The sequence below is a fragment of the Thioclava pacifica DSM 10166 genome (assembly GCF_000714535.1).
GTDB lineage: Bacteria > Pseudomonadota > Alphaproteobacteria > Rhodobacterales > Rhodobacteraceae > Thioclava > Thioclava pacifica.
Window position 1 is genome coordinate 620840 of sequence record NZ_AUND01000001.1, and the last position, 55434, is coordinate 676273.

Annotated in this window: 55 protein-coding genes, 1 tRNA gene and 1 riboswitch (2 of these 57 only partly in view); of the genes, 41 read left to right on the forward strand and 15 right to left on the reverse strand. The window is 63.9% G+C overall.

The genetic code is table 11. The annotated features are described in order from the left end of the window. The 3 genes in view from TP2_RS02760 to TP2_RS02770 are tightly spaced (at most 13 nt apart) and all read left to right on the forward strand, a layout consistent with a single transcriptional unit that may run on beyond the window. Positions 1–1181, forward strand: the 3' portion of a protein-coding gene (locus TP2_RS02760) for an NAD(P)/FAD-dependent oxidoreductase (protein ID WP_038072987.1). The gene continues 181 nt to the left of window position 1, outside the view; the window shows 1181 of its 1362 coding nt (coding positions 182–1362); its start codon lies beyond the left edge, outside the window; the stop codon is at positions 1179–1181. Between the two features lie 11 nt (positions 1182–1192). Further along, positions 1193–1549, forward strand: a complete 357-nt coding sequence (locus TP2_RS02765; protein ID WP_038072989.1) for a DUF5368 domain-containing protein — start codon at positions 1193–1195, stop codon at positions 1547–1549. 13 nt (positions 1550–1562) lie between these two features. Then, positions 1563–2573: an SLAC1 anion channel family protein gene (locus TP2_RS02770; RefSeq protein ID WP_038072990.1), complete on the forward strand. Its 1011-nt coding sequence runs from the start codon at positions 1563–1565 to the stop codon at positions 2571–2573. Positions 2574–2680: 107 nt separating this feature from the next. Here TP2_RS02770 and TP2_RS02775 read toward each other — a convergent pair whose 3' ends face one another. Both TP2_RS02775 and TP2_RS02780 read right to left on the reverse strand, forming a co-directional pair. Beyond that, positions 2681–3646: a homocysteine S-methyltransferase family protein gene (locus TP2_RS02775; RefSeq protein WP_038072991.1), complete on the reverse strand. Its 966-nt coding sequence runs from the start codon at positions 3644–3646 to the stop codon at positions 2681–2683. A 228-nt stretch (positions 3647–3874) separates the two neighbouring features. Continuing rightward, positions 3875–4930: a cytochrome-c peroxidase gene (locus TP2_RS02780; protein WP_038072992.1), complete on the reverse strand. Its 1056-nt coding sequence runs from the start codon at positions 4928–4930 to the stop codon at positions 3875–3877. 195 nt (positions 4931–5125) lie between these two features. Between TP2_RS02780 and speB the strand changes: the two genes are divergently transcribed. The 13 genes from speB to TP2_RS02845 all read left to right on the forward strand — a co-directional run bounded on the left by speB (position 5126) and on the right by TP2_RS02845 (position 18289). Next, positions 5126–6097: an agmatinase gene (gene speB / locus TP2_RS02785; RefSeq protein WP_038073002.1), complete on the forward strand. Its 972-nt coding sequence runs from the start codon at positions 5126–5128 to the stop codon at positions 6095–6097. A 5-nt stretch (positions 6098–6102) separates the two neighbouring features. Then, positions 6103–6519 (forward strand): DUF1499 domain-containing protein, encoded by a 417-nt coding sequence (locus TP2_RS02790; RefSeq protein WP_038073003.1) that lies wholly within the window; start codon positions 6103–6105, stop codon positions 6517–6519. A gap of 282 nt (positions 6520–6801) precedes the next feature. Beyond that, positions 6802–7848: a DUF475 domain-containing protein gene (locus tag TP2_RS02795; RefSeq protein ID WP_206198300.1), complete on the forward strand. Its 1047-nt coding sequence runs from the start codon at positions 6802–6804 to the stop codon at positions 7846–7848. A gap of 29 nt (positions 7849–7877) precedes the next feature. Continuing rightward, a riboswitch (cobalamin riboswitch) is annotated at positions 7878–8071 on the forward strand. Between the two features lie 138 nt (positions 8072–8209). Next, a complete protein-coding gene (locus TP2_RS02800; RefSeq protein WP_038073005.1) occupies positions 8210–10075 on the forward strand; it encodes a TonB-dependent receptor plug domain-containing protein in 1866 nt (621 codons plus the stop codon). Next, a complete protein-coding gene (locus tag TP2_RS02805) occupies positions 10062–10913 on the forward strand; it encodes an ABC transporter substrate-binding protein (protein WP_240473692.1) in 852 nt (283 codons plus the stop codon). Before TP2_RS02800 ends, TP2_RS02805 begins: the two co-directional genes overlap by 14 nt. Beyond that, entirely contained in the window at positions 10910–11893 is a 984-nt protein-coding gene (locus TP2_RS02810; RefSeq protein WP_038073007.1) for a FecCD family ABC transporter permease, read from the forward strand. The genes TP2_RS02805 and TP2_RS02810 overlap by 4 nt, the downstream gene beginning before the upstream one ends. Then, complete coding sequence (locus tag TP2_RS02815) at positions 11893–12639, forward strand: ABC transporter ATP-binding protein (protein ID WP_038073442.1); 747 nt, start codon at positions 11893–11895, stop codon at positions 12637–12639. The genes TP2_RS02810 and TP2_RS02815 overlap by 1 nt, the downstream gene beginning before the upstream one ends. After that, positions 12639–13430, forward strand: a complete 792-nt coding sequence (locus TP2_RS02820) for a cobalamin-binding protein (protein WP_038073008.1) — start codon at positions 12639–12641, stop codon at positions 13428–13430. The genes TP2_RS02815 and TP2_RS02820 overlap by 1 nt, the downstream gene beginning before the upstream one ends. A gap of 76 nt (positions 13431–13506) precedes the next feature. Then, on the forward strand, positions 13507–15117 hold the full coding sequence (locus tag TP2_RS02825; protein WP_038073009.1) for an FMN-binding glutamate synthase family protein: 1611 nt from the start codon (positions 13507–13509) through the stop codon (positions 15115–15117). A gap of 382 nt (positions 15118–15499) precedes the next feature. Continuing rightward, the gene (locus TP2_RS02830; protein WP_038073011.1) at positions 15500–16015 is read left to right on the forward strand and encodes a YeeE/YedE thiosulfate transporter family protein; all 516 of its coding nucleotides are present in this window, start codon (positions 15500–15502) and stop codon (positions 16013–16015) included. After that, positions 16012–16665 carry a DUF6691 family protein gene (locus TP2_RS02835; protein ID WP_084713834.1) on the forward strand — a complete coding sequence of 218 codons (654 nt, stop codon included), beginning with the start codon at positions 16012–16014 and terminating at the stop codon, positions 16663–16665. The genes TP2_RS02830 and TP2_RS02835 overlap by 4 nt, the downstream gene beginning before the upstream one ends. Positions 16666–16711: 46 nt before the next feature. Continuing rightward, on the forward strand, positions 16712–17452 hold the full coding sequence (locus tag TP2_RS17840) for a protein tyrosine phosphatase family protein (RefSeq protein ID WP_051692131.1): 741 nt from the start codon (positions 16712–16714) through the stop codon (positions 17450–17452). A gap of 72 nt (positions 17453–17524) precedes the next feature. Further along, positions 17525–18289, forward strand: a complete 765-nt coding sequence (locus TP2_RS02845) for a DUF6969 family protein (protein WP_051692132.1) — start codon at positions 17525–17527, stop codon at positions 18287–18289. Positions 18290–18294: 5 nt separating this feature from the next. On the opposite strand, the gene TP2_RS02850 is transcribed toward TP2_RS02845, so the two are convergent. Continuing rightward, positions 18295–18873 (reverse strand): ImuA family protein, encoded by a 579-nt coding sequence (locus TP2_RS02850; protein WP_038073013.1) that lies wholly within the window; start codon positions 18871–18873, stop codon positions 18295–18297. A gap of 202 nt (positions 18874–19075) precedes the next feature. On the opposite strand from TP2_RS02850, the gene TP2_RS02855 reads away from it, so the two are divergent. After that, the gene (locus TP2_RS02855; RefSeq protein ID WP_038073014.1) at positions 19076–19840 is read left to right on the forward strand and encodes a hypothetical protein; all 765 of its coding nucleotides are present in this window, start codon (positions 19076–19078) and stop codon (positions 19838–19840) included. 164 nt (positions 19841–20004) lie between these two features. Continuing rightward, positions 20005–20211, forward strand: a complete 207-nt coding sequence (locus TP2_RS02860) for a cold-shock protein (RefSeq protein ID WP_038073016.1) — start codon at positions 20005–20007, stop codon at positions 20209–20211. 58 nt (positions 20212–20269) lie between these two features. Here TP2_RS02860 and TP2_RS02865 read toward each other — a convergent pair whose 3' ends face one another. The 3 genes from TP2_RS02865 to acnA form a co-directional block, all read right to left on the reverse strand. After that, positions 20270–20884, reverse strand: a complete 615-nt coding sequence (locus TP2_RS02865) for a thioredoxin family protein (RefSeq protein ID WP_206198301.1) — start codon at positions 20882–20884, stop codon at positions 20270–20272. A gap of 192 nt (positions 20885–21076) precedes the next feature. Further along, positions 21077–22102: a GFA family protein gene (locus tag TP2_RS18175; RefSeq protein ID WP_084713836.1), complete on the reverse strand. Its 1026-nt coding sequence runs from the start codon at positions 22100–22102 to the stop codon at positions 21077–21079. Between the two features lie 145 nt (positions 22103–22247). Beyond that, entirely contained in the window at positions 22248–24998 is a 2751-nt protein-coding gene (gene acnA, locus TP2_RS02875) for an aconitate hydratase AcnA (protein ID WP_038073020.1), read from the reverse strand. 269 nt (positions 24999–25267) lie between these two features. Here acnA and TP2_RS02880 point away from each other — a divergent pair, with 269 nt between their 5' ends. The 7 genes from TP2_RS02880 (at position 25268) to TP2_RS02910 (ending at position 30026) form a co-directional block, all read left to right on the forward strand. Beyond that, positions 25268–26152: a DUF1223 domain-containing protein gene (locus TP2_RS02880; protein ID WP_240473693.1), complete on the forward strand. Its 885-nt coding sequence runs from the start codon at positions 25268–25270 to the stop codon at positions 26150–26152. Positions 26153–26311: 159 nt separating this feature from the next. Further along, entirely contained in the window at positions 26312–26815 is a 504-nt protein-coding gene (locus tag TP2_RS02885) for a hypothetical protein (protein WP_038073023.1), read from the forward strand. Between the two features lie 186 nt (positions 26816–27001). Then, entirely contained in the window at positions 27002–27355 is a 354-nt protein-coding gene (gene rpsF / locus TP2_RS02890; protein ID WP_038073025.1) for a 30S ribosomal protein S6, read from the forward strand. Between the two features lie 22 nt (positions 27356–27377). Next, positions 27378–27602 carry a 30S ribosomal protein S18 gene (gene rpsR, locus TP2_RS02895; protein WP_038073027.1) on the forward strand — a complete coding sequence of 75 codons (225 nt, stop codon included), beginning with the start codon at positions 27378–27380 and terminating at the stop codon, positions 27600–27602. 12 nt (positions 27603–27614) lie between these two features. Next, positions 27615–28229: a 50S ribosomal protein L9 gene (gene rplI, locus TP2_RS02900; RefSeq protein ID WP_038073029.1), complete on the forward strand. Its 615-nt coding sequence runs from the start codon at positions 27615–27617 to the stop codon at positions 28227–28229. Between the two features lie 149 nt (positions 28230–28378). Continuing rightward, positions 28379–29695 (forward strand): mechanosensitive ion channel family protein, encoded by a 1317-nt coding sequence (locus tag TP2_RS02905; RefSeq protein ID WP_038073031.1) that lies wholly within the window; start codon positions 28379–28381, stop codon positions 29693–29695. A 73-nt stretch (positions 29696–29768) separates the two neighbouring features. Further along, positions 29769–30026 (forward strand): hypothetical protein, encoded by a 258-nt coding sequence (locus TP2_RS02910; protein ID WP_038073033.1) that lies wholly within the window; start codon positions 29769–29771, stop codon positions 30024–30026. A 107-nt stretch (positions 30027–30133) separates the two neighbouring features. Here TP2_RS02910 and tig read toward each other — a convergent pair whose 3' ends face one another. The 3 genes from tig to TP2_RS02925 all read right to left on the reverse strand — a co-directional run bounded on the left by tig (position 30134) and on the right by TP2_RS02925 (position 33324). Then, positions 30134–31462 (reverse strand): trigger factor, encoded by a 1329-nt coding sequence (tig, locus tag TP2_RS02915; RefSeq protein ID WP_038073036.1) that lies wholly within the window; start codon positions 31460–31462, stop codon positions 30134–30136. Positions 31463–32127: 665 nt separating this feature from the next. Continuing rightward, positions 32128–33114 (reverse strand): hypothetical protein, encoded by a 987-nt coding sequence (locus TP2_RS02920; protein ID WP_051692133.1) that lies wholly within the window; start codon positions 33112–33114, stop codon positions 32128–32130. A gap of 126 nt (positions 33115–33240) precedes the next feature. Further along, positions 33241–33324: transfer RNA gene (locus tag TP2_RS02925), tRNA-Leu, on the reverse strand. 171 nt (positions 33325–33495) lie between these two features. On the opposite strand from TP2_RS02925, the gene TP2_RS02930 reads away from it, so the two are divergent. Together TP2_RS02930 and TP2_RS02935 are read left to right on the forward strand one after the other, a co-directional pair. Then, entirely contained in the window at positions 33496–33978 is a 483-nt protein-coding gene (locus TP2_RS02930) for a Hint domain-containing protein (protein WP_051692134.1), read from the forward strand. 381 nt (positions 33979–34359) lie between these two features. Continuing rightward, positions 34360–34968, forward strand: a complete 609-nt coding sequence (locus TP2_RS02935; RefSeq protein WP_038073038.1) for a Crp/Fnr family transcriptional regulator — start codon at positions 34360–34362, stop codon at positions 34966–34968. On the opposite strand, the gene TP2_RS02940 is transcribed toward TP2_RS02935, so the two are convergent. Continuing rightward, positions 34965–35717 carry a Crp/Fnr family transcriptional regulator gene (locus tag TP2_RS02940; RefSeq protein WP_051692135.1) on the reverse strand — a complete coding sequence of 251 codons (753 nt, stop codon included), beginning with the start codon at positions 35715–35717 and terminating at the stop codon, positions 34965–34967. The two genes, TP2_RS02935 and TP2_RS02940, sit on opposite strands and share 4 nt — an antisense overlap. A 227-nt stretch (positions 35718–35944) precedes the next feature. Between TP2_RS02940 and TP2_RS02945 the strand changes: the two genes are divergently transcribed. The 4 genes from TP2_RS02945 (at position 35945) to TP2_RS02960 (ending at position 41038) form a co-directional block, all read left to right on the forward strand. Further along, the gene (locus tag TP2_RS02945; RefSeq protein WP_038073040.1) at positions 35945–36133 is read left to right on the forward strand and encodes a hypothetical protein; all 189 of its coding nucleotides are present in this window, start codon (positions 35945–35947) and stop codon (positions 36131–36133) included. A gap of 267 nt (positions 36134–36400) precedes the next feature. Beyond that, the gene (locus TP2_RS02950) at positions 36401–37681 is read left to right on the forward strand and encodes a surface lipoprotein assembly modifier (RefSeq protein ID WP_169739500.1); all 1281 of its coding nucleotides are present in this window, start codon (positions 36401–36403) and stop codon (positions 37679–37681) included. A 286-nt stretch (positions 37682–37967) separates the two neighbouring features. Further along, positions 37968–40394, forward strand: a complete 2427-nt coding sequence (locus tag TP2_RS02955) for a calcium-binding protein (protein WP_038073043.1) — start codon at positions 37968–37970, stop codon at positions 40392–40394. Positions 40395–40429: 35 nt separating this feature from the next. Beyond that, positions 40430–41038, forward strand: a complete 609-nt coding sequence (locus TP2_RS02960; protein WP_038073046.1) for a hypothetical protein — start codon at positions 40430–40432, stop codon at positions 41036–41038. A 96-nt stretch (positions 41039–41134) separates the two neighbouring features. Here the strand turns inward: TP2_RS02960 and TP2_RS02965 are convergent, their stop codons facing one another. From TP2_RS02965 to TP2_RS18960, 5 genes are all read right to left on the reverse strand, one after another. After that, the gene (locus TP2_RS02965) at positions 41135–42439 is read right to left on the reverse strand and encodes an HlyD family type I secretion periplasmic adaptor subunit (protein ID WP_038073048.1); all 1305 of its coding nucleotides are present in this window, start codon (positions 42437–42439) and stop codon (positions 41135–41137) included. Then, on the reverse strand, positions 42436–44133 hold the full coding sequence (locus TP2_RS02970; protein WP_038073050.1) for a type I secretion system permease/ATPase: 1698 nt from the start codon (positions 44131–44133) through the stop codon (positions 42436–42438). Before TP2_RS02970 ends, TP2_RS02965 begins: the two co-directional genes overlap by 4 nt. A gap of 146 nt (positions 44134–44279) precedes the next feature. Further along, complete coding sequence (locus tag TP2_RS02975; RefSeq protein WP_038073052.1) at positions 44280–45848, reverse strand: bifunctional ADP-dependent NAD(P)H-hydrate dehydratase/NAD(P)H-hydrate epimerase; 1569 nt, start codon at positions 45846–45848, stop codon at positions 44280–44282. Positions 45849–45905: 57 nt separating this feature from the next. Then, positions 45906–46340, reverse strand: a complete 435-nt coding sequence (locus TP2_RS19030; protein ID WP_084713892.1) for an NAD(P)H-hydrate epimerase — start codon at positions 46338–46340, stop codon at positions 45906–45908. After that, complete coding sequence (locus TP2_RS18960) at positions 46286–46483, reverse strand: NAD(P)H-hydrate epimerase (RefSeq protein ID WP_084713845.1); 198 nt, start codon at positions 46481–46483, stop codon at positions 46286–46288. Before TP2_RS18960 ends, TP2_RS19030 begins: the two co-directional genes overlap by 55 nt. A gap of 353 nt (positions 46484–46836) precedes the next feature. On the opposite strand from TP2_RS18960, the gene TP2_RS02985 reads away from it, so the two are divergent. The 10 genes from TP2_RS02985 to fabF all read left to right on the forward strand — a co-directional run. Continuing rightward, entirely contained in the window at positions 46837–47175 is a 339-nt protein-coding gene (locus TP2_RS02985) for a P-II family nitrogen regulator (RefSeq protein WP_038073056.1), read from the forward strand. A 69-nt stretch (positions 47176–47244) separates the two neighbouring features. After that, positions 47245–48654 (forward strand): type I glutamate--ammonia ligase, encoded by a 1410-nt coding sequence (gene glnA, locus TP2_RS02990; protein ID WP_038073058.1) that lies wholly within the window; start codon positions 47245–47247, stop codon positions 48652–48654. A 235-nt stretch (positions 48655–48889) separates the two neighbouring features. Beyond that, positions 48890–49309: a glyoxalase superfamily protein gene (locus tag TP2_RS02995; protein WP_038073467.1), complete on the forward strand. Its 420-nt coding sequence runs from the start codon at positions 48890–48892 to the stop codon at positions 49307–49309. 80 nt (positions 49310–49389) lie between these two features. Beyond that, positions 49390–49947, forward strand: a complete 558-nt coding sequence (locus tag TP2_RS03000; protein ID WP_157617019.1) for a sugar O-acetyltransferase — start codon at positions 49390–49392, stop codon at positions 49945–49947. A gap of 92 nt (positions 49948–50039) precedes the next feature. Then, positions 50040–50969, forward strand: a complete 930-nt coding sequence (gene fabD / locus TP2_RS03005) for an ACP S-malonyltransferase (RefSeq protein WP_038073061.1) — start codon at positions 50040–50042, stop codon at positions 50967–50969. A gap of 107 nt (positions 50970–51076) precedes the next feature. Continuing rightward, on the forward strand, positions 51077–51814 hold the full coding sequence (gene fabG / locus TP2_RS03010; protein ID WP_038073064.1) for a 3-oxoacyl-ACP reductase FabG: 738 nt from the start codon (positions 51077–51079) through the stop codon (positions 51812–51814). Between the two features lie 214 nt (positions 51815–52028). Next, positions 52029–52262: an acyl carrier protein gene (locus TP2_RS03015; protein ID WP_038073067.1), complete on the forward strand. Its 234-nt coding sequence runs from the start codon at positions 52029–52031 to the stop codon at positions 52260–52262. 84 nt (positions 52263–52346) lie between these two features. Continuing rightward, positions 52347–52904 (forward strand): RNA 2',3'-cyclic phosphodiesterase, encoded by a 558-nt coding sequence (gene thpR, locus TP2_RS03020; RefSeq protein WP_051692136.1) that lies wholly within the window; start codon positions 52347–52349, stop codon positions 52902–52904. Positions 52905–53042: 138 nt separating this feature from the next. Further along, positions 53043–54437 carry a diguanylate cyclase gene (locus TP2_RS17845; protein ID WP_051692137.1) on the forward strand — a complete coding sequence of 465 codons (1395 nt, stop codon included), beginning with the start codon at positions 53043–53045 and terminating at the stop codon, positions 54435–54437. A gap of 139 nt (positions 54438–54576) precedes the next feature. After that, positions 54577–55434: the 5' portion of a beta-ketoacyl-ACP synthase II gene (fabF, locus tag TP2_RS03030; protein WP_038073069.1), read on the forward strand. It continues 405 nt past the right edge of the window; only the first 858 of its 1263 coding nucleotides appear in the window; it begins with the start codon at positions 54577–54579; the stop codon falls past the right edge of the window.

The following is a 55434-nucleotide window of genomic DNA, read 5'->3' on the forward strand; positions in this document are numbered from 1 at the left end:
GCCTCGACGGTGCGCAGATCACCATCATCGACGGGCGCAAGCAGCATTACTATCAGCCGGGCTTTACCCTGATCGCCGCCGGTCTGAAACAGGCCAGCTACTCGGTGTCGAACACGGCCGACTGGCACCCTTCGGGCGTGAACTGGGTCGAGGATTACGCCGCCGAGATCGACCCCGAGGCGCAGCGCGTCACCACGCAGGGCGGCGAGAAGATCGAGTATGACTACCTCGTCGTCGCCACCGGCCTGAAGCTGAACTGGGCGGGCATCGAGGGTTTCGAGCTCGACCAGGTCGGCCAGAATGGCATCGGCGCGGTCTATGCCGGCCCCGAATACGCCGCGAAGACCTGGGAGGCGATGGACCGCTTCACCGACAAGGGGGGCGTGGCGCTCTTCGGCCGCCCGGCGACCGAGATGAAATGCGCGGGCGCGCCGCTGAAATACACCTTCCTGACCGACGATTACCTGCGCAAGAAGGGCACCCGTGAGGACAGCCAGATCATCTACGCCGCCAATAACGGGGGGCTGTTCTCAGTCCCGGTGGTGAACGAGAAGGTCAAGCTGCTGTTCGGCGAGCGCGGCTTCGAGACCCGCACCCATCACATTCTCACGGGCATCGACGCAGGCACCCGCGAGGCCTATTTCCGCACCCCCGAGCAACATTCGGTGGACGCCAACGGCATCGTCACCGTGACGCCTGCGACCGAGCAGAAGATCGCTTTCGATTTCACCAACGTCATCCCGCCGATGATCGCCCCCGACGTGGTGCGCGAGTCGGGCCTTGCCTGGGAAGACAAATGGGTCGGCCAGGGCTGGCTCGAGGTCGATCAGGAGACCCTGCGCCACCGCCGTTACCCCAATGTGTTCGGCCTCGGCGATATCGCGGGCGTGCCGAAGGGCAAGACGGCTGCGTCGGTCAAATGGCAGATCCCGGTGGTCGAGGATCACCTCGTCGCCTCGATCGAGGGCCGTGACGGTACCGAGATCTATAACGGCTATACCTCGTGCCCGCTGATCACCAAGGTCGGCCGCGCGATGCTGGTCGAGTTCGACTACCAGAACCGCCTGACGCCCTCCTTCCCGGGCGTGATCGCGCCGCTCGAAGAGCTGTGGATCTCGTGGCTGATGAAGGAAATCGCGCTCAAACCCACCTATAACGCGATGCTGCGCGGCAAGGCGTAAGGAGACGAACGATGAAACAACTCACCTTTGAAACCCTGATCGCCGTCTTCGAGGAGATCTTCGGGCGCGGCCTGTTCTGGGCCATGGTCGTCACCGCCGCGGTGATCACGATCGCCTATCTCTACGTGTTGATCCGCGACCGCCACCTCTCGGCGCGCAAGTTCCTGCTGGCGCAGATGTTCATGCCGATGGGGGCCGTCGCCTCGGTGATCTTCGTGCAGACCGTCACCCATTCGAGCTTCGCCGATATCGGCGGTCCGGTGGACTGGATCGTGCTGCTCGGTGTCGCAGGGGCAGGGGCCGTCGGAACGGCTATTCTGGTCTACACAATTCAGTCCCTGACCAAGGGCCGGCAAACCGCCGAATGAAACGGAGAGCGCAATGAGCACGCAAGTCGAAGCGAGTGCCGAGCATAACCGGCTCGAGCATTTCCCGATCACCTTCTATGCCACCACGATGGGGCTGGGCGGCTTCACCCTGGCGCTGCGCGCCGCGGCGAAACCGCTCGGGCTCGGGCCGATGCCCTATCAGGTGATGTTCGTCGTCACGGCCGCTGTTTTCGTGCTCATTTCGCTCTTCTACCTTCTCAAGGCACTCAAGCACCCCAAGGCTGTCTCGGGCGAATGGCATCATCCGATCCGGCTGTCCTTCTTCCCGACCATCGCGATCTCGCTTCTTTTGCTGGCGATCATCGCAATGACGGTGTCGAAGCCTCTGGCGCTCTCGCTGTGGCTGGTCGGGACCACACTGCAGGGCCTGATGATGCTGGCCGTGTTGACGAACTGGATCGGGACGCGCTCTTTCATGCATGGCCATCTCAACCCCGCCTGGTTCATCCCGGCGGTGGGCAATGTGATCGTGCCGGTTGCGGGGGCGCAGCTCGGCTTCACCGAGATCAGCTGGATCTTCTTCTCGGCTGGGATGATCTTCTGGCTGATCCTGCTGACGCTGGTCTTCAACCGGCTCGTGTTCCACGACCCGCTGCCGGGGCGTCTGCAGCCGACGCTGGTGATCCTCGTGGCTCCGCCCGCGGTGGCGTTCATCGCCTGGCTGCGCCTGACCGCCGAGCCGATCCTGCCCGGCGCGACCGAGGTTCATGGCGTCGATCCCTTCGCACATATCCTGCTGTCGCTCGCCTATGTTTTCGCCGCGCTGGTGGCGGTGCAGGTGCCGCGCATCCTGCGGCTGCCCTTCGCGATGAGCTTCTGGGCGCTGAGCTTTCCGCTCGCTGCACTGACCATTGCGACCTTCCTGCAAGGGGAGCTTACGCAGTCGCAGGCACATGTGCGGATCGGGACGGCCTTCCTCGTGATGCTGACCTTGCTGATCGTGGGGTTGGTGGCGCGCACGGTGATCGGCATCACTCGCGGCGAGATCTGCCAGCCCGAGTAATCCGGGATACCTTTTTCCGTCGAGAGAGGGGTGGGCTCAGGCCTGCCCCTTTTTCTTTTGCGCAAAACCCTGGAGCGTGGAAACGCTGCCTCCCGCAACAGCCGCGATCAGGCGGGAAGGGGCTCTTGCCGCGCCTTTCGCACGTAATGCGCGATCCGGTCGAAATGCTTGTCCCATGTCCCGCAGCAGCCGCCCCAGATGTCGATATCGGGATAGCGCCGCGCGAGATCGCCCATCATCTGTCCCAGCTCCTCGGGATCGCCTTCCTCGATATGGCCGAGCTTGCATAGCGAGACCTTGTCCATCTTCGCGGCATTGGGGCGAAGTGAGCGCAGGCGGCGCGCCCAGTCGCCGGGCTCCAATGCGGGTTCGAATTCCAGCGGGTGCGAGCAGTTGATCCCGTAGGAATCAGGCCGAGCGGCCCCGGCCTCGGCATCGGTGGCCTCGATGGCTTCTCTCAGGCTTGGCCCTGATTTCAGCTTGTGCGAGCTGTCGAGCGTGAAGGACATGTTAACCGGCAGCCCGACCCGCGCCGCCGCACGGCTGATACCGACCGCCTCGGGAATGTTGTTGATCGTCGCGGCCCAGATCAGATCGACGCCGCAGTCCTTGAGCGTCTCGCATTGGGTGGCGTGATAGTCCTCGGCCTCCTCGGCGGTGATGTCGCGGTTGAGGGAATAGGCATCGCCCTTCGGTCCGATACAGCCTGCGATCGCGATCCGGTCGATCTGGCCCTCGTAGGCGCGCGAGACATCGCGCAGGAAGTCGATGCATTTGTGCTGCATCTCGCGCAGCCCTTCCAATGAATAGCCGAGCTTCGCGCCCCAATCCGGGCTCGCGCGGTAATCGAACCCCGCCATCAGTGCCGAGAACCCGTGCTCGGCAGCTTGGTCGAGATAGCGGCGATACATGTTCTCCATATCGCGCACCGCTTCGGGCTTATCCATCAGCTCGAACATTGCGAAGTCGCGTAGCTCGTGGCCGTGACGATAGATCACCTCGGTCTCGGTGCCGCCTTCGGTGAGATAAAGCACGCCCTCCTCGCGGGGAAACGTGGTGCCTTGCAGCGTCATGGTCTCTCTCCTTGCGTCTTTCGTTGCGGGAAAAGTCTTTAAGAGAGATCACTTGGGAAAATGGCGATGGTTCGGAGGCGTCAGCCAATCGGAGCCTCCGGGACGCGCATGACGCGCCTGACCTAGCGTCACCGTAACATGGATGACCGTTTCTGGCCACGCCGGGTCCAGACAGGAAAAAACGCGCGAAGGTCCCTTCGCGCGTCTCTCTGTCTCGGGCGGTCTGCCTTACTGCTCGGTGACCATCGTGTAAGGCTTCGGCGTGTCCTTCGTGCGTGCGGGAAGGATCGGGTGAACGACCTGAGGCTGCTCGCCGGTCAGCGCTTCGAGGAAGGCGGTGATGTCGTCGATCTGCGCATCGTTGAGCTCGGAGCCGAGCTGCGAGGTCGCCATGATCGCCACCGCGTCGCGCAGTTCCCAAACCGTGCCGGAGTGGAAATAGGGTGCGGTCAGTGCAATGTTGCGCAGCGGGCCGGCGCGGAAGACGTATTGGTCATCGGCCGTCTCGGTCACCGCGAAGCGGCCATGATCGCCCTCGGGGAGCACATCCGCGCCGGGTTTCTCGACAACGCCGAACGGATAGTAATCCTGCCCACCCACGTTGATCCCCTGGTGACAGGCCGCACAGCCCTCATCCATGAACAGCGCGAGGCCGCGTTTCTGCTGATCGCTCAGCGCCGCATCCTGTCCCATCAGGAACTTGTCGAAGGGTGAGTTCGGGGTGATCAGAGTCGCCTCGAAGGCTTCGATGGCTTTCGCGAAATTGTCGAAAGTCACCGGATCGTCTTCGCCGGGGAAGGAGGTCTGGAACGACGCGACATAGGCCGGCATCGATTTCAGCGTCGCCACGAGGTTTTCGGGCGTGTTGTTCATTTCCACGCCAGCCTGCACCGGGCCTTTCGCCTGGGCTTCGAGGTCGGGCGCGCGGCCGTCCCAGAACTGCGCCACGTTGAACACGGCGTTCAGCATCGTCGGTGCGTTGCGCGGGCCCTTCTGCCAGCCATGGCCGATCGAGGTCTCGAGGCCATCCACGCCGCCGATGCCGACATTGTGGCACGACTGGCACGAGAAAAGACCCGAACGCGACATGCGCGGGTCGAAGAAGAGCGCTTTGCCCAGATCGACGCGGTCGCGCGAGATCACGTTATCCTCAAGCATGGGCGCCTGAAGCGGGATCGCTTCGAACATCTCCTTGGCCTGTTCGCGCAGCGCCGCATCATCGGCCAGCGCGGGTGCCGCAAGCGCCGTCGAAGCGGCAAGAGCGGTAACCAAAATCCTTTTCATGGCTAAATTCCTCCGTAGCTCTTGAAAGGTAGAATCCTTCTAAGCTCACGAAAACGTGAGCATCTTGATGCAGATCAAAAAGAGGTGGGAATGTGATTGTATAACCCTGCGACATGCTGTCACCCGGCGGCGCGTAGCTCGCTTGACCTTGCGGCTGAGCCGCGCGAAAGTCGCGCTCTTGGCAAGGAGGGTGCGATGGCGCTGGAAGATGCGAAAACCCAAGTGGATCAGGCTTTTACGCGGGCGCAGACGCGGGGGCTGAGTTTCGAGAATACTTTCGGCGGTGCCACGAGCTTCCTGCGCCGCCGCTACAGCAAAGACCTCTCTGGCGTGCAAATTGCCGTCACCGGCATCCCGTTCGACCAGGCGGTGACGAACCGTCCGGGGACCCGGTTCGGGCCGCGTGCGATCCGTGAGGCAAGCACGCTTCAAGCCTTCGATGCGCCCTTTGGCTGGGGCTATGACCCGTTCACCGAACTGGCGATCAGCGATTACGGCGACATGGCCTTCGATTATGCGAATGTCGCGGAGGTGCCGGGCCGGATCGAGGCGCATCTGGCGCAGATCGTCTCGGCCGGGGTGGTGCCGATCACGCTGGGCGGCGATCACTTCATCACCCTGCCGATCCTGCGCGCGATCGCGGCGCATCACGGAGAGATAGCGCTCATTCAGTTCGACGCGCATTCCGATACCTGGGCCGATGACGACATGGATCGGATCGACCACGGCACCTTCCTCTACAAGGCGATCAAGACCGGCGTTGTCGCGGCGCGGAATACCGTTTCGGTCGGCATCCGGACCGACAATCCCGACACGCTCGGAGTAACCATTCTCGACGCGCCGATGGTGCATCAGGACGGGATCGACGCGACGCTCGCACGCATCCGCGCGGTGGTTGGGGACAAGCCTTGCTACATCACTTTCGATATCGATTGTCTCGATCCGGCTTTCGCGCCTGGCACCGGCACGCCGGTCTGGGGCGGGCTGGCAAGCTGGCAGGCGGCGGCGCTGTTGCGCGGGCTCAAGGGGATCAACCTGATCGGCGGCGATGTGGTCGAGGTCTCACCCCCCTATGACACGACCGGCGCCACCGCGATCGCAGGGGCGCATGTCGCGACGGAGCTGATCGCGCTCGCGGGATGGAGCTTGCGCGGAGGGCAGGGGTGAAGCGGATGGGGATCATCCTGCTTGCGATCATCCTTCTGGTGATTGCCGCCGATGCCTGGGTGCGTCTGGCCCCGATCGACCCGGCGCGCTTTGTGGTTGCGGGGCGAGCCAAATCGCCCGGAGATCATCCCGAACCCGGTGGCTTTCAGGCGGCGCGCGAGGTGGAGGATCCGCAGGTGCAGATGGTGGCGCTCGACAAGATCATTCGCGCCACCGCCCGCACCCGGCGCGTCGAGGGCAGCCCGGAGGCGGGGCAGGTGGCCTATGTCACTCGCTCGGCTTTCTGGGGGTTCCCGGATGTCACGACGCTCTGGGTCGACGGTCAAACTATCCAGATCCGCGGCCATCTCGTTTTCGGACGCTCCGATCTGGGGGTGAACAAGGCCCGGATCCAGGGCTGGCTCGATGAGGCGGGCCTCTAGCGGCAGAAACGCGCGCGATCCTTGGGGGCTCGCAGTGCCCGTGGCCGCCGCTTTGTCTCAAAAGCCCGACTGTCGCTCGGCCCCCGCGATGTCCCGGCCATGGTGCCTGCCCAAGGGGGAGGATCGGGCGCAATCCGGGTGGGCGCGCGCCGCCGACCATCGGAAATACGCTCCCATCACAAACGCGCTCCGGTTGCCACAGAGGTCAACTCTGCCGGACCGCTCCCTTGCGAAGCCCCTGTCCCCGACCTATGTGACCTCCCAATGCCAGCCGGAGCCAGCATGCAAACCGCCTTCCGCTATTTTTCCTGGGCCTTCGCCGTCACGCTTGCGGGGCTCGTGGGTGCCTTCGCGCTCGGGCTTCATCACAGCGGCACTCTGGCTGGGGCGGCGTCCTTCCTGCTGATCGCGGCAGTGCTCGCGGTGCTGGAAATCTCGCTGAGCTTCGACAACGCCATCGTCAATGCCAACAAGCTCCATCAGATGTCGCCGAAATGGCAGCGGCGCTTCCTGACCTGGGGCATCCTGATCGCGGTCTTCGGAATGCGCATCCTGTTTCCGCTGCTGATCGTGGTGATCGCGGCCGGGATCGGCCCGTGGCAGGCGATCCAGCTCGCGGCGAAGCACCCGGCCGAATATGCGCGCATCATCGACGGCGCGCATCTGTCGATCGCAGGCTTCGGCGGGGCGTTCCTGATGATGGTGGCGCTGACTTACTTCGTCGACGAGGGCAAGGAGATCGACTGGATCCGCACCCTGGAATGCCGCCTTCGCGCCTGCGCCTCGATCCGCGGGCTCGAGATTGGCTTCGTGCTGCTGGTGATCATGCTCTTCACCTGGATTCTGCCCGAGGGCCGCGAGGGGGATTTCCTCTTCGCCTCCGTCGCGGGTCTGGCGACTTTCCTCGGCGTCGAGGTGCTCGGCCATGTGCTCGACCGGGCAAGCCTCTCGAGCGAGACCGCCAAGGCCGGGATCGGCGCTTTCCTCTATCTCGAAGTGCTCGACGCGTCGTTCAGTTTCGACGGGGTGATCGGGGCCTTCGCGCTGACCCAGAACCTGTTCCTGATCGCGATCGGTCTGGGGATCGGCGCAATGTATGTGCGTTCGATGACGCTGATGCTGGTCGAGCGCAACACGCTCAGCGAATTCCGCTATCTCGAACATGGCGCCTTCTGGTCGATCCTGATCCTCTCCGTGGTGATGTTCGCGCAGACGCTGGTGCATGTGCCCGAACTGATCACGGGGCTCGTGGGCGCGGGGCTGATCGGCCTGGCGCTGATGTCCTCGATCCGCTTCAACAAGCGTGCGCGCCTCGCTCACGAGAGCTGAAATTTTCTTGACAGTTCCTGTCTCGCACGGCACATCGGCCCCACTTCGGTTCCGCGAGAGCGGATGAAAAGGGAACCCGGTGCGATGCACGCATCCATTCCGGGGCTGCCCCCGCAACTGTGAGCGGCGAGCGAAGGCTGACTGAGCCACTGGGAGATCCCGGGAAGGCCAGCCCGAGCTGAGACCCGCGAGCCAGGAGACCTGCCGAGGCGCTCATCCTTTCTGCCTGTGCGGGGTGCTCAGGCGAGGCGGATTTCCGTCAGTGGTGACACTCTTCACCGTCGGCGGAAAGCGTATCTTTCCAAAGACTTGCAATGATAAGTTCGCGTGACCTTCGGGGCGCGATACGAGGGATTTGGAAATGCTGGCTTCCCGCCTCACCACGAGCCTCCTGCTCACCACCGCGCTCGCCGCCCCGGCGCTCGCCCAAGACGATCAACCCTATCAGCTCGACGAGATCGTGATCTATTACGGCGCGCTGGAACCGCGCTCCGCCGACCAGACTGCACAGGCGGTGACGGTTCTGTCCAAGAAGGATATGGAGCGCAGCGGCGAGACGCGCCTGTCCAATCTGATCGCGCAAACCCCCGGCGTGGGCATCCTCGCGCGCGGCCCAATGGGCGCGCAGACCGGCTTCACCATTCGTGGCGTGTCGCAGAACTACGTGAAGGTTCTTGTCGACGGCATCGACGTGTCGGACCCCTCGGGGCCGCAGGTTGCCGCCGATCTGGGCCGTTTGAATACCTTCAACTATGACCGCGTCGAGATCATGCGCGGCACGCAATCTGCCCTTTATGGCGGGTCGGCTGTCGCGGGGGTCATCAATCTCGACACGCCGCGCCCCACCAAAGAGGGCGTGTCGCAAAGCGTGGCTCTAGAGCTCGGGTCCTACAAGACTGCGAACTTCGCCTATAACTTCGGCTGGAAGCAGGGCGATGATGAGCTTTCGGTTCAGTTGTCGAAGATCTACTCCGCCGGGTTCTCGGCGGCTGACGAAAAGAACGGCAATACCGAGAAGGACGGCTACAAAGCTGACCGCGTCAGCCTGCGGGCGCAAAAGCGCATTTCCGACAACCTGCTGATCGGTTTTGCGGGGTTCGCGCAGAATGATCGCGGCGAGTACGACGAAACCGCCTTTGATCCGGTGACCTACGCATCTTATCCGGTCGATGGCACGCCCGATGAAGTAACCTATGCGAAAACGCGGGGCGCGCGCCTGTTCGCGCAGTTCGACACTGGCCCGGTGTCGCAGGAAGTTGCTTTGAGCTATTTTCGGATCGCGCGGCGCACGGATGGAGGGACCGCCCTCTACGGGCCGACCTTCAATGATTATGTCGGCAAGCGGCGCAAATTCGAATGGCTCGGCCATGCAGAGGTCGGCAGCGGCAAAGCGAGTTTCGGGATCGACCGGACGCTGGAGAACTTCACCAGCAAGTCGACCTATGGTGGAAGCGATGCGTTCACGAGCGTTACCGGCGTTTTTGCCGAGTACGCCTTTGCTCCCGTCGAGGGTGTCAATGTGATCGCCTCGGCACGTCATGATCAGCTTTCTTCTTTCGGTGATCAGACCACGGGTCGGCTCGGTGTGACCTGGCAAGCGGCACCCGACACGCTGCTGAAGGTTTCGCTCGGCAATGGCTATCGTGCGCCGTCGGGTTATGAACTCTATGGACCCTACGGTGACGCGACGCTGCGCCCCGAAAAATCGATCAGCGGAGATTTCGGGATCGAACAGAAATTTGGCGCTCACACGCTGACGGCGACCCTGTTCCGGATCGAAGTGAAGGATCTTATCGACTACGCCTATCCGGCTTATTACCAGACCTCGGGCACCGCCACGCGCCAGGGTGTCGAGCTTGGAATGAAAGGGCCGATCACCGACAAGATCGGCTACTCGCTCGGTTATACCTATCTCGACAAGAAGAACCCTTCAGGCTTGTCCTCGGGCTCGACCTGGAACTCGGCTTTCGGGCGTCATACGCTGACCGCCGGGATCGATGCCAAAGTGACCGACAAGATCACCCTCGCGGCCGATCTGCGCGTCGTGACCGATCGCCAGAGCCAGCCTGATTACGGGCTGATGAACGCGCAGATGACCTACGATCTGGGCGAGGGCAAGGAGGCCTATCTGCGCATTGAGAACCTGACCGATACCGATTACCAGCTCTGGCCGGGCTACGGCACGTCGGGCCGCGCGGCCTATGTGGGGCTGCGTGCGCGGTTCTGATCTGAAAGGGGCGGCTCTGGCCGCCCTTTTTGCCGCCCTTGGGGCGGCGACATCCGCGTGGGCCGAGGAGCCCGCGCGCGTGGTCTCGATGAACCTGTGCACCGATCAGCTGGCGCTGGCTCTGGCCGATCCGGGGCAGATCGTCTCGCTCAGCCATTTCGCGACCGATCCGTCGATGTCGGTACGCTGGAAGCAGGCTGAGGACTATCCCGTAAACTATGGCCGTGCCGAAGAGATTTCGATCCTTCACCCTGATCTCGTTCTGGCCGATACCTGGTCGAGCCCGGACACGATCCGGATGCTGCGCACGCTCGGGATCCGGGTTGAGCAACTCCCTCCGGGCACCTCGCTGCCTGAACTTCGGGGCCGGATCGAGACGATGGGCAAACTGCTCGGCCATCCCGATCGCGCCGCGAAAATGCTCGCTGATTTTGATGCGCGACTGGCGGCGATCGAGAAACCTGCACCGGGGCTGCGCGCCGCGATCATCGGGCCTTCGGGTTATGGCTACGGGCCGCGCACGCTCGAAGGGCAAATTCTCGAGATGGCAGGTTTTACCAATGTCGTGAGCGGGCCGGGGCTGGACTGGGGCGGGCGCTTGCCACTGGAGGATCTGGTGATGGATCGCCCTGATCTGGTTGTCGTGGGCGGCTCGATGAAAGGGCAAGGCACGAGCCGCGCGCAGGAGGTGCTGGCCCATCCGGTGCTGCGCGATCTGCCGGTGGTGCGCGGGCTGCGCGATGCGAGCTGGACATGTGGGGCGCCGGCGATGTTGACTGCGGTGGAAGAACTCGCTGAACTCGGGCGCAAAATCGAGAAAGAAAAGCTGACGCAATGAGTTATCGTGCGATCCTGATCCTTCTCGGCCTGGCCTGCGCGGCGCTGTTTCTCGCGTCGCTGCTGATCGGACCGTCGGGCATCTCTCCGCTCCAAGGGCTCTCGGCGCTGATCTCTGGCGAAGGGGCTGCGGGGTTGGTCATGCGGGAACTACGCCTGCCGCGTGCGATCCTCGGGATCGGTGTCGGCGCCGCTCTGGGGCTGTCGGGGGCCGCGATGCAGGGATTTCTGCGCAACCCGCTGGCCGAGCCGGGGCTTATCGGCACCTCCGCCGGGGCGGCGCTTGGTGCGGTGATCGCGATCCAGACCGGGCTCTATGCGGCCTTTGCGCTGGCGCTTCCCTTCGCCGCGCTGGCGGGTGCGGGCGTCGCGGTGGCGCTGATCCTGATCCTTGCGGGGCGCGAGGGACGGGCGCTGGTCCTGATCCTCGCGGGCATCGCCGTTTCGGCGCTGGCGGCGGCGGCAACCGCGCTTGTCCTGAACCTCGCACCGTCGCCCTATGCGGCCGCGGAGATCGTGTTCTGGATGATGGGGTCACTTGCGGATCGTTCGATGACCCATGTGGCGCTGGCGCTGCCGTTCGTGATCCTCGGCGCGGTGATACTGCTGCGGGCGGGCGCGGGGCTCGACGCGTTGAGCCTTGGAGAGGATGCGGCGGCCTCGATGGGCATCTCTCTGAAAAAGCTCAAGCTTCAGATCGTTTTCGGGACGGCGCTGATGGTTGGCGCGGCGACTGCCGTCGCGGGCGCGATCGGCTTCGTGGGTCTCGTCGTGCCGCATCTTCTGCGGAAATCCGTGGGGTCGCGGCCTTCGCGTCTGTTGCCGGCTTCGGCACTTGGCGGCGCGGCGATGCTGACGCTCGCGGATATCGCGACCCGGGTAATCGCGCCCGAGCGCGACCTCAAACTCGGGGTGCTGACGGCGCTTGTGGGGGCGCCGTTCTTCCTGTCGATGATCCGCAAGATGGGGCGGGAGGGATGATGCTGGAGCTGCAAGACCTGTCCGTATTGCGCGGCGAATGCCCGGTCGTTGATGGCGTCACGGCGCAGGTGGGTCCGGGTGAGCTGATCGGCCTCATCGGGCCGAACGGCGCGGGCAAGACGACGCTGATGCGCGGCGCGCTGGGGCTGATCGCGCATCGCGGCGCGAGTTCGCTGGCCGCGCGCGATCCGGTGGCGCGTGCCAAGCTGGCCGCCTGGCTGCCGCAGGCGCGCGAGATCGCCTGGGGGCTCTCGGTGGCGGAACTGGTGGCGCTTGGGCGCTTGCCGCATGGGCGCGATCAGAACACGGTGGGGGCGGCCGCGGTCGAGGAGGCGCTGCGCCGGATGGGCCTCGAGAGCTATCGCGAGCGAACCGCCACGCATCTTTCGGGCGGCGAGCAGGCCCGCGTGCTGATCGCCCGCGCGCTCGCGCAGCAAAGCCCGCTGATCCTGGCCGACGAGCCGATCGCGGGGCTCGATCCGGCGGCGCAGATCGCGACGATGGAGGTCTTCGCGGCCCATGCGCAGGCCGGCGGCGCGGTTGTGACTTCGCTGCACGATCTGGGGCTGGCCGCGCGCCATTGCACGCGGCTCTGGGTGATGGATCGCGGGCGTCTGGTGGCCGATGGCAAGCCCGAGGAGGTGCTGACCGAACAGCTGCTCGCCGAGGTTTTCCATATCCGCGCGCATTTCAAGATCACGCCGGAGGGCCCTGTTTTCCAACCGCTTTCGACGCTGGGGCTCTGATGGCTTTTCCGCCCGAACGCATCGTCTGCCTGACCGAGGAGACGGTCGAGACGCTCTATCTGTTGGGCGAGGACGCGCGCATCGTCGGTGTCTCGGGCTATGCGGTGCGTCCCAAGCGGGTGCGGCGCGAAAAGCAGCGCGTGTCGGCCTTCATCTCGGCCGATCTGCCGAAGATCCTCGCGCTCAAGCCCGATCTGGTGCTGACCTTCTCGGATCTTCAGGCCGAGATCGTGGCGGGGCTGGTGCGCGAAGGGATCGCGGTGCATGCGTTCAACCAGCGCTCGATCGCGGGCATTCTCGACATGATCCGCACGCTCGGTGCGCTGACGGGCTGCCCGGAGCGCGCCGAGACCCTCGCCGCGGGCTATGAGGCCCGGCTGGCCGCGATCGCCGCGAAACCGCGGGCCACTCGACCGCGCGTCTGGTTCGAGGAATGGGACGAGCCGCTGATCTCCGCGGTGGGCTGGGTGTCGGAACTGATCGAGATCGCGGGCGGGCAGGATGTGTTCGGGCACCTCGCCCGCGAGGGGAAGGCGAAGGATCGCATCGTTGTTACCGAACAAGTGATTGCAGCGGCGCCGGAGGTCATCGTCGGCTCGTGGTGCGGCAAGAAATTCCGGCCCGAGAAAGTTTCGGCAAGGCCGGGCTGGCAGGACGTTCCGGCTGTTGCGCGAAACCGGCTTCACGAGGTCAAATCGACGCTCATCCTGCAACCGGGCCCCGCGGCGCTCACCGATGGGCTCGATGCGCTCGAGGCGGCGATTTGGCCGGATACGGGGTTGCGCCGTTAACTCTGGCTCGACATAGAGGCCGGGCGCGCTAGACTGGCTGCGCAGGAACAAACGAAAACAACCCCGGGGAGGGGGCATGTTCACGCGTTTTATACGGTTTTCGCCGCTCGCCTTGTCGGCTCTGCTGACGCTCGGCGCGCTCTCTGGCCTGATCCTGACCGACTGGTTTCTGATCGCCGCCATCGTCTTCGGGTTTCTGACGCTCGTCGGGATCTACGACCTGATCCAGACGAAGCACGCCATCACCCGGAACTATCCGATCCTCGGCCATCTGCGTTTCTTCTTCGAGGAGATCCGCCCCGAGATCCGCCAATATCTGATCGAGGGCGATGACGAGGAAGTGCCGTTCTCGCGCGCCACCCGCACCATCGTCTACCAGCGCGCCAAGGATATCGAGGATGCCAAGCCTTTCGGCACCCGGATCCGCGTTTCGGAATCTGGCTATCAGTGGATTACCCATTCGGTGAAGCCGCGCCATATCGAGGATAGCGATTTCCGCGTCGAGATCGGCGGGCCCGACTGCAAGCAGCCCTACAAGGCGTCGATCTACAATATCTCGGCCATGAGTTTTGGGGCGCTGTCGGCAAATGCGATCATGGCGCTCAACAAGGGCGCGAAGATGGGCGGTTTCGCCCATGACACGGGCGAGGGCGGCATCTCGCGCTATCACCGCGAGGGCGGGGATCTGATCTACGAGGTCGGCTCGGGCTATTTCGGCTGCCGCAACCACGATGGCAGCTTCAATCCCGAGAAATTCGCGATGCGGGCGCAGGACGATCAGGTGAAGATGATCGAGGTGAAGCTGAGCCAGGGCGCCAAGCCCGGCCATGGCGGGATGCTCCCGGCGGCCAAGATCACGCCCGAGATCGCCGAGGCGCGCGACATTCCGATGGGAGTGGATTGCATTTCGCCCGCCTCGCATTCGGCCTTCTCGACCCCGATCGAGATGATGGAGTTCATCGCTCAGCTGCGCGAGCTGTCGGGCGGCAAGCCGGTGGGGTTCAAGCTCTGCGTCGGTCACCGCCGCGAGTTCATGTGCATCGTGAAGGCGATGCTGGAGACCGGCATCACGCCCGATTTCATCGTGGTCGACGGCAAGGAAGGCGGCACGGGCGCGGCCCCCCTGGAATTTGCCAACCACATGGGTTTCCCGCTCGTGGAGGGCTTGAGCTTCGTGCATAACACGCTGCGCGGGGCGGGATTGCGCGACAAGGTCAAGATCGGGGCGTCGGGCAAGCTCGTGACCGCGTTCCACCTTGCCAAGGCGCTCGCGATCGGGGCGGATTGGGCAAACTCGGCGCGCGGCTTCATGTTCGCGATCGGCTGCATTCAGGCGCAGTCGTGCCACACGAATAAATGCCCGACCGGGGTGACCACGCAAGATCCGATCCGTCAGCGCGCGCTGGTGGTGCCCGACAAGGCGACCCGCGTGGCCAATTTCCACCGCAACACGATGAAGGCGCTGGCCGAGATGACGGGGGCTGCGGGCCTGACGCATCCCGGGCAGTTCCTGCCGCATCATCTGCTGGTGCGCGACCGCGAACGCGACTTCAAGGTGGGCGACGAGATCTATCACTACATGCCCGAAGGGTTCCTGCTGCGCGAGGATGATGACCGTTTCGGCTATCTCAAGCGCTGGAAACGCGCGCGGGCGGAAGCGTTCGAGCCGTTCGACAGTGGCGTTTGAGCCGTCTCGACGAGAACTGCGAGAGGCCGGGGCGATGCTCCGGCCTTTTGCGTGGGCCGCGGCAATGACAGTGCGAGGCGTCGCGCTGGATAGCCGCTTTGCGATCTCGTCACGCGATGGTCACAAAGCTTTCAGGCGCCTCACGAATTTGTGCAAGGCCGTATCGGCGTGAGGGTGCACTCCGGAACGGCATGTAAAATCACACTATTTTGCGGGCGCGGCGCGGGGTTTTCCCGCCAGAACGAGCGTTTTCAGGCCGAATTTCCGACGCCGAATCGGCGCTGATGCCGCGCTGCGGCGTTCAATCAAGTTGAAAGCGCTTTCGCAATTTGTATCATCACCTTTGAATATGTTTATCATCATGGGAGAAAGGGAGGCTGCCATGAGGGACACCCCCAAACCGTTCTGGTCTCCGCTGGCCGCCGGCACCGTGCTGGGCTTGGCTTTGCTGTTGACCTTCATCGTTACCGGGCACGGGCTCGGTGCATCGGGCTTCGTGACGCGATTCGCGGCACAGGCGAATGACTGGGTGGCGCCGCAGGCGACCGCCGAGAACGCCTATTTCGGCCCCTTCATGAAAGCGGGCGCGCCGCTTCTGAGCTGGATCACCTGGGAAGTGATCGGTGTTCTGATCGGCGCCTGGCTCGGCGCCAAGGGTGCCGGCCGCATCTCGGTCAAGGTCGAGCGCGGGCCGCGCGTCTCCTCGGGCAGCCGTCTGGGCTATGCTCTGGTCGGCGGCGCTCTGGTCGGCTTCGGCGCGCGTCTGGCGCGTGGCTGCACCTCGGGTGTGGGCCTGTCGGGCGGCGCGACGCTGGCGGTGGCCGGCTTCGTCTTCCTGATCGGTTTCTTCGCGGCGGGCTTCGCCGTGTCCTTCATGATGCGGAGGCTCTGGCAATGACCATTCCGTTTTACGATGGCGGCGTCGCCGCTGGCCTTCTGTCGGGCGTTCTGTTCGGCTACGCGCTGGAGGCGGCGGGCTTCGGCTCCCCGCGCAAGCTGACGGGGCAGTTCACGCTGCGCGACTTCTCGGTCTTCAAGGTGATGTTCACCGCCGTGCTGGTCTGTGCGATCGGACTTTATGTCCTGCGCACGATGGGCTGGATGGGCCCGAATGCGGTCTTCATTCCGACGCTGTTCTTCTGGGCGATCCTCGGTGGCGGCGTGCTGATCGGTGCGGGCTTCGCGATGGGCGGCTATTGCCCGGGCACCTCGGTCGTGGGCGTGGCCTCGGGCCGCATCGACGCGGTGGTCTTTGCCATCGGCATGGTGATCGGCACCTCTGCTTTTGCCTGGGTCTACGAGCCGCTGATGGGCTTCTACATGGCGGGCAAAGGTCCGAACGCCCAGACGCTGCCGCAGCTCTTCGGTCTGCCTGAATGGGTGATCCTCGCTGTGCTGGTGGTCTTCGCGGCTGTGGGCTTCCGCCTCGGCTCGATGATGGAGCGCGCCCGTGGTGGCCCGTTCACCGCCGAAGAAGTCTGTGCGCCCGATGACGAGGCTGATGAATTCGCCATGCGCTCGGGGGATACCTCGACCGCGCGCGGCTGAGCGACGATTTGAAAAGACGGACAAAGTTCAAGGGAGGAATATGTCCATGAAGACCAAGAAACAACGCAAGAGCCTGCTGCGCGCAGCTCTGGTTCCGGTGACCGCTGTCGCGATGAGCGCAGCCGTGCCCGCCGTGTCGAATGCACAGGCGAGCAACCCCTGCGCCCCGGCTGCGGTGGCCAACCCCTGCGCTCCGGCGGCGATGCCGGCCAACCCGTGTGCCCCGGCTCCGGCGGCCAACCCCTGCGCTCCGGCCGCAGCTCCGGCGGCGACCGCCGAGGCGGCACCGATGGCCAAGGGGCCTTATGACACGACCGTCAAGGCTACCCAGGCGCCCTATGGCGACAAGATGCCCCCGATCGTCGACAACTACCTGCGCGCGACGCCCTATGTCGGCACCGGTGGCTTCATCGACCCGACCGGCATCCCGATGCTCAAGATGCTCGGCTTCAAGACCGTCGTGAGCCTGCTCAAGCCCGACGAGGGTGCGCCGAACGAGGGTGAGCTGGTCGAGAAGGCCGGGATGAAATACATCCATATCGCCGTGCCGACCAAGGCGCCGACCAACGAGCAGGTCGCCGAATTCGCGAAGATCGTCGAAGACCCGGCCAACTACCCGATCCTGCTGCACTGCGAGAGCTCGAACCGCGTGGGCGCGATGTGGGCGCTCTACCGTGCCTCGAAGGGCGTGCCCGTCGAGATCGCCGTCGAGGAAGGCCGTCAGGTCGGCCTGAAGACCTCGCGCGAAGGGGCCGTGCGCGAAATGCTCGGCATGCCGCCGCTCTGAGCGCGAATGTCGCGATGACAAGGACGGGGTCAGCCGCTAGGCTGGCCCCGTTCGCATGAGGAGAGAGGCCCGATGACGAAGATGGACCCCGCGCCGCACCGCCCCGCACCGACGTTGCGCATCCCGACCCCCGCGATCGACCGCCTGCCGCGCGCGCGTCTCGAAGAGATGCATGACGCGGCCGAGACCGTGCTCGAATGTGAGACTGTACTTGCCAAGTCGGGCATGAGCGTGGTGTCGGAAGTCTTGCGCGGGCAGGGTGATTTCCTCACCTGGGAACGCTATCCGCGCGGCGATGTCTTCGATACCGAGACCCATTGCCATTACTTCTACCACGCCCATGACGCGCGCGAGATGGCCAAGGGCGAGAACGGGCATTTCCACCTCTTCATGCGCCCTGACGGCATCATTCCCGGCCTGAAGCCCTGGGATCTGCCCGGTGCGCGCATCCCGGAGGACGGCGCGTCCCGCTTCGTCCATATCGGCGCGATCAGCGTCGATGCACAGGGGCGCGCGCTGCGCATCTTCACCACGAACCGCTGGGTGACCGATGAGTGCCTCTACCGCGCCGAGGACATGATCCGGCTGCTCGATCATTTCGCGATCGAGCTGGCGCATCCGAACTGGGCGGTGAACCTCTGGCTGAGCGGGATGGTCACGCTTTACCGGCCTCAGGTTGAGGCGCTGCTGCGCGCGCGTGATGCGCAGATCGAGGCCTGGCTTGCCGAGCATCCGGACTCGGAGGTGCTTGAGGATCGCGGGCTTCAGAACATCACCGAATGGCCCGTCGATCACGTCGCCCAAATCGGGATGCTCGAGGATCAGCTCGACCTCTGAGCCGATCAGCCGGGTTCCGGCGCGCAATCGGTAACGCTCAGGATCTCGGGGCCGCGGTCGCGCGCGTTCCAGCGCACCTCCCAGGCACGGCAGGGGCCGGACTTGTTCTTGATCTGCCGCCAGCGCAGCCGTGGCGCATCCACCCCCTCGCGCAGATCGCGCTCGAAGATCGGCATCGCCTGCCAGCGCGTCTCGGCCGCGTTCGAGCCACCCTGTGGCGAGATCAGGCACAGTCCCGTCGCTTCGCCTTGCTTGGCCGCGAGTTGCAACCGTCGCCCCTCGGTGAGGCTGATCGCCTTCGGCGTCTCGCCGATCACCAGCGGGGCCGAGCCATCGCGCAACGCCTCTTCCATCACCGCGAGCGTATCGGTCTGATCCTTGCCCCGCGCGATCAGGAGCCGCGCCGGGTCGAAGAAGCTCAGCAGCCCGCGCGGGTTGAGCCCGTCGCGGCGATGGCGCTCGCTGACCCAGATCACCGGGCCGGATGTGGTCGCAGCGACCGCGCAGGCAAAGCTCGTGGCGCCGAGGCCGCAGACCTCATGGGTGCGGCCCGCGCGCAGGGGAAAGGGCAGGGGCATGCTCATGGCGATAATCTAGCGTGAACATAAAGGGAACAAAATCCCTTTCCGGTTGCTCTGGAGGGCCGTTCCGCCTGAACGCCGTTTGCAATTGGCGAAGATCACCAAAATGCCAAAGTTTCTCCCATTTTGCGAAAGTTGTGACTGGTAACGGTTTGGTGAGCAGTCCGGGTCAATAAAGGCCCGCGGGAACGGGCAAAGGCGATAAATGGTATTTCTTCCGGCAAGACAGGGACACGAGCTGCGCGCGGTCGTCACGCGCGCGCCGCTGCATGCGCATTTCCAGCCGGGCACAGGCAAGACGCTTGTGGTCTCCTTTGCCGGTGTCGGGCATTCGCGCACCGCGCCGCAACCGCCCGAGTTTCGCGCCATCGCAAGCCAGCGCGGCGAAAACCCGGTTCTTTTCATCGCAGATTCCGCCCGCAGCTGGCTCAATGCGCCGGGGCTGATCGGGGCGATTTCCCTCACGATCGAACGCACGCAGGCCGAGACGGGCGCCGAGCGCCTCGTGGGGATCGGCAATTCGATGGGCGGCTTCATGGCGCTCGAAATGACGCGGCATCTGCCCTTCGATGTGGTGTGTGCGATCTCGCCGCAGGTTTCGGTGCATCCCGATCACGTCCCTGAGGAGCATCGCTGGCGCTTCCTGCGCAACCGCATCGGGAACTACCGTGTGCCGAAGCTTGGCAAGCATTTGCCGCACGATCCTCAGATTTTCGCGCTTCACGCCGATCATCCTGACGAGATGATCCATGCACGCAGATTCCCGATCGCTCCGAATATCGCGCATTTCCTGCTGCCGGGATATGATCACGGCATGGCGCGCCAGCTCAAATCAGAAGGGCATTTGCGCGCCCTCGTGGGCCATGCGATCCGTGGGCATAAGCGCAAGTTCGCCCTGAGGGTGAAGGCGGCCGGCGGGCGCTTCATCCAGCGCGAAGATCGCAATCCCGCATCTTCTCAGGCGGCTTGATCCGATCCACCATTGCAATTTGATCGCGAAGCGCCTATGTGCTGCCTCGCTACGTTTGCTTCCGACACGCACTGTCTCCCTTACCGGCTTCAGTTCGCTACCAAGAACTGACACGGCCAGGCTGACGCATTCCGCGGGCAGCACTTATTTGAAGGAGACACACGATGGCCGAAGGCACCGTGAAATGGTTCAACAGCACCAAAGGTTATGGCTTCATTGCCCCGAATGATGGCGGCAAGGACATCTTCCTGCACATCTCGGCGGTTGAGCGCGCCGGCATCCAGCGCCTCGACGATGGTCAGAAAGTGACCTACGACCTGGAAACCGGCCGTGACGGCCGCCAGTCGGCGGGTAACCTCGAGCTCGCCTGAGCCTGAGCGAAAATTCGAGAACGGCCCGCGCCTCGCGCGGGTCGTTTGCGTTTGGGGCTCACCACACGTCGGGGTCGATCCCCTGTTCCGCCAGCGCAGAGAACTTGTCTTGCAAGAAACGCTGGAAGGGCTGGTCTCGATAGGCGCCGGTCGCGACGTATTCCAGCCCCGAGAGATGGTGGAACGGTTTGAAATAGCCCGGCATTCGGAAAGCCTCGGCCGCGCGCAGATCGGTTGCGCCTGCGTTCTGAGCCGGGATCAGCACCTGCGTCGGCGTGAAGTTCACGAACCATTTCTGTGCCAGCGCGCGCTCCTCCAGCGCCTCGCCGTCGAAATCGGTAACCTCCCGCGCACCCCAGAGATCGAGCTGCAAGACGACGAAGCTGGCCTTGATGAGATCCGTGATCTCGGATCGCTTGAAGTTCACCAGATGCATCTCGCGGCAATAGGGGCATCCGCGCTGCTCGAAGAGCACCATCAGCCCCTTTCCCTGATCCGCGGCCTCGTTCAGATCCTCGCCGAGGTCAAGAAAACTGTCGTGAAAGAAGCTCTGCTGGTAAAGCCCGCCATCGCCCATCACGGCCTCCGCCCGTACCGGTCGCGCAGCACCTCCCAACGCCCCGCTTGCGGCCATAGCGCCGCCCGTCAGGGCCAACATCTCGCGCCTGTTCATCGCGCCGTCCTCCCTTGTGATGGCGAGAAGTATAGCACAAGGGGGCAGGGGCCGGCGATGTTGGGGTGGATTGAGCGTTCCGGTAACGCATGCCCGGTGTGGCGACATGCTCCCGTTGCTGAAGAGAAGGTCTGCGAGGCGTAACGAAGCTGCCTCAGGCATTTGGCACTATCTTGGTCGGAGGTTTTGATCCTACAACCCGCTTCCGTCACCGACGCGCCAATGTTGATCATAGGTGCGGCCAGTGTTGATCGAGCCGTCAGGTGCGCGTCGATGTGCGTCGAAAGCTTCTATGCCGGCAATCACCGTGCCGCTTGGAAGGGCCTCGCTCAGAAATATCTGAAGAGCGGTTTTGGGCGAGACGTCGATCCGGTTGGGTCGGTCGAGCGTCCCCCGGAATACACCAACCTCGTCAAATCGCTCGCCGGTAAGCCATATGGCAGTCCCACAGTTACCGCAGAACCGTTTTTCAAGTGCCTTTCCGCTGCCGCCACGGTGACGATGAACTACTGGCGTGCCCTTGGTGATCCGGAACTTGTCCGGGTCCCAGAGCAACTCGAAATTCACGCCGGAGCCCAACGACTTCTGACAGGATCGGCAATGACAGATAACAACTGCAACCGGTTGATCATCCGCTTCATAGCGGACGTTGCCGCAAAGGCATCCACCGGTATGCGGTCCGGAACCCTGGTCTGTTTCACTGTTCAAAACATGCTCGCCGAACACGTGCTCGATCGCGGGCGAACCGTCTGCAGGGGCACAATGGCCCTCATAAGCATGGAAGCCTTTAGGTGTGATTGTCCCCGACTGCGCGGCCTCCAAGAAAAGGTAGCGCAAGGTTTCGGCATCAAATCCGACTTCCTGCGGGTTGTCGAAACTGGTCGTGAAGACGTTCATTGTGTCGCCCCAGCGCTGCAGCGTGAGGAATAGATGCGAACCGCAGTCCCTACAGAAATGAAGGTAAACTTCCTTCCCGCTGCCCTCTGAAATGTGCGTGTAAACCAAGGGCACACCTTCCAGAACCTCGATCTCGTCTTTGGTAAAACAATGCTCCACAAGAAACGGCCCCCCGGTCGTGCGTTGGCAAAAGTGACAATTACAGACGTAGGCATTGCCAGTGTGCGGCACTGTTCTGTAGCGGATCGCTCCGCACTTGCACCCGCCGGTGTGGCCGTTTTTAAAATCCTTCATGAGATAGAAACCTGCCGAACCGTCCATCGCAAATCAACCAAATTGGCCGCGTAGGGCTCAATCCCGCCCTTGCCCCTCGGAGAGCCCTCCGCGCCATCCGCCGTCCGGCGATATCTGCCGAAACGAGAAAGGCCCCGCAACCGCGGGGCCTTTTCCAATTCTGTCAGACCGATCAGGCCTTGGCGAGGTTGCGCAGCACGTAGTGCAGCACGCCGCCATTGCGCAGGTATTCGATCTCGACCGCGGTATCGATGCGGCTCTTGAGATTGATCACCTTGGTCGACCCATCCTTGTAGGTGATGGTGCAGGGCACGATCGACTGCGGCTTGATATCGCCTTCCAGACCCTCGATCGAGACCTCTTCCTCACCGGTGAGGTTGAGATCCTTGCGGGTCATGCCTTCGGTGAACTCGAAGGGGATGACGCCCATGCCGACGAGGTTCGAGCGGTGGATACGCTCGAAGCTCTCCGCGATCACGGCCTTCACGCCGAGCAGGTTGGTGCCCTTCGCCGCCCAATCGCGCGAGGAGCCTGCGCCGTATTGCTCGCCACCGAAGATCACCAGCGGCTTGCCTTCCTTGGCATAGGCCATCGCGGCGTCGTAGATCGAGGTCTGCTTGCCATCGGGGCCCTTGGTGAAGCCGCCCTCGACGCCATCGAGCATCTCGTTCTTGATGCGGATGTTGGCGAAGGTGCCGCGCATCATGACTTCGTGGTTGCCGCGGCGCGAGCCGTAGCTGTTGAAGTCTTTCGGAGCGACCTGACGCTCGACCAGGTATTTCCCGGCCGGGGTATCGGGCTTGAACGAACCCGCGGGCGAGATGTGGTCGGTGGTGACGAAGTCGCCCAGCACGGCGAGGATGCCCGCGCCCTTGATGTTCGAGATCTCACCGGCATCCGGAGACATGCCCTGGAAGTAGGGCGGGTTCTGGATGTAGGTCGAGGTCGGCGGCCAGTCGTAGGTTTCGCCACCCGAAACCTCAACGCCCTGCCACTTCTCGTCGCCCTTGAACACGTCGGCATATTTCGACTGGAACTTCTCGCGGGTCACGACCTTCTCGACGAGATCGGCGATCTCCTTGTCGGTCGGCCAGATGTCCTTGAGATAGACCGGCTTGCCGTCTTCGGTGTGGGTCAGCGGCTCCGAGCTCAGGTCGATATTCATGTCGCCCGCGATCGCATAGGCCACGACGAGCGGCGGCGACGCGAGGTAGTTGGCGCGCACGTCCGGCGAGATCCGGCCTTCGAAGTTGCGGTTGCCCGAGAGCACCGAGGTCGCGATCAGGTCGTTGTCGTTGATCGCCTTCGAGATCTCCGGCTGGAGCGGACCCGAGTTGCCGATACAGGTGGTGCAGCCGTAACCCACGAGGTTGAAGCCCACCGCGTCGAGGTCTTCCTGAAGGCCGGCGGCTTCCAGGTATTCCGACACGACCTGTGAGCCAGGTGCCAGCGAGGTCTTCACCCACGGCTTGCGGGTCAGGCCCAGTTCACGCGCCTTGCGCGCTACGAGACCTGCGCCGATCAGCACATAGGGGTTGGAGGTGTTGGTGCAGGACGTGATCGAGGCGATCACCACCGAGCCGTCGCGCAGCTCGTAATCCTCGCCCTCGACTTTCGCGGTCTTGCCGATGGTGACCGATTTGGTCGCGACCGGGCCTTCATCGGCCATGTCCTTGGCGTCGGACGAGATGTCGATGCCGCGATATTCGGCGACGACTTTCTCGAACGCATCGGCCGCACCGGTCAGCGGCAGGTAATCCTGCGGACGCTTCGGACCGGAAATTGCCGGGACGATGGAGCCCATGTCGAGTTCCAGAGTCGAGGAGTAGATCGGCGAATAATCCGCGTCACGCCACATGCCGTTTTCCTTGGCATAGGCTTCGACCAGCGCGATGCGGTCCTTGTCGCGGCCCGTCTGCTCGAGGTAGCGCAGCGTTTCGGCATCGACCGGGAAGAAGCCGCAGGTCGCGCCGTATTCGGGCGCCATGTTGGCGATGGTCGCGCGCTGTGCCAGCGGCAGCTTGTCGAGGCCGGGGCCGTAGAACTCGACGAATTTGCCGACCACGCCATGGGCGCGCAGCATCTCGACGACTTTCAGCACGAGGTCGGTGCCGGTGGTGCCTTCGACCATCTCGCCGGTGAGCTTGAAGCCCACGACTTCCGGGATCAGCATCGAGATCGGCTGGCCGAGCATGCCGGCTTCAGCCTCGATGCCGCCCACGCCCCAGCCGAGAACGGCGGCGCCGTTGACCATGGTGGTGTGCGAGTCGGTGCCCACGAGCGTATCGGGGTAGGCGACTTCGGTGCCGGCCTGATCCTTGTCGGTCCAGACGGTCTGAGCGAGATATTCGAGGTTCACCTGGTGGCAGATGCCGGTGCCCGGGGGAACGACGCGGAAGTTCTCGAACGCGGTCTGACCCCATTTGAGGAACTTGTAGCGCTCGATGTTGCGCTCGTATTCACGATCCACGTTCATCTGGAAGGCGCGCGGGTTGCCGAACTCGTCGATCATCACCGAGTGGTCGATCACGAGGTCAACCGGAACCAGCGGGTTGATCTTCTGCGCGTCGCCGCCCAGGCCCTTGATGCCGTCGCGCATCGCGGCGAGGTCGACCACGGCGGGAACGCCGGTGAAGTCCTGCATCAGCACGCGGGCGGGGCGATACGCGATTTCGCGCGGGTTCTGGCCACCCTTTTCGGCCCATTCGCCGAAGGCCTTGATGTCGTCCACCGACACGGTGAAGCCGTCATCTTCGAAGCGCAGGAGGTTCTCGAGCACCACTTTCAGCGAGGCGGGCAGTTTCGAGAAATCGCCGAGGCCAGCTTCGGTGGCCGCGGGGATCGAATAATAGGCATAGCTCTTGCCGCCGACGCTGAGCTCGCGGCGAGTCTTGGCAGTATCCTTACCGGTAACGATGGGCATGAGAATGGCCTCCCTTCATGGGTCCTAAGGGTGTCGCTGGCGCTGTGTTTGCCTGAAGCTTTCCATCCGTTCAAGAGGGAGGACGCATTTTTTGTATACCGTTGCACACAAAAAATCGTTTCCTGGTCCTTCCCGGAGGGAAACCTGCAGCGATTTTACACATAATTTCGTTTTTTGCGCGCAGACCGCAAGAAATCTCTCAAAACCTTGATTGGTCATGGTATCGGCCACGGCGCTAGGTATAAAGGCGGACGGTGGGAAGAGGTTGCATGGTGCGCGCAGGGAGTTTTACCGCGATCTGGATCGGCATGGCAGCGGCGCTTGGTGGCGTTGCGATGCCCGAATACGTGCGGGCGGATGATATCGCCTCCGGCACGGGCGCAACCTACGTTCCCGATGCCCCGCCCGGCATGCGCCTGCGCGTCTCCGAGGCGATGGTGCAATCCATGGCGCCGGATGCAGAAGCCTCGGTGCAACGCGTCTCGTCCGAAGAGACGAATGCCGGCCCCGTCGTGGTAGAGCTTTTCACCTCGCAGGGCTGTTCGTCCTGCCCGCCCGCCGACGCGCTTTTCGAGGAGATCGCCGAGCGGCCGGACGTGATCGCGCTCGCGCTTCACGTCGATTACTGGGATTATCTCGGCTGGAAGGATCCCTTCGGCAAACCGGAATTCACGGCTCGTCAGAAAGCCTATGCGCTGGCCGCGGGCGAGCGCACGGTCTACACGCCGCAAATGATCGTCGAGGGGCGCGAGGCTCTGGTCGGCCCGCAGCGTACCGATCTTCTTGCTGCCATCACCCGCGAAGCGGAAGAGGCGCAGCCGGTCAAACTGACGATCGAGGGGCAGGGCGGGCGCTACGAGGTCTCTCTGAGCCCGGTCGATGGTGCGAGCGAACCTGCCGTGGTGCAGGTCGTGCGATACCAGCCGCAAGCCACGGTCGATATCCTGCGCGGGGAGAATGCCGGGCGCACGGTGACCTATTCCAATATCGTCACCAGCTGGCGCGCCGTGGCCGACTGGGACGGCAAGACGCCAACCACGCTCTCGATCGAACTCGAAGGAGAGGCGCCGGCCGTGTTGATCGTGCAGGCCGCGCGCCAAGGTCATTCGCTTCCTCTGCCCGGCCCGATCCTTGCCGCTGGGCGGCTGGACTGAGCGGGCAGGGGGCGCGAGCGGCTCATCGCGCCGGTCACATGGCGCCGTTGTAAATCCCCTTCCCCCGCAATCTTTGCTGGAACCTGCCGCCGAAGGGATAGCAGGATGGGCCAAGGTCGCGACGCGGCTCAGCCCTGCCGTGAGGAGCCCGACGCCCCAATGTTCCGCAAGCTGTTTGGTTCGCCCAAGACGCAATGGCTTTCCCAAAGCGCCGTCAGTGACGCGCTCGAGCGCGGAACCGAGGCGCCGTTCAAAGCCGCGGGCGGGCTTTACGCGCTCTCCCCGGACAGGGGCTATGCCATCCTGTTGCGAGACCATGCCGCCTGGGCCACCTCCGGGGTCGGGGGCGGGGCGCCGCACTGGCGCTGGGGCGACTATCCGCCGGAACGAGGCGCGACGGGCCGGCCGCTTGTCAACGTCTTCAAGCGGAGCGGGCAAGACGCTCCGGGCTATTGGTATGGGCTGTTGGTGCCACAGGCGCTGCGCATCACCGAACTGCGCACGATCCCAGACTCCGGCCCTGCGTTTCGTCTGAAGACGGATACGGACGACCATGTGATCCCGTTTCACAAACTCGACGCCTTCATGTGGGACGCGATGACCGGCGAGGCGCAGACGGAAGAGGATATCGTGGCGCGGTTCGGGGAGTTTGTCGCTCTCTGACGCCGCTGTCCTCTTGGGCTCTGCCAACCTCTGACCAAGCGCCCGGTTTTTTCTTGCATCCGGGCGCGCAACCCGTATAAGGCCCCATCTTCCGCGTTTGCTATGAACCGGCGGAGCCTCTCGTGTTGGGTCGCGGAAGCCTCATCTGCCCAACTTTGAAGCCGCCTTGAAAAAACAGGAGTTCGCATGCCGCTTTACGAGCATGTCCTCATCTCGCGTCAGGATCTGTCCAACGCGCAGGCCGAAGGCCTTGTCGAACATTTCTCCACGGTCCTGTCGGACAACGGCGGCAAAGTCGTCGAATCCGAATACTGGGGCGTGAAGACCATGGCCTACAAGATCAACAAGAACCGCAAGGGTCACTACGCCTTCCTGAAAACCGACGCCCCCTCGGCCGCGGTTCAGGAAATGGAGCGCCTGGCCCGTCTGCATGACGACGTGATGCGCGTGCTGACCATCAAGGTCGACGCCCACGAAGAGGGCCCCTCGGTCCAGATGCAGAAACGCGACGAGCGCTCCGAGCGCCGTGAGCGTCGTTGATCGGTAGACAGGAGTAGACACCATGGCAAAACCGTTTTTCCGCCGTCGCAAGGTCTGCCCGTTCTCGGGTGAGAACGCGCCGAAGATCGACTACAAGGACACCCGTCTTCTGCAGCGCTACATCTCTGAGCGCGGCAAGATCGTCCCCGCCCGCATCACCGCCGTTTCGGCGAAGAAGCAGCGTGAACTGGCCCGCGCGATCAAGCGCGCCCGCTTCCTCGCCCTGCTGCCCTACGCCGTGAAATAAGGAGACCGACCAATGGAAGTGATCCTTCTCGAACGCGTGGCCAAGCTCGGCCAGATGGGTGACGTGGTCACCGTCAAGGACGGCTACGGCCGCAACTACCTTCTGCCGCAAGGCAAGGCGCTGCGTGCCAACGAGGCCAACATCAAGGGCTTCGAAGAGCGCAAGGCTCAGCTCGAAGCGCGCAACCTCGAAACCAAGCAGGAAGCCGAAGCGCTGGCATCGCGCCTCGACGGCCAGCAGTTCGTCGTGATCCGTTCGGCCTCCGACGGCGGCAACCTCTACGGTTCGGTCACCACCCGCGACGCGGCGATGATCGCCACCGACGAGGGCTTCTCGATCGACCGCAAGCAGGTCGTGATCCGTCAGCCGATCAAGGTTCTCGGCCTTCACACTGTCGAAGTGCACCTGCACCCCGAAGTGGTCTGCGAGATCAACCTGAACGTCGCGCGCTCGGCCGAAGAAGCCGAACTGCAAGCCTCGGGCAAGTCGATCCAGGATCTGGCAGCGGAAGAAGAAGCCGCGGCTGAATTCGAGATCGCGGAACTGTTCGACGATATCGGCGGCGCCGCTTCGGACGACGACGAAGGCCCGGTCGCGACCCCGGAAGCCGAAGCCGACAAGACCTGATCGGAGTCCGCTCCGGCAGATCTGCCAAAGTTTGAAACCGCGCCTCCCGGGGCGCGGTTTTTCTTTGTCCTGTCCTCTCCGCACGCGAAGGCGCTTGCCTCGCAGGGGCGGCCTTCGTTAGGTGAAGGCGTGAGGTAAAGAGGGCAGTCATGGACGAGTTGATCGCGCGTATTCGACCCTATGGGGAAACGGCCTGGGCCTGGGCGCAGACGCCCGCCGCCTGGGGGCAAGTTGCGGCGCTCGCACTGGTGGTCGTACTCACGGGGATGCTCGCGCGCCTGTTGCGCCCACGCTTGCGCGTCTGGCTGACCCCGCTCGCCGGGACCAGAGCTCTGCGCGCGGTGATCCGCCGTCAGATCCTCCGCTTGATGCCGCTCCTTTGGCCGTTGCTTGCCGCCGGGCTGGCGCTTCTGGCCGAAAGCATTCTCACCTCGATCTTCGGCACCGCCGGGATCGTGGGCTTCGCCAAGCGGGTCTTCCTGTTCCTCGCCGTGCGCACCTATGTGCGCGATGTGCTCAAGGACCCGTTCCTGCGCACTTTCGGACGCTTCCTCGTGCTGCCGATCGCGCTGGTCTATGTGGTGGGGCTTCTGCCCGCCGCGAGCACCGCGCTGGCAAACATCAAGGTGCCGCTGGGCAATCTCTCCTTCGACCTGCTCTGGGTCGTGAAATTCGGCCTCTTCGGCGGGCTGATCTTCTGGTTCGGGCGGTGGTCGAACGAGCGTTCGCAGAGCTATATCGAAACGCAGGAGGAGCTGCGCCCGGCCACCCGTATCCTCGCGATCAAGGCGGCCGAGATCGTGATCTTCGGCGCCGCCTTCCTGATCCTGATGAACGTGATGGGGGTCGATCTGACGACGCTCGCGGTGCTGGGCGGCGCGCTCGGCGTCGGCATCGGTCTGGGCTTGCAACAGATCGCGTCCAACTTCATCTCGGGCATCATCCTGCTGCTCGAAGGGCAGGCGACGGTGGGCGATTATGTCGAGCTCGACGGGGGAGAACAGGGCACGATCGTCAAGATGACGATGCGCTCGATCATCCTCGAGACCTTCGACGGCAAATGGATCGTGGTGCCGAACGAGCATTTCATCACCACCCGCGTCGTGAACTATTCCGATCAGGGCTCGGCCAATCGGCTCGAAGCCCCGTTCTCGGTCAGCTACGAGACCGATATCAACCGCGTGCCCGAGATCGTCGAGCGCGCTGTCGCGACCCATCCGGCGGTGCTGAGCACGCCGCAGGCCCCCGATTGCGAGCTGCGTGGCTTTGGCGAGAGCGGCATCGACTTCGCGGTGGAGTTCTGGGTGAGCGGGCTCGATGACGGGCCGCACAAATATACCTCGGATGTGCTGTTCCTGATCTGGAATGCGCTCAAAGCCGAAGGAATCGAGATCCCCTATCCGCGCCGCGTGATCGAGATGCGCGGGGCCGGGGCCGCCCAGCTCGCCGCGCCGCAGGGGGGGTGAGCGCGCAGGCAAAGCCTCAAAATTGCCGTTTTTTTCTCCCAGACTGGCCTTTAAGCCGATCTGGAGAGGCAAGATGAAGCTGTTTTCGATCATTCACCGGGCGCTGACCCATACCGTGCTGGTCACGGCCGGCTTGCTTTACATGTACAATCCCCCCGCCTTCGAGGGGCGGCTGGCCGATGCTGGCGAAGTGCTCCGCGCTGTGATCAACGGCGATCAGGAGGGCACCGAGGCCCTGCGGACCGCCGCCTACAGCATCGGCGCGAAATTCGAGAGCGCCCGCCGAGAAATCGGCGCTGCGGCGCAGGATATGATCACCGCCAAGCCCTGATATCGGGCGCAGGCCGCGCCGCTGCGCGACAGGTTCCAAACCCGCACCTAGCAAAAAGGCCGCTCCCGAAGGAGCGGCCTTTCGATCTTTGCGATCGCTGACGGGGATCAGACCTCGTCGAGCTTCTCGATCTCTTTTTGCAGGTCTTCCTTGGAGACTTCCTTCTCGGTCACCTTGGCTTCGCCCGCGATGTAATCGACGACCTTGTCTTCGAAGATCGGCGCGCGCAGCTGCTGTTGCATCTGCGGGTTCTGCTGCACGAATTCGAAGAAGGCACGTTCCTGACCCGGGTACTGGCGCGCCTGGTTCATGACCGCCTGGGTCATCTCGGCGTCGGAGACCTCGATCTCCTGCTTGCGGCCGATTTCGGCGAGCAGCAGGCCAAGGCGCACGCGGCGCTCGGCGAGGCTGTTGTGCTCGTCGGTCGCTTCGATCTCGCCGTGATTATGGCCGTGATCTTCGGGATGCTCTTCGTGATAGAGCTGGTGCGCGATCTGCTTGGCCTCGGCTTCCACCAGCGAGGGCGGCAGGTCGAACTTGACCTTGTCGTCGAGCTGGTCGAGCAGGCCACGCTTCATCACCTGACGCGCAGCGCCGACATATTCGGCTTCGAGACGCTCGGCGATCTGGCCTTTCAGCGCGGCGAGATCTTCGGCGCCGAACTGCTTGGCGAGATCGTCATTGATCTCGGCGGCTTTCGCGGCTTTCACCTCGTGCACCTTGCACTTGAAGAGCGCTTCCTTGCCCGCGAGGTGCTCCGCACCGTATTCGGTCGGGAAGGTCACGGTCACGTCGATATCGTCGCCAGCCTTGGCGCCGAGGAGTTGTTCCTCGAAGCCCGGGATGAACGAACCCGAGCCGAGCTCGAGCGGGTAGCCTTCGCCCTTGCCGCCTTCGAACGCTTCGCCATCGACGAAACCTTCGAAATCGATCACGACCTGATCGCCATTCTCGGCCTTGCCGTCCTTGGCTTCGAAGTTCTTCGCGGTGGCCGCGAGGCTGCTAAGCGCCTCGTCGACTTCGGCTTCGTTGGCCTTCACGACCAGACGCTCGAGGGTGACGCCCGAGAGGTCGACTTCCGGGATTTCCGGCAGCGCTTCGTACTCGACGGTCACGATCACGTCGTCACCCTCTTTCCAGTTCTCGCCGTCTTTCATCTCGATCTTCGGCTGCATCGCGGGGCGGTCGCCGGTCTTGTCGAAATGTTCGCTCATCGCGCCGTCGACGGCGTCCTGCATCGCTTCGCCGAGGATGCGCGGGCCGAACTGCTTGCGCAGCATCGCCATCGGCACCTTGCCCTTGCGGAAGCCCTTCATCTCGATCTCGGGCTGCGCTTCTTCGAGCTTCGCGGTGACCTTGTCGTCGAGTTCTTTCGCGGTGATGGTGATCTCGTAGCCGCGCTTGAGGCCGTCGTTGAGGGTCTCGGTGACCTGCATGGGATGTCCTTATCTTTATGCGCCGCGCGGATCGCGGCCGGGTTCGCAATTTCAGCCGCCCTTCTATTGGGCGCGCGCCTTGGTGGCAAGGCGAAAACGGGGCCTGGCAGGGCCGTCTCGAAGGGAATGTGAGCGGTGTGGGTTCGCAGCGACCGGGAAGCGGGTGTCTGACTCCGTGCGGTGCCGCTGCGATACGCGCTTAGCGGCGGGGCGCACAGCCGTGAAAGGTCGGGTCATCGACGCCGCCAGACCCGCGGGCGCCGTCCGGTCCGGCTTGCCCACACAAGCCACGCGGACCCCCTTTGAGGCGCTGCGCCGGTCGAAGCGGCGTCGATGACCCAGATCCGGCGTGCACAGGGCAGCCCCGCGATACGGGAGCGGCGCGGGTCTCGCCAGATACCATTTCGCGACCGGCCGGGCCGGTTGCGTTCAAAGGGCCGGGCAAAGCAATCGCGCTGCGAGCCTGGGCGGTGGAAGACCCGCCCGTGTGACGCTTTTCGAGATCTCCTCTCGCGCTGCGCGATATCTCTACGCCCCTGAATGGCGCATGTTGCAGCTTTCGCCGTTTTCATGCGCTTTGCCCCGGCGCTGACATTAGGGAAAGCGTGGCAGCGATGCAGCGTCCAAATCCGGGCAGATCGGGGTCGATCGGGCACGCGGCGCGATCAACCGCCCGCATTCGCCGCGATCGTTTCGCGCAAGGCCCGGTCGACCATCTCGAACTTCACCGCTTGGCGGCGGAAATGGTCTTTCACGAAATCGGTCGTGACCCACAGGCAGCCCCGCCGGCGTGGCTGCTCCCAGCCGAGCAGCCCTTCGGTCTCGGCCTTGTGCACCATACGCTTGACGTTCGAGACCGAGATCAGGAAGCGTTCGGCCAGCGCGGCGATGCTGATCGGTTCGAGCAGGATCCGCCCGTCCACCGCCTCGAGCGTGGTGAGTTTCGAAATCAGGTAATGCAGCAGCAGACCGCCGACATCCGAACCCAGAAAATTCGCCATCGAGGGGGCTGGGTTGAGCCATTCGTGATCGGTGAGGATCAGTTCGAGCATGCGCGGCTGGGCGCGAAACAGGATATCGATATCTGCGCCCGCGACCGCATCGCGATTACCGCCGTCGAGCAGGTCGAGACAGCGCAGATGCCCCTGACACCACAGCCGCATCCCGGTCTCGGCCAGTTCGGTCGTGGTGGCTGGACGCAGGCGGGCATCCTCGACCTGACCGAGCCAGTGCAGAAAGCCGTAGGTCTCGAGTTCGGACATATACAGGCTGAGCGTGTTGCGATTGACCTTCACATGGGGACGCAACACCTCGTGCAAGCGGCCCGGTGTGAGGCCGATATCACCGGGATCGAACCGCCCGCGCATGCTCAGCGCGAAACAGGTCTGGGTGACGAGCCATTTGCGATAGGAGGCCAGCAGCCGCGCCATGCGCGGGTTCGCGGTTTGCACATCAAGCAGGACGAGCGCGATTTGCTTCTCGGCGCTGAAGAATTGTGGATGATTGGCGATTTCGCAGCGCCGCATCGCGATCCCGCGTAGCGGTGCGGCCGCCACGCTATTCCGCGCAGCCACACCCGTCGGGTGGGGACTGTCATTATCCATCGGCTGCGGCCTGTGCGGCGAGCGCCGACCCTTCAAGAGGTCGGTCATCGCTTTCCCTTACGTACGTTTCCCGAAAGCGATGATAAAACAAAACCTTGCAAAAGTAAGGGTGCGGTGTTCGCAGAATGCGCACGAACCTGCGAGCCAGGCCGATCGAAAGCATTTCAGGGGGATTGGTGCGGGTGAAGGGACTCGAACCCCCACGCCAAAGGCGCCAGAACCTAAATCTGGTGCGTCTACCAGTTCCGCCACACCCGCATGCGGGGCGTAATAGCAACAGCCTGCGCGCTGGGGAAGGGGGGCTGCGCGTTTTCGCTCGTCTTAACCCCGTGTTCAGGGTTAGCCTTTCATAAAAGGCGCGTCAGACGCCGAAAAGCAGTAGGCAGAGCAGGTATCGCCATGGAACAGGATCCGCGGCGGGAGGACGGTATGGCCGTGCTCCGGCAAGTTCTCGACATCGACCGGCCTGACGCAGCGCCGGGGGACGCGCTGGCAGGCGGCATCGCCGCAGGTGCGCGCGTCTATACGCTCGATGGCGCGCTTCCCGTGGAGTTCCTCGAACCCGGAGATCGGGTGGTGACGCGGGCGGGCGCGCGGCGTTTGCGGCGGGTCGTTTCGGGGGAGTATGCGGGCAGCCTGATCCGCGTCGCGCCCGGCGCGCTCGGCCATGACCGGCCCGGGGCGCCGCTGCTGCTTGGGCCCGCGACGCGGCTTCTGATGCGCGATTGGCGGGTCGAGGTGATCTACGGTAAGCGCGAGGCTTTGGTGCCGGCGCAGGCGATGGTCGACGGGCGCTATGTAACGCTCGGGCGGGGCCGCGCCCGGCTCTACCGCCTGGAATTCGAGGCACCGGAGGTGATCTATGCCGATGGGGTCGAGATCGCGGCGGCGGCTGCGCAGGTGCGCGCCTGACTGGTCAACCCGGAGAGATTCTGTCAGGAATCCAGCGAAAAACAACCCATGGTTGAAACCGTCACCTTGATCATCGCAAAATGCAAAATCAAGGCCTGTGTGCATGCGAGATTCGGTAGGGTTTTTCTGTTTGCTTCCCGTGATAGATCTTAATAATTGACATATAGCCGTTCAGTTTGCGACGGTTGGCAAGTGCTTATGGGGTAAGCGCTGCGTGTTCACACACGTCTGCCGAAGGGAAGAGCCCGGAGAAAATTCATGACAGCACCTTTGCGAAATGCGGAGGCAGCATTTGTTTGCGCCGGGTGTCGAGGCCGGAATAGCGGTGTCTGCGGCAGCCTTTCGGAGGGTTCGCTCGCCCGGATCTGCGCTTCGGCCCAGATGGTGACCTTGCCGGCGAATGCCCGCGTGTGTGAGGCGGAGCGGGGGTGTTCGCATTTCCATCTGGTTCAAAGTGGTTACCTGCGGATGCAGAGCCATTCGCTTTCAGGACGGCGTCAGATCCTTGGCGTCGCGCGCCCCGGTGAGAGCATTGGGCCGCCGCGTCGCGGGGTCGGGGGATATGAAGTCGAAGCCGCGACGCCGGTACGACTGTGCCGTTTCGATCGGCTGACTTTCGAGCTGCTGCTACATGAAGAGCCGGAACTGCGCCGGGCTCTGTGCCAGCAATCGCAAATCTGGCTTGAGAAAACCCGCCGTCTGACCTGGGTGCTGGGCGCGCTGGGGTCGAACGCGCGGCTGCGTGCGATGCTTTTGCTGTCGCGCGACTGGCTGCCCTGGCAGCCGCTCGAAGATGGGACGGGGGTTCTGTCGCTCGACCTGCCGCGCCAGGACATCGCGGATTTCCTCGCCACCACGCAGGAAACCGTGAGCCGCCTGCTGCACCAGTTCGAGGATGACGGGCTGATCGAGATCATCAACCCGCGCAAGATCCGCCTGATCGATTACGAACGGCTCTCCGAGGGGCTCGACGTGCTGGGCGTGGCCTAGAGGTCGAAATCCTCGATCAACAGCGCATTGCCCGCAGCCTCGGTCAGCTCGCCCAGATCCAGCACATCCATGTCGTAAGGCGTGTTGATCGCGATGATCCCGTCGCGTTCGAGCTGCTTGAACGAGCGGCTGAGCGATTCTGGCGAGGTGCCCAGAAGATGAGCGATATCAACGCGTTTGAGCTTGATGTTCAGATTGATCGGGGCGCGCGGCGCGATCGCGCCCTGCACCTTGTGCCGGCACAGGATCAGCAGCAAAGAGGCCACCCGCTGCACCACCTTGCCACTGCCCAGCACCATCACCCATTCGCGCGCGGCGTCGAGCTCGTCGAGCACGTTGAGCAGGAATAGCCGTTCGGCCTCGGGCGAGCGCACGAGCAACGCTTCGAAAGGCTCGCGCGGGCAAGTGAGCACCTCGGTTTCGGTCAGCGCCTCGATCCGGTAGCCCGATTTGCCATTGAAGGCGCGCCCGAAGAGATCTGCCGGGGTCAGCAGCCCGATAATATGGCGTCGTCCGTCAGGCAGATCCTTGATCATCGCGAGCAGCCCGTCGAGGACGAAGCCGATGTTCTCCGCCTCGGTGTTTTCCTCGATCAGAATATGGCCCGCGGGCACCGTGGCGCGCTCCCAGATTCCGAGCATCTCGCCTTGGAGATCGTCGGGAAGCGCATCGAGGAGGCGTTGCATCTTGCCATTGGCCGCTCGCCCCTCGAGCGCCGAGGAGATGACCTGGCGTTGATGTTCTGTCATGAAGCGCGTTTCACTGTTAAGTCCTGTGCTCGCGCTAGCCTAGAATGTGCTGTGGAAAAATCCAACGGGAGATTGCAATAGCACCTGCGGCGAAGTGTCGGCGCGCATTCGCGGACCGATGTGCTCCGGGATGAAAAAATCATGCACGACCGCCATCCCGTTGACGGGCATCAATGAATCGATGCGCCGCGCCTCGATAACTTGGCTTTCAAACCATGGAGGGACGCATGAAAAATCTTCTTATCATTCTCGGTGTCACGGGCCTGCTGGCGGGCTGCGACATGATGCAACCGGCAGCCTCGGATGCGCCGGACGAAGCCGCGATGGCGGCATCGTCGGAGGCGGCGGATGCCACCTCGGGCACCCATGAGCAAACCGAGAGCCACGACCGCGATCAGGCGAGCAACCCGAACTGAGACCTGTGTTCCATTTCGGAAGCTAACGATCTGGCCCGTCTTGTCCGCTGCGACAAGGCGGGCCTTTTCCACGACACCACGGTGCGGTTAGGCTGAGGCACGGGCGAGCAGGATCTGAGAGGGGCGGAAACTGGAATGAGCGGGGCATTCGGAGATCTGGCACGGGTGCGGCTGGGCCGCATTTTTGCAGGCGCGATGCTTGGTGCCATGGTCATTTTTGCCCCTGGGACGCCCTTTGTAAGGGCGGCCTTGGCTCAGGATCTTTCGGTGTCTTCCGCGCAAGACCGGCAGCTCCTCGATCTGTTGCGTCAGAACGACTGGCCCGGAGCCGAGGCTCTGGCCCGCGTGATCTTGCAAGACCGGCCCGGCGATGTGGGCACGCTCGTCGTGCTGTCGAGGGCGCTGCGAGCACAGGGTGATGCGGCAGGGGCAAAGGTCGCAGCCGAACGCGCGGAGGCGGCTTCGCGCAACCCGCGCGAACATTACATCAGTGCGGTCGAGCTGGCGGCGGCGAGCTACGATCTTGGCCATCCGATGAGCGCACAGCTTTGGTTGCGCCGCGCGGTGCAGATGGCTCCGGATGAGGCGCTCAAGGCCCGCAGTCTGCGCGATCTGCGCGCCGTGATGGCCGCGACGCCGTGGGAGATCAGCTTCGATCTGAACGCGGGCCCATCCTCGAATGTGAATAATGGAAGCCTTGCCGATCAGGTCGATATCGGCGGGATCGATTTCATCCTCAATCCCGATGCGCGCGCGCTCTCAGGCTATGAGATCGCGGCGCAGCTGGGGCTGCGCTACCGGTTCAAGGGGTTTGGTGATCTGCCCGCGCAAGCGGGGCTGACCCTTTTCACACAGCAGGTCGTGCTTTCCGACAAGGCCAAGCGTGCCGTGCCCGACGCTAAGGGCAGCGATTATGCCTTCAGCGCGGTCGAGCTTTCGCTCGGTCAGGCGCTGAACAAGCCGAGCGATCCGCTGCGTTTCCGCCTCGATGGGGTGATCGGCAAGAACTGGTATGGCGGCGCGGATCTGAGCAATTACCTGCGGCTGTCGGGAGCGGCGCAATGGGGCGATGCGCAGCGTGCGGTGACCACGCTCACGCTGACCGGCGAGCGCCAGATTCGGCTCGACGATCCGCGCAAGACCGCCTCGATCCTCGCCCTTTCGGCGCGACGCGACTGGCGCCTGCGCAGCGGCGACCGGCTCGGGCTGTCGCTGGGGGTTCGCAAGGCGCGCTCGGACTCGATCGAGATTGACCATCGCGCGGTGATCGTAGGGCTGAGCTACGATCTGGGCCGGCCGCTGGCGGGCAAGCTCTCGCTCGGCGCGGGGTTCCAGTTTGAGCGGCGCGACTATGATGCCTCGCTCTACGCCACCGGCGCGCGGCGCGATTGGCGCCGGCAGGTTTCGCTGCGCATCGGGTTTCCGAAACTCGACTATTATGGCTTTTCGCCGGTGCTGCGTATCGAGGCCGAGAAGACCAACTCGAATGTCGAGTATTACAAGCGCTACGACACCACGGTGCGGTTTGGTCTGCGCTCGGTCTTCTGAGCGCGCAGGCCGGAGATCGCCGGAAACCTTTCTGAAAACGTGCTCTTTTTTCCTCAATCTTAACGCGTCTGTCCGCCGTTGATGGCCGTCAATGCGAATCACGCTCCCGTCACGCGAGCGTGAGACTCGAAGCAGATCCGACCGGGGTGGGAAATGGGGCTTGGGCCCTCTTTTCGGAAGGTCGGAATGTTCGAGGGGATGACGCATCGCGACCGAGAGGCCGGGTGTGGGAGGGCTTATCCGTCCGCGATGGCGTCATGCATATTTTTGACAGAGGGGACGCGAGATGGCGACGCCAATTGATCCAACCAATGTAGACGACTGGGACGAGCCGCTGAACACCGATCCGATGTTCCGGTCGTCGCATGTATTCAGCACGGCCGACATCACGGTGACCTTCGACGGCATGACCGTCGGGGCGGCGGAAGATCCGCTCGAGTACTTTGACACGACTGGCGCGAACGGCACCAAGGTCACTCAAGACGGGGTGACGCTGTTCCCGATCAACAGCGAGTTCGGCTACGTTGTCGCGGATTTCACCAATGCCGAGCAGAAGGAAATCGACGACCTCTACGAGGAAGGCTGGGCAGGCGATCTGACCGATGCACAGGGCACCCAGCTCGGCATCGTGATCTCGGACTCGCCTACCGACACGTTCAAGACCCCGGCTGTGTACGGCACTTGGCTGGGCGGTCTTGGCGGTGAGACCGTCAAGGCCTCGACCGAGCATTACGTGGTGATGCAGAACGTGCTCTCGGATCAGAAATATCCCGGTGACGATGACGAAAGTACGCTTTATCCGCTTGATGACAATCTAATCGTCGTGGGCGGCGTCTATGATGGAAAGTCCGTCAAGGGTCTGCTCGATGGAGGTTATTTTGATGAAGAGGGTGTCCAGATCCTCATCGAGGATGTGAACGGCGACGGCGTCATCGATATCAAGGATATCCTCCAGCCCAACGAGACCGAGATCACCGAGAATATCGCGGTCAGCAGCGATTACTCGGTTACGCTCAAGGATGACGGCAAACTGCTCTATCGTTGGGGCAACGTGATCAAGAAGCCCAACGATGTGCGGCTCGAGGCGACGCTCGACCTGCCGACCGACTGGAGTGAATACAACCCCTATACCTCGGTGCGCGATCTCTACCATGTGACCGAGGCCGAGTTGGTGATCCATCACACGATCACCAACAACCCCAACGATCAGGTCCGTCCCGAAGACTTCGAGAACGAAGCCGCCATCGGGATTCTGCCGACCTATTACATCGACCCGGCCTGGAATGGTGACGGGGCGGGCGAACGCGAAGTCTGGCTCACCACGGATGCCTACTACGCGGGCGACGGAACGCTTTACCCTGCCGATACCATCCTGCGCGACGAATTTCTTGCGGATGCATGGGATGAGAGCGTCTTGGGCGATATCGGTGCCGATGACGGGGCGGACGGCTTTACCAACGCCTGGTACACGACGATGGACCGCGAGCCCTTCGAGCCGGTGCTCAGCGAGGACGGCACGGAATATGCCGATAGCGGTCCGCGCTGGCGCCTGCTGCCCGACAAATACGGCCAGGATCTGCCCTCGGTGGTGATCCCCGATGATCCGAGCGAACCGCCGCCGCCCACCAATGACGAGGTGAAATACGAGGTCGGCGCGGAAACCCAGACCGTTCTCAACCTGCTCGACTGGGGTATGCCCGCCAAGCCGCTCTCCGTCAGCGCAGGCTGGCAGGACAAGCCCGGCGAGGTGTCGGTCAACGGGATGAACTACACCGACGGCTTCGACGTGGCGGTCTATATCAAAGGCGATATCAAGCCCGCGACGGTTTACAGCGCCGAACTGGTGATGAGCTATGAGCTGATCTCAACCCATGCAGTGGGCGCGGATGTAAATGGCTCCGACGACGTGGATGATTTCCTCGTCGGCCTTGGCTCGAACACCTTCACGGGCGGCACCGGTGCAGATCTCTTCGTGGTCAGCTATGGCTCGTCTGTCGAAGGCGCAGCTCTGACGACCAGCACGATCACCGATTTCGAAGTCGGCACCGATGCGATCGGTCTGATCGGTCTCGGGGTGAGCGATGTGCTCGACGAGAACGGTGTCAGCGATTTCGACCATAAGATCTCGCAGGTGATCAGTGGTGACGATCTCCAGATCTGGCTCGACAGTGATGGGGAAGGGGCGGGTGAGTCATTCCTGCTCGCGACCCTCACGGATGTGGCGGGCGATCTCGGCCCGAGCATGAAGCTCGACATGGAAGCCGATTTCTTGCTGGCCAATCCCGGTCCGGGCACTGAGCCGAACCCTGAAGACCCGCCGACGGAGATTACCGGCACCGAGGCAGGCGAACTCCTCATCGGTACGCTGGGCGATGACATCATTCTCGGCCTGGGTGGGAACGACAACATCTACGGCCTGTCGGGCGATGACACGATCGACGGCGGCGCCGGTCTCGACCTGCTCTATGGCGGTCTCGGCAATGATGTCTTCGTTTTCGCGGAAGGCGGCGGCATGGATATCGTTTACGATTTCGAGGATGGCTCGGACATGGTCCAGCTCTCGGGGATGACCTTCGAAGACCTGACGATCAGCTCCTATCGCACGACTGGCACGCAGATCACTTACGGCACGGACCGGATGATCCTGCGTGGCGTCGATGTCGCGGATATCAATGTCGATGACTTCATCCCCGATGACAGCCTGATCGTCTGATCTCTGCCGGTGATAGTTTTACAAGGAATATGAACATGAAGACTCAAGTGAAATATCTCGTTCTGGCAGGCGCGGCAGCAGCATTGGCGGGATGTGGCGGGTCGGGGGGGACAACCCTCACCACCGCGCCCACCTATGCTCAGCTTCTGGATCGGGCGACTACGATGGCCGATGATACGGGCGTCATCGACTCCAACACCGGCGAGCTCATCGGAACGGAGCGGACTGTCGTGCCGACGTCAGGCACTGCCGATTACAAAGGCTATGTCGGAGGCGAAGTCGACGGTGGTGGGTTTATCGGCGAGCTCACGTTGACCGCCGATTTCTCGGGCGGCGGCTCGGTGAGCGGTTCGGCGACGAACTTCCAGCATGAAACCAACGGAGCCTATACCGGCGCGCTGGCGATGCCGTCCACGGGTATCTCGGCCAATTTGGCCGGGGATCAGGAATTTGCCGGGACGCTCTCCGGGGATCTGACCAACGATGGGACGGTGAATGCCACCAATATCGCCTTGACCGGCTATTTCTTCGGCGGGACGGACGATGCGCTGACCCAACCGACGACTGCCGCAGGTTATGCGGACGGTACCGTCGGCGGAACGCTGCTGAACGACGGCATCTTCATCGCGACCCAGACGCCCTGAGGCGACAACCCGACTAATGAAAAGGCCCGGCGATTGCCGGGCCTTTTTACGTAGTCTCCGCAGGAAATGATCGGGCCACTCGCCCCCTCACGCCTTTCAATCGCCGCGGAAGGCGCGGTTGAAATAGACCGTCAGCGGGTGGGTGAGGTAGGAGAGCGGCGTGCGGGCGTCGGTTTTCAGGAAGGCCTCGACCGGCATGCCCGGCATCAGCTTCACTTCCTCCAGCGAGGCCAGCACCTCTGCATCGGGCTCGACCGTCGCCTCGTAATAGGTCTCGCGGGTGGCTTCGTCGGTCTGCACGTCGGGAGAGACGCGCACAACCTCGCCCGCCACCGCGGGGGTGGTGCGGCGGTTGAAGGTCGAGAATTGCAACGACACTTCCTGGCCCGCATAGACCTGGTCGATATTGGTCGGGTCGACGCGGACCGAGACCTCCAGCGGCTGATCGCTCGGCACGAGATACATCATCGGCTGCGCGGCCTGAACGACCGAATGCAGGGCGAAGACATGCGAGCCGAACACGACCCCGTCCACCGGCGCGCGCACGTCGAGGCGGGCGAGCTTTTCGCGCAGAGTCGTTTCGCGTTCGAGTAGCGAGATCTCGTTATATTGCAGGTCGCGCAGCTGGGTGATCGCAGATTCGCGATGCTGTTCGGCGAGGCCGAGGATCTCGATCTCGATGCCCGAGATCTTCACCCGCGATTCCGCGATGGCCGAATTGAGCCGCCCGATCTCGCCGGTCAGCCGCGCATGTTCGCGCTGGACCTGCAACACGCGGGAGGCCTCCATCAGCTTGCGCTTGAGAAGCGACTGCTTGTCGGCCAGTTCCTGCGAGATCAGTTCGAGCTGGGCGTTGAGCGAGGCGAGTTGGGCCTGAATCCCCTCGACCTGCTTGCGGATCTGCTGTTGCTGTTCGCGCAGTTGCCCGGTCTTTTGCGCCAGAGAGCTGCGCCGCGCCGCGAAGAGGTTGCGCTGCCCCTCGATCTGATCGGCCACCTGTTTCGGGTTCAGCAGCGAATAGCTGGGCTGGTCCGAGAAATCGAGCGTGTCGCGCCCGTCGCGCTCCGCCTCGAGCCGGATCCGCCGCGCGGCGATCTCCATCAGCTGGCTTTGCACGATCGCAAGCTCGGATTTCAGGAACGTATCGTCGAGCCGCACCAGCACGTCGCCAGCTTTCACGTGATCGCCGTTGCGCGCGAGAATCGCGCCCACTACACCGCCATCGGGATGCTGGATCACCTGACGGTCACTCTCGACCTTGACGGTGCCGCGCGCGACCACCGCGCCGGAGATATTCGTACCGACGCTCCAGGCACCCATGCCGCCCACGAGGATCGCGATCGAGCCGAAGCCTGCCGCGAGCAGAAGCCGCGTGCTCTTGAGTTCCGATCTCTTGCTCATGATTCCGCCCTCATCGACAGCACCCGTTTCACATCATGCGCATTCTTGATCATCGAGCGGATGATCTCGTCGCGCGGGCCTTGCGCGGAGACCTGTCCGTTCTCGAGGATAATCAGCTGCGTGCAGGCCTTGATCGCGTTGGTGCGGTGGGTCATCAGCACCACCGCCTTGCCCTCTTCGGTCATCGCGCGCACCACCTCGTTGAGCGCCTCAGAGCCGTCGGCGTCGAGCGCCGAGTTCGGCTCGTCGAGCACCAGAAGCACCGGGTCGTTATAAAGCGCACGGGCGAGACCCAGACGCTGGCGCTGCCCGCCCGAGAGCACGGAGTCGCTGCCACTCAGTCGCGTGTCGTAACCTTTCGGCAGCTTGAGGATGATGTCGTGGATCTGCGCCTTCTGTGCCGCCGCGACGATCCGGTCAGGATCGGGTTCGAGCGCCATCTGCGCGATATTTTCCGCGATCGTGCCGTCGAAGGTCTTCACCACCTGCGGCAGGTAGCCGATGAACTGGCCAAGCCGCTCGGGGCTGTATTGGTCGAGCTTGGCGCCCGCAAGCCGGACCTCTCCCGCGCTGGGAGTGACGAGGCCAACCAATGCGCGCGCGAGCGTGGTCTTGCCCGAGCCGCTCTTTCCAATCACGCCCACGGCCTCGCCGGGGGAAATGTCAAAGCCGATATTGTAGAGGACCGGCTTTTCGCCGCGACGGAGCGCGAGCGAGAGGCCGCGTACGCTCAGTTGCGGCTCGGGGGCGGGCAGGCGGGTCGGCTCGGGGCGGTCGGGAATTTCGTCGAGGAACTCGGTAAGCCCGCGCCATCCGTTGCGCGCGCGATGCAGCAGGCTCCACTGGCCCAGGACCTGCTCGACCGGGGCGAGCGCGCGCCCCAACAGCACCGAGCCCGCGATGATTGCGCCGGCCGTCATCTCGTGGCGCAATACCAGCCAGGCACCGACGGCAAGCACCGCCGATTGCAAGAGCATCCGGAAGCCCTTCGAGAAGGAGCCGAAAGCCCCCGTCCAGTCTGCTGCGGCGAGCGTCTTGCCCTGCGCCTCTTGCTGTTTGCTCAGCCAGCGGCGGCGCATCACCGGACCCATGCCCTGCGCCCAGAGGTAATCCGCGCCGTCCTCGCTTTGCCGTGCGATCTGGTTGCTGGCAAAGCCCACCGATTGCGCTTCGTTCAGGCGCCGCTTGGTCAGCCAGTGGTTCGCCAGCGAGGTCGCGATCAGCAACGCGCCGCCCGCGACCGCAAGCCAGCCCAGCAGCGGGTGGAAGATGAAGATCGCGGCGGCGAAGACCGGGGTCCAGGGGATGTCCATCAGCGACAGCAGCACCGGCGAGCCGAAAACCGTGCGCACTGCGTCGAGATCTTGCAGCGCGCCTGCGCCCTTGTTGGTCTTGCGCAGCGCCGAACGTTCGAGCATCGCGTCGAAGACCCGTTCGTTGAGTTGCGCATGGATGCGCGCGCCGACCCGTGCCATCACGCGGGCGCGGACGAATTCGAGGACGGTATAGAACAGGTAAAGAAACACCACGAGCCCGAAGAGCGCGACGAGCGTTTCCTCAGAGCGCGAGCCGATCACCCGGTCATAGACCTGCAACATGAAGAGCGGCCCGGTGAGCAGCAGCAGGTTGGTGAAAAGGCTGAACAGAAAAGCCGAGCCAATCAGCCCGCGGACGCCCTTGAATACATTTTTCATCGCGGCTCCCGAAGCCTGCGACGGCGTGGTGGTATTGCCCACGACGACACCCCATGAATAGTTCCATCCCGGCGCCGATCATCGCGCGCGGCGCGGCGAAAGCATTGACGCTCGTCAATGGATTGCAGCTCGCAGCGTCGGGGCAATCACAAATCGAGGTTTTGGAGGATTTTGGGCAGCGTTTCGGGCAGGTCTTCCGCAATCAATCCGGGGCCGAAGGCACGCGCCGCCTCGACGTGAAGCCAGGCGGCGGAACAGGCGGCGTCGAAGGGGGAAAACCCGCGTGCCAGAAGGCCGGCGATGAGCCCGGCGAGGACATCGCCCGCGCCCGCCGTCGCAAGCCAGGGCGCGGCCCGCGCACCGGTCGCGGAATGGAGGGCCGTTCGCCCGTCGGGCGTGGCGATCGTGGTATCCGGGCCCTTGAGCAGCACGGTGCAGCCTGCGCGGGCCGCGGCCTCTCGGGTGGCGTCGAGCTTTGAATAGGCGGGGTGGTCTGGGTCGCCAAGCGCCTCGGCGAGATCGGGGAAGAGCGCGCGGAACTCGCCCGGATGCGGGGTGATCACGCAGTGTTCGTGCAGCTGGCCGAACAGCAGTGCCGGGTCGTCGCGAAAGGCGGTGAGCGCATCGGCATCGAGCACGGTGGCGCGTTTGCCCCAAAGCGCGGCTGGTACCATCTCTTGTGCGCGGGCCTGACCCAGACCGGGGCCGAGGCAGAGCGCGTTGAGCCGCGCATCGGCCAGCATCCCGCGCAGGCTGTAGCCATCGGGCAAGGGGGTGAGCATCACCGCCGTCAGCTGGGCGGCGTTCTCGGCAAGCGCCGCTTGCGGGCAGGCCAGCGTCACCAGACCTGCACCGATCCTGAGCGCCGCGCGCGCCGCCAGCCGGGCCGCGCCCCCTTTGCCGGTCCCGCCCGCGAGCACCAGCGCATGACCATGGCTGTATTTGTGGCCCGCGCGTTTCCTCAGAAAATTGGACGGGCGGTCGATCAGCCGCGCCGCGTCGCGCGGGTCCGTTTGCGGCAGGCCGATATCGGCCACCAAGACCTCGCCGCTCATCGACGCGCCGCCGCCGGGGCGATCCGCGCCCATGTCGGGATCAAGGTAATGGCCGCATTTCGCACGGTGGAAGGTGACGGTCAGATCGGCGGGAAAAGCGCCCTCGAGATTGCGCCCGGAATCGGAGGAGATCCCGCTCGGGATATCGACGGCGACGAAATACGGGCGCGGGCCGGGCGGATTGGAAAAACGGCGCGGGTAGATCCCGCGCCAGGTCAGGGCGGTATCCTCGGGCATCGCGCGGGTCAGGCCGGTGCCGAACAGCGCGTCGATCACCAGCCCGCCCTCCATGTCGTCGATCCGATCCTCGATCGTGGCATCGTCCCAGGGGCGCACCGCGCCGATGGCGGCCCAGCGGTCGTGATTGGTCTTTGCGTCGGGGGGCAGCCGCGCGGGGTCGCCATAGGCGAAACAGCTCACCTTCCAGCCGCGTTCGGACAGCAGCCGCGCGACCACATAGCCGTCGCCGCCGTTATTGCCCGGTCCGCACAGGACAGCGGCCTCGGTGACCGGCAGTTCGGGCCAGCGCGCTAAAATCGCTTCCACCACGCCCGAGCCGGCGCGCTCCATCAGCTCCAGCCCGGTAACGGAGCCGCTCTCGATCGCGGCCCGCTCGTGGGCGCGCATCTGTGCGGCGGTGAGAAGGATGTTGGGCGTCATGGAGGTCCTTGATGTTGAAAGCGGGCCGAGTGTGCCGCTCTTTTCTGCAATATAGAGTTAAAGGCCGATCGGCTCGTTGACCAGCTTGCTGCAATGACGGGGGCCCTCGGCAGCGAGATGGCCGGGTTTCGTGCTTTGAAAGGTTACGGTGAGATTGGCCGCGGCGCACCATGCGCGGCTGCCAGCGGCGGTTTCGGCACGGGGCGGGGCCAGGATCGCCCCACTAGCGGCATCAAGCCCCGAGAGGATGTCGATGGCGGCGGTGGGCGGCCAACCAATCGCGATGCGTTCCGCGAGAGAGGGCAGGGCGCTGCCCGCGTCGCGGCTGTCGCAAAAGGCGCCCAGCCATTTGCCGAACGCGGCGTTGGGGATCTGAGCCGTACCCTGCGGCGCGAAGGGAATCGGACGTTTGAGATCGCAGCCGAACAGCGCGTCGATTAGAAGCGACGGGCCTTCGGGCCTGTCCGCGTCGAGCGGCCGCGCCTGGTCCAGCGATCATGGTTGGACCGGGCATCGGGAGGCAGTCGGACGAGGTCTCCAGGGAGACAGGATGCAACCTGCCAGCCGCGCCTATGCAAGAGCCGCGCCACGACGTAGCCGATGCCGCAAGTGTTGCCTCGCCCGCAGAACACCACGGCGCTGCGGGGCGTTGTGGCGGGAGCGGCGAATTCCGGTCATTGCTCGAAGATTGCCTCGATCACGCCTTGCCCGGTGCGTTCCATGAGCGAGAGCCCGGTCACCCGGCCGCTCGCGATCGCCCCATTTCGCGCGCGCGGATCTGATCCGATGTCAGAATTTCCACCATCTCACGCCCGCTCGGTCTTAATTGTTTTCAATCTGCCGAAAATATGTGCTTACTGCTCAAATCGAGGGCGCGGTTTTCGGTTTCCCGATCCGCCGCCGCGCCCTCTCAGCCTAGCCGATTGCGGCCCGGGGTTGAAAGTGGTCTGAGGGGGTCGGAACTAAGAACGACGGGGGAGTCGGCGGCATGAAGAAGGTGGAGGCGATCATCAAGCCCTTCAAACTCGACGAGGTGAAGGAGGCGCTTCAGGAGGTCGGAATTCAGGGCCTCTCGGTGATCGAGGTGAAAGGGTTTGGGCGCCAAAAGGGGCATACCGAGCTTTATCGCGGCGCCGAATATGTCGTGGACTTCCTTCCCAAGGTTAAGATCGAGATGGTGCTGCCCGACGACATGGTCGATGCCGCCATCGAAGCGATCACCAGTGCCGCGCGCACCGAGAAGATCGGCGACGGCAAGATTTTCGTCTCTCCGATGGAGCAGGCGATCCGTATCCGCACCGGCGAAAGCGGCGACGACGCGCTGTAATCGTACAACTTCACGTCCGGACCGGCGGGGTTCGGGCAAAATCCATGTTCAACGAAAGGGTATCGTGACATGAGCAGCATCAAGGACGCTGTCAAACTGATGAAGGACGAGGAGGTCGAATATGTCGACGTCCGCTTTACCGATCCGCGTGGCAAGCTTCAGCACGTGACGCTGATGCACACCGAAGTCGATGAGGATTTCTTCGAAGAAGGCTTCATGTTCGACGGCTCGTCGATCGCCGGCTGGAAGTCGATCGACCAGTCCGACATGAAACTCATCCCGGATGCGTCCTCGGTCTACATTGACCCCTTCTACGCTGAAAAGACGATGTGCGTGCACTGCACCGTGGTCGAGCCCGACACCGGCGAGCCCTATGCCCGCGATCCGCGCGGCACCGCCGTGAAGGCCGAAGCCTATCTCAAGGCCTCGGGCATCGGTGACACCGCCTATTTCGGCCCCGAAGCCGAATTCTTCATCTTCGACGATGTCCGTTACTCGGTCACCCCGGAGAAGGTCTCCTATCAGGTCGACGCCGAGAACGCGGCGTGGAACACCGATACCCCGATGGAAATGGGCAACCTTGCGCACCGTCCGGGTTACAAGGGCGGCTACTTCCCGGTGAACCCGTCGGACGAGGGCCAGGACATCCGTTCGGAAATGCTCTCGACGATGAAGCGCATCGGCATGAAGGTCGACAAGCACCACCACGAAGTGGCGACCTGTCAGCACGAGCTGGGCATGATCTTCGGCACGCTCGTCGAGCAGGCCGACAACCTCCAGAAGTACAAATACGTGATCCACAACGTCGCGGCCGCCTATGGCAAGACCGTGACCTTCATGCCCAAGCCCATCAAGGGCGACAACGGTTCGGGCATGCACGTGAACATGTCGGTCTGGAAGGACGGCAAGCCGCTCTTCGCGGGCGACAAGTATGCTGACCTGTCGCAGGAAGCGCTGTACTTCATCGGCGGCATCCTGAAGCACGCGAAGACGCTCAACGCCTTCACCAACCCGTCGACCAACTCCTACAAGCGTCTCATCCCGGGCTTCGAAGCTCCGGTTCTGCGCGCCTACTCGGCCCGCAACCGTTCGGGTTGTGTCCGTATTCCGTGGGCCGAGTCGCCCAAGGCCAAGCGTGTGGAAGCTCGCTTCCCCGATCCGTCGGCCAACCCCTACCTGTGCTTCGCGGCCCTGCTGATGGCTGGCCTCGACGGCATCAAGAACAAGATCGACCCGGGCCCGTCCTCGGACAAGGACCTCTACGATCTGCCGCCGGAAGAACTGGCCGCGATCCCGACCGTTTGCGGCTCGCTGCGTGAAGCGCTCGAGAGCCTCGAGAAGGATCACGACTTCCTGCTGGCCGGCGACGTGTTCACCAAGGACCAGATCGAGGGCTACATGGCGCTCAAGTGGGACGAGGTTTACGCCTACGAGCACACGCCGCACCCGGTCGAGTACCAGATGTACTACTCCTGCTGATCTCGGCGGAGCGAGTTACGGAAAGGGGCGCCTCTCAGGCGCCCCTTTTGCTTTGCGGGCTCGCGCACTTGACACAGAGGACGCGACCGCCCATCTCTCGGCCTTGGCTGCCGGATGCCAGCCGCCCGCGGGGGTGACCCATGGTGAAATCCGGATCACGACGGCTCTCCTTTCTCGGGGGCTCTTCGGCAATGCGGGCCCCGAAGCGGTGGATGATCCCCGTGGAGACCAAGAAATGACTGTGAAGACGGTAAAAGAGGCGAAGGCGCAGGCGAAACGTCTGGCGGACGCCATGGCGCGTGCGGGCAATCCGGTCGCGCTGTCGAAAGCCTATGAACTCAACGCTCAGGCGGCAGGGTATGCTGACTGGAACACGATGGCGGCGGCGCTCAAGCGTCCCGAGGCGCAGGGGCTTGCCCTGGGCGATACGGTGCGCGGGCGCTATCTGGGCCATCCGGTCACCGGTCGCATCCATGCGCTGCGGCGCAAGGGTGCGGCGCATATCGATATCGAGATCGCGCTCGACGAACCTGTCGATGTCGTCGAAAGCAAGGCGTTTTCCTCGCTCAGGCGGCGGGTGCGCGCGACGATCGGGGCCGATGGGCGCTCGATCGGGCGGCGCTCGGATGGGGTCGCGCATCTCGAACTGGACTGACGGAGAAGGGGCGCGAGAGCGCCCCTTTTGCTTTGTGCCAGAGACTGGCAGGATTGCCGGACGCAAACGATGGAGTGGCGATGCGTTCGGAGAAGGACAAGATGCTTGCGGGCGAGCTCTACCGGGCTGAAGGGCCGGAGATCGCGGCCGATGTCGCCCGAGCGAGTGCCTGGATGGATCGCTTCAATGCCTCGGTCGCGAGAAGCGCTGAGGACTGCCATGCGCTTCTGTCCGAGCTGTTTGCCGAAGTGGGCGCAGGCGCGCGGATCCGCCCGCCGTTTCACTGTGATTACGGCAGCAATATCCGCCTTGGTGCGGGCGTGTTTCTCAATTTCGGCTGCGTGGTGCTCGATGTGGTCGAGGTGTCGATCGGGACGGGCACGCAGATCGGCCCCGGCGTGCAGATCCTCACCGCCGATCATCCGCGCGATCCGGCGCAAAGACGGGCGGGGCTGGAGTTCGGTCGCCCGGTCCGGATCGGAGATAATGTCTGGATCGGAGGCGGGGCGATCATCCTTCCAGGGGTGACGATTGGTGAAGATGCGATCATCGGCGCCAGCGCGGTGGTGACACGCGACGTGCCCGCGGGGGCGACAGTCGTCGGGAATCCGGCGCGCGCCGTGGCCTCGCGAGGCTGAGTGCCGCCTGTGTACCGGTGGCATTTGCACAACTTGCCCCAGCGGCGGGGGCGCGGTAAGGAACGCGCAAGCACAGATGAGGAGGGCAGGTCATGAGCCGAGCATTCGTATTCCCCGGTCAGGGCGCGCAGGTTATCGGGATGGGCAAGGCGCTGGCCGAGGCCTATCCGGCCGCCGCTGCGGTTTTCGCCGAGGTCGATGACGCGCTGGGAGAGGCGCTCTCCGCGCTGATCTGGGAGGGCGAGATCGACGAGCTGACGCTCACCGCCAATGCCCAGCCCGCGCTGATGGCCACCTCGATCGCGGCGATGCGCGCGCTTGAAGCGGAAGGTTATGCGATCACGGATGCGGCTTTCGTTGCCGGTCACAGCCTTGGCGAATACTCCGCCCTGTGTGCGGCGGGCGCGCTGAGCCTGGCCGATACCGCGAAGCTGTTGCGCCTGCGGGGCAAGTCGATGCAAGACGCTGTGCCGGTGGGTGTGGGCGCGATGGCCGCGCTGCTCGGGCTCGATTTCGAGACGGCGGCGAAGGTTGCCGCCGAGGCGGCGCAGGGCGAGGTTTGCCAGGCGGCCAACGATAACGATCCGAGCCAGGTCGTGATCTCGGGGCATAAGGATGCGGTGGAGCGCGCGACCGTGCTCGCCAAGGAAGCCGGGGCCAAGCGTGCTGTGATGCTGCCAGTCTCGGCGCCGTTCCATTGCGCGCTGATGCAGCCTGCCGCCGATGCGATGGCCGAGGCGCTTGCCGCCACGCAGATCAACGCGCCCGCCGTGCCGGTCGTCGCCAATGTGCGCGCCGAAGCGGTGAGCGATCCCGAAGAGATCCGCAAGCTGCTGGTCGAGCAGGTGACCGGCTCGGTGCGCTGGCGCGAGAGCGTGGCCTGGATGGCCGGTCAGGGCGTGGACGAGATCTGGGAGATTGGCGCGGGCAAGGCGCTTTCGGGCATGATCCGCCGGATCGCCAAGGATGTGACCTGCCGCGCAATCGGAGCACCCGAGGATATCGCGGCGCTCAAAGGCTGAACGACGCGGGCAGGGCAGGCCGGGGGATCCTCCCCCGGACCCCCTGAGATATTTGGATCAAGAAGAAGGGGCGCGGGTGGCGTCCCGGTACAATAAGGGGAAGCGGGATGTTCGATCTGACGGGAAAATGCGCGCTGGTGACCGGGGCGTCGGGAGGTATCGGGGCGGAGATCGCGCGGGCGCTGCATGCGGGGGGCGCGGTCGTTGCGCTTTCGGGCACGCGGGTCGAGCCGCTCGAGGCGCTGGCGGCCGAACTGGGCGAGGGGGCACATGTCTGCCCTGCAAACCTGAGTGATCCGGAATCGGTCGAGGCACTGCCGAAGGCGGCGCTGGCGGCGATGGGCGGCCTCGATATTCTTGTGAACAATGCGGGCATTACCCGCGATCAGCTGATGATGCGGATGTCGGATGAGGACTGGCAGTCGGTGATCGATGTGAACCTGACGGCGGCCTTCCGCCTGATGCGCGGCGTGATGCGGCCGATGATGAAGGCGCGCTGGGGCCGGATTATCAACATCACCTCGATCGTTGGCCAGACCGGCAATCCCGGGCAGGTGAACTATGCCGCAGCGAAGGCGGGGCTGGTCGGTGCGTCGAAATCTCTCGCGCAGGAAGTGGCGAGCCGCGGCGTGACGGTGAACTGCGTCGCGCCCGGCTTCATCCAGACCGCGATGACCGACAAGCTCTCGGACGACCAGAAAACGGCGCTGATGGGCAATATCCCGGCGGGCCGCATGGGCACGCCCGAGGAGATCGCGGCTGCCGTGCGTTACCTCGCAAGCCCCGAGGCCGGTTACGTGACCGGCGCGGTGCTGCACGTCAACGGCGGCATGGCGATGGTCTGACGCTATTTTGACCCCACGGCAAGTTCCGCTTTGTTATGCTAGAGAAACGGCTTGCCATGCGTCACAGCAGTCGCTATGAGCGCAGCAGATGAGCCGGGCGCATGCGCCGCGGTTCCGATTGCGGTCTTGGGGTTGCACCCGGGCGCGCGGGTTGAGACGCTCGAACGAGCAAGCAGGAACGGGCCAGTAGCCCTATAAACTTTGAGGAATTGACATGAGCGACATCGCTGATCGCGTGAAGAAGATCGTCGTGGAGCATCTCGGCGTGGAAGAGGACAAGGTGACCGAGAGCGCCTCGTTCATCGACGACCTGGGCGCCGACAGCCTCGACACCGTCGAGCTGGTCATGGCCTTCGAAGAAGAATTCGGCATCGAGATCCCCGATGACGCCGCCGAGAACATCCAGACCGTCGGCGATGCGGTGAAATTCATCTCGGAAGCCGCGTAAGCCTTTCGAGACAGAGTTAGCGAGCGGCGCTTCGGGCAACCGGGGCGCCGTTTTGCTTTTGCGGCTGTTGGCGGAGAGAGGCGGATGCGGATTTTCGTGGCAATCGAACTGCCCGAGGCGATTTGCGAGGCGATCGGTGTCTTGCAGATGGAGTTGGGCGCGGGCCGCATCGTGCAGCCTGACAACCTGCATCTGACACTGGCGTTTCTGGGCGAAATCGAACCGTTCGAGGCCGAGCAGCTTCACGAAGCCCTGGAAGAGGTCGACTGGGGGCCGGGGCCGGAGGTGGCCTTGGCGGGGCTCGAAGTTTTCGGCTCGGCGGAGCGGCCCGAAGCACTGGTGCTGAGTGCGCGCCCCGATGCCGAACTGGCGCGCTGGCATAGTGCGGTAATGGGGGCTGCGCGTGGGGTTGGGCTGGTGCTCGCGCGGCGTCGGTTCCGACCGCATGTGACCTTGGCGCGGTTTCGCAAGGGCGCGGGCCCCGGTGAGCTTGCGCGGCTGGGGCAGTTTCTGAGCGCGCAGGGCGATGTGGCGCTGGCACCGTTTCATGCGGGGCGGCTGGCGATGGTGCGCTCGACGCTCGGACATGGTGCGCCCCGCCATGAGAGCCTTGCCTATTACGGACCAGACGCGCAGATGTGACCCCAATGCCGGCGCGGGCGGACTGTCCTTAATTTTTAATTAAGGATTGGCTGGAAATTTAGCTGTAGGATTTCAAGCCAGCTCCCGTGGAGGATGACCTTTCTGTCATCGCGGCTCTGCGGGGCGATCGGGTCTGCTATGTCTTTATTCCGCGTCGCTTCTCTGTCGATCCGGCCCCTTGCGCTTGTCGCGGGGGGACTGGCGCTCTGGGCGCTGGCGGGGCATCTCGCGCGGCTGGGCTGGATGTTCCGGCTCTTTCCCGGCAGCTATGGAATGCATGAACTGACTGCGGTCACGGGCCTGGCGTTAGCGCTTGCGATCGCTCTGCGCGGGCAGGGGGGGCGGCGCAAGCGCGTTTCGTTCCTCGTTCAGACGCTTGCAGCGATCGGTCTCGTGCTCACCTTGGGGCGGTTCGTTCCGGCGCTGGAGCCGCTCTATGGCGTGCAAAGCCCCTATTTCATGGCGCGGCATTCGGCGATCAGTCTGGGGCTGATCGCGGCGGCGGTCCTCGCGCAGGAGCGGGGTGCCTTCATGCTGGGCGTCGGGCTGTTCTATGTGGCACTTGGTAGCGCCTTGATGCAGCTCGCCGCGAACCTGTTCCAAATGCGCGAGGTGACAGGCGCGATGTCGCTGGCGACAGCCGTGATGATCCTGTTGCTTGCCGCCGGTGGAATGCTTGGACGCGCCAATCGCGGGGTGATGCGGGTGCTGCTGAATACCCACGCCTCGGGGCGGCAAGCGCGCACGCAGATCCTGCTCGGGGTCGCGGGGCCGCTGATTTTCGGTTTTTTCTACATCCTGTTTGACCGCGAACGCACCGTGCGCGCCGAGGTTCTGCTGCTCGTCGTGACGATCGCAGGGTTCAATATCGGGTTGATCTCGCTGATGGCGATGTCGCTCGAGCGGGCCGATCATGCGCGGCGCGAACTGGAGCGGCAGATGGCGCGGCAGGCGATGCGGGATGGGCTGACGGGGCTGTTCAACCGCGCGGTGCTGGAGCGGCGGTTTTCCCGGGCTGCGGCGCAGGGGTACAAATATGGAGTGCCCTTCGCGTTCGTGATGGTCGATCTCGATCACTTCAAACGGGTGAATGATCTTGGCGGGCATGATTTTGGCGACGGGGTATTGCGCAACGCGGCCAAGGTGATGCGCGCCGTGCTGCGCCATGACGATACGCTTGCACGGGTCGGCGGTGAGGAATTCGCCGTCTTGCTGCCCGGGGCGGATCTGGAGGCGGCCTTCGAGGTGGGCGAGCGGCTGCGCCAAGCTGTCGCGGAAGCGAGCCTCGCGATGCTCAAAGGCCATCGCGTGCCGGTTACGGCCTCGGTCGGCGTGGCGCAATGGCATCCTGGCGAGAGTTTGCAGGAAGTCTATGTGCGCACGGATCGCGCGCTCTACCGCGCCAAGGGGAAGGGGCGCAATCAGGTGATGGTCGCCGAAGGCGAGGGGGCGGTGCAGGTCGATCTTTCGGATTTTGCCCGCAGCGCGGGCGGTGCCACCCCGGGGCCGCAGGCGGGCGGGGCAGGCGACTGACACCGGATCGGATTCGCAGATCCGCGCGCCCACCCCCCCACCGGCACGCGGCTGCCAATGCGTAAAGCGTTGTGATTGCGCCGATGCGCTGCCGCGTGTATCAGGTCTTCCTGAGAAATAGCAGCGAAAGAGGTCGGGCATGCGCCGGGTTGTTGTCACGGGTCTTGGGATGGTTACGCCGCTGGCTTGCGGGGTCGAGGAGACCTGGTCGCGGCTGATCGCGGGACAATCGGGGGCGGGGGCGATCTCGCGCTTCGACGCGTCGGGCGTGACGACGAAATATGCCTGCGAGATTCCCTTCGGCGACGGCTCGGATGGTACCTTCAATCCCGATGACTGGATGGAGCCGAAAGAGCGCCGCAAGGTTGATGATTTCATCCTCTATGGCATGGCTGCTGCCGAGCAGGCGGTGAAGGATGCGGGCTGGACGCCCGAGGATGAGGAAAGCCGGTTGCGCACCGGCGTTATGATCGGCTCGGGTATCGGGGGGCTGACCTCGATCGCCGAGACCGCCGTCATCATTAAGGAAAAGGGTGCACGCCGTGTGAGCCCGTTCTTCATTCCGGGCGCGCTCATTAACCTCGTCTCCGGGCAAGTGTCGATCCGCTTCGGCTTCAAGGGACCCAACCATGCGGTTGTCACGGCGTGCTCGACCGGGGCCCATGCCATTGGCGACGCGGCGCGTCTGATCATGCTCGGCGATGCCGATGTGATGGTCGCAGGTGGCGCGGAAAGCCCGATCTCGGAGATCGGGATCGCTGGCTTCAACGCCTGCAAGGCGCTCTCCACCAAGCGTGGCAACGAGCCCGAGAGCGCGAGCCGTCCGTGGGATGCCGACCGCGACGGGTTCGTGATGGGCGAGGGCGCGGGCTGTGTCGTGCTGGAGGAATACGAGCACGCCAAGGCGCGCGGCGCGAAGATCTATGCCGAGGTGCTGGGCTATGGCCTGTCGGGCGATGCCTATCACATCACGGCGCCCTCCGAGGATGGCGATGGC

What these genes read in the sequence shown, in the direction of transcription:
- TP2_RS02985 (WP_038073056.1), top strand. Translation starts at nt 46,837, where the DNA reads ATGAAGAAGGTGGAGGCGATCATCAAGCCCTTCAAACTCGACGAGGTG.
- TP2_RS02860 (WP_038073016.1), top strand. Translation starts at nt 20,005, where the DNA reads ATGGCCGAAGGCACCGTGAAATGGTTCAACAGCACCAAAGGTTATGGC.
- TP2_RS02825 (WP_038073009.1), top strand. Translation starts at nt 13,507, where the DNA reads ATGTTCACGCGTTTTATACGGTTTTCGCCGCTCGCCTTGTCGGCTCTG.
- rpsF (WP_038073025.1), top strand. Translation starts at nt 27,002, where the DNA reads ATGCCGCTTTACGAGCATGTCCTCATCTCGCGTCAGGATCTGTCCAAC.
- TP2_RS02965 (WP_038073048.1), bottom strand. Translation starts at nt 42,439, where the DNA reads ATGAGCAAGAGATCGGAACTCAAGAGCACGCGGCTTCTGCTCGCGGCA.
- TP2_RS17840 (WP_051692131.1), top strand. Translation starts at nt 16,712, where the DNA reads ATGAAGACCAAGAAACAACGCAAGAGCCTGCTGCGCGCAGCTCTGGTT.
- rplI (WP_038073029.1), top strand. Translation starts at nt 27,615, where the DNA reads ATGGAAGTGATCCTTCTCGAACGCGTGGCCAAGCTCGGCCAGATGGGT.
- TP2_RS02845 (WP_051692132.1), top strand. Translation starts at nt 17,525, where the DNA reads ATGACGAAGATGGACCCCGCGCCGCACCGCCCCGCACCGACGTTGCGC.
- TP2_RS02795 (WP_206198300.1), top strand. Translation starts at nt 6,802, where the DNA reads ATGCAAACCGCCTTCCGCTATTTTTCCTGGGCCTTCGCCGTCACGCTT.
- TP2_RS02880 (WP_240473693.1), top strand. Translation starts at nt 25,268, where the DNA reads ATGGTGCGCGCAGGGAGTTTTACCGCGATCTGGATCGGCATGGCAGCG.
- TP2_RS02930 (WP_051692134.1), top strand. Translation starts at nt 33,496, where the DNA reads ATGGCCGTGCTCCGGCAAGTTCTCGACATCGACCGGCCTGACGCAGCG.
- thpR (WP_051692136.1), top strand. Translation starts at nt 52,347, where the DNA reads ATGCGGATTTTCGTGGCAATCGAACTGCCCGAGGCGATTTGCGAGGCG.
- TP2_RS02945 (WP_038073040.1), top strand. Translation starts at nt 35,945, where the DNA reads ATGAAAAATCTTCTTATCATTCTCGGTGTCACGGGCCTGCTGGCGGGC.
- TP2_RS02955 (WP_038073043.1), top strand. Translation starts at nt 37,968, where the DNA reads ATGGCGACGCCAATTGATCCAACCAATGTAGACGACTGGGACGAGCCG.
- TP2_RS02800 (WP_038073005.1), top strand. Translation starts at nt 8,210, where the DNA reads ATGCTGGCTTCCCGCCTCACCACGAGCCTCCTGCTCACCACCGCGCTC.
- TP2_RS02970 (WP_038073050.1), bottom strand. Translation starts at nt 44,133, where the DNA reads ATGAAAAATGTATTCAAGGGCGTCCGCGGGCTGATTGGCTCGGCTTTT.
- TP2_RS02920 (WP_051692133.1), bottom strand. Translation starts at nt 33,114, where the DNA reads ATGACCGACCTCTTGAAGGGTCGGCGCTCGCCGCACAGGCCGCAGCCG.
- TP2_RS02940 (WP_051692135.1), bottom strand. Translation starts at nt 35,717, where the DNA reads ATGACAGAACATCAACGCCAGGTCATCTCCTCGGCGCTCGAGGGGCGA.
- TP2_RS02770 (WP_038072990.1), top strand. Translation starts at nt 1,563, where the DNA reads ATGAGCACGCAAGTCGAAGCGAGTGCCGAGCATAACCGGCTCGAGCAT.
- TP2_RS03000 (WP_157617019.1), top strand. Translation starts at nt 49,390, where the DNA reads ATGCGTTCGGAGAAGGACAAGATGCTTGCGGGCGAGCTCTACCGGGCT.
- TP2_RS02790 (WP_038073003.1), top strand. Translation starts at nt 6,103, where the DNA reads ATGGGGATCATCCTGCTTGCGATCATCCTTCTGGTGATTGCCGCCGAT.
- TP2_RS02820 (WP_038073008.1), top strand. Translation starts at nt 12,639, where the DNA reads ATGGCTTTTCCGCCCGAACGCATCGTCTGCCTGACCGAGGAGACGGTC.
- TP2_RS02815 (WP_038073442.1), top strand. Translation starts at nt 11,893, where the DNA reads ATGCTGGAGCTGCAAGACCTGTCCGTATTGCGCGGCGAATGCCCGGTC.
- TP2_RS02835 (WP_084713834.1), top strand. Translation starts at nt 16,012, where the DNA reads ATGACCATTCCGTTTTACGATGGCGGCGTCGCCGCTGGCCTTCTGTCG.
- TP2_RS18175 (WP_084713836.1), bottom strand. Translation starts at nt 22,102, where the DNA reads ATGGACGGTTCGGCAGGTTTCTATCTCATGAAGGATTTTAAAAACGGC.
- TP2_RS03015 (WP_038073067.1), top strand. Translation starts at nt 52,029, where the DNA reads ATGAGCGACATCGCTGATCGCGTGAAGAAGATCGTCGTGGAGCATCTC.
- TP2_RS02960 (WP_038073046.1), top strand. Translation starts at nt 40,430, where the DNA reads ATGAAGACTCAAGTGAAATATCTCGTTCTGGCAGGCGCGGCAGCAGCA.
- TP2_RS02855 (WP_038073014.1), top strand. Translation starts at nt 19,076, where the DNA reads ATGGTATTTCTTCCGGCAAGACAGGGACACGAGCTGCGCGCGGTCGTC.
- glnA (WP_038073058.1), top strand. Translation starts at nt 47,245, where the DNA reads ATGAGCAGCATCAAGGACGCTGTCAAACTGATGAAGGACGAGGAGGTC.
- TP2_RS02905 (WP_038073031.1), top strand. Translation starts at nt 28,379, where the DNA reads ATGGACGAGTTGATCGCGCGTATTCGACCCTATGGGGAAACGGCCTGG.
- TP2_RS02780 (WP_038072992.1), bottom strand. Translation starts at nt 4,930, where the DNA reads ATGAAAAGGATTTTGGTTACCGCTCTTGCCGCTTCGACGGCGCTTGCG.
- fabG (WP_038073064.1), top strand. Translation starts at nt 51,077, where the DNA reads ATGTTCGATCTGACGGGAAAATGCGCGCTGGTGACCGGGGCGTCGGGA.
- TP2_RS02975 (WP_038073052.1), bottom strand. Translation starts at nt 45,848, where the DNA reads ATGACGCCCAACATCCTTCTCACCGCCGCACAGATGCGCGCCCACGAG.
- TP2_RS17845 (WP_051692137.1), top strand. Translation starts at nt 53,043, where the DNA reads ATGTCTTTATTCCGCGTCGCTTCTCTGTCGATCCGGCCCCTTGCGCTT.
- TP2_RS02775 (WP_038072991.1), bottom strand. Translation starts at nt 3,646, where the DNA reads ATGACGCTGCAAGGCACCACGTTTCCCCGCGAGGAGGGCGTGCTTTAT.
- TP2_RS02995 (WP_038073467.1), top strand. Translation starts at nt 48,890, where the DNA reads ATGACTGTGAAGACGGTAAAAGAGGCGAAGGCGCAGGCGAAACGTCTG.
- TP2_RS02865 (WP_206198301.1), bottom strand. Translation starts at nt 20,884, where the DNA reads ATGAACAGGCGCGAGATGTTGGCCCTGACGGGCGGCGCTATGGCCGCA.
- TP2_RS02935 (WP_038073038.1), top strand. Translation starts at nt 34,360, where the DNA reads ATGGTGACCTTGCCGGCGAATGCCCGCGTGTGTGAGGCGGAGCGGGGG.
- TP2_RS02910 (WP_038073033.1), top strand. Translation starts at nt 29,769, where the DNA reads ATGAAGCTGTTTTCGATCATTCACCGGGCGCTGACCCATACCGTGCTG.
- fabD (WP_038073061.1), top strand. Translation starts at nt 50,040, where the DNA reads ATGAGCCGAGCATTCGTATTCCCCGGTCAGGGCGCGCAGGTTATCGGG.
- speB (WP_038073002.1), top strand. Translation starts at nt 5,126, where the DNA reads ATGGCGCTGGAAGATGCGAAAACCCAAGTGGATCAGGCTTTTACGCGG.
- rpsR (WP_038073027.1), top strand. Translation starts at nt 27,378, where the DNA reads ATGGCAAAACCGTTTTTCCGCCGTCGCAAGGTCTGCCCGTTCTCGGGT.
- tig (WP_038073036.1), bottom strand. Translation starts at nt 31,462, where the DNA reads ATGCAGGTCACCGAGACCCTCAACGACGGCCTCAAGCGCGGCTACGAG.
- TP2_RS02850 (WP_038073013.1), bottom strand. Translation starts at nt 18,873, where the DNA reads ATGAGCATGCCCCTGCCCTTTCCCCTGCGCGCGGGCCGCACCCATGAG.
- TP2_RS02885 (WP_038073023.1), top strand. Translation starts at nt 26,312, where the DNA reads ATGTTCCGCAAGCTGTTTGGTTCGCCCAAGACGCAATGGCTTTCCCAA.
- acnA (WP_038073020.1), bottom strand. Translation starts at nt 24,998, where the DNA reads ATGCCCATCGTTACCGGTAAGGATACTGCCAAGACTCGCCGCGAGCTC.
- TP2_RS02810 (WP_038073007.1), top strand. Translation starts at nt 10,910, where the DNA reads ATGAGTTATCGTGCGATCCTGATCCTTCTCGGCCTGGCCTGCGCGGCG.
- TP2_RS02765 (WP_038072989.1), top strand. Translation starts at nt 1,193, where the DNA reads ATGAAACAACTCACCTTTGAAACCCTGATCGCCGTCTTCGAGGAGATC.
- TP2_RS02830 (WP_038073011.1), top strand. Translation starts at nt 15,500, where the DNA reads ATGAGGGACACCCCCAAACCGTTCTGGTCTCCGCTGGCCGCCGGCACC.